55 protein-coding genes (2 of these 55 running past the window's edge) are annotated in these 56,163 nt (G+C 62.8%); 29 read left to right on the top strand and 26 right to left on the bottom strand.

The window, feature by feature from the left end; all coding sequences use genetic code 11:
- Positions 1–417 carry the start of an ATP-binding protein gene (locus tag VWY75_RS11075; RefSeq protein ID WP_416538941.1) on the bottom strand. 2,223 nt of this gene lie to the left of the window's left edge, so only the first 417 of its 2,640 coding nucleotides appear in the window; its start codon is at positions 415–417; the stop codon falls past the left edge of the window.
- 32 nt (positions 418–449) lie between these two features.
- Complete coding sequence (locus VWY75_RS11080) at positions 450–974, bottom strand: molybdopterin-dependent oxidoreductase (RefSeq protein WP_340545867.1); 525 nt, start codon at positions 972–974, stop codon at positions 450–452.
- 350 nt (positions 975–1,324) lie between these two features.
- Here VWY75_RS11080 and VWY75_RS11085 point away from each other — a divergent pair, with 350 nt between their 5' ends.
- Positions 1,325–1,939, top strand: coding sequence for a response regulator transcription factor (locus VWY75_RS11085; protein WP_340545868.1), 615 nt, complete (start codon positions 1,325–1,327; stop codon positions 1,937–1,939).
- Positions 1,940–2,499: 560 nt separating this feature from the next.
- On the opposite strand, the gene VWY75_RS11090 is transcribed toward VWY75_RS11085, so the two are convergent.
- From VWY75_RS11090 to VWY75_RS11100, 3 genes are read right to left on the bottom strand one after another with little or no spacing between them, the layout of a single operon-like run.
- On the bottom strand, positions 2,500–2,679 hold the full coding sequence (locus VWY75_RS11090; RefSeq protein WP_416538942.1) for a hypothetical protein: 180 nt from the start codon (positions 2,677–2,679) through the stop codon (positions 2,500–2,502).
- Positions 2,676–3,680, bottom strand: a complete 1,005-nt coding sequence (gene cydB, locus VWY75_RS11095; protein WP_340545870.1) for a cytochrome d ubiquinol oxidase subunit II — start codon at positions 3,678–3,680, stop codon at positions 2,676–2,678. The genes VWY75_RS11090 and cydB overlap by 4 nt, the downstream gene beginning before the upstream one ends.
- 14 nt (positions 3,681–3,694) lie before the next feature.
- Positions 3,695–5,119: a cytochrome ubiquinol oxidase subunit I gene (locus tag VWY75_RS11100; protein WP_416534205.1), complete on the bottom strand. Its 1,425-nt coding sequence runs from the start codon at positions 5,117–5,119 to the stop codon at positions 3,695–3,697.
- Between the two features lie 315 nt (positions 5,120–5,434).
- Here VWY75_RS11100 and VWY75_RS11105 point away from each other — a divergent pair, with 315 nt between their 5' ends.
- From VWY75_RS11105 to VWY75_RS11115, 3 genes are all read left to right on the top strand, one after another.
- Complete coding sequence (locus VWY75_RS11105) at positions 5,435–6,103, top strand: Crp/Fnr family transcriptional regulator (RefSeq protein ID WP_416538943.1); 669 nt, start codon at positions 5,435–5,437, stop codon at positions 6,101–6,103.
- A 168-nt stretch (positions 6,104–6,271) separates the two neighbouring features.
- On the top strand, positions 6,272–6,484 hold the full coding sequence (locus VWY75_RS11110) for a DUF2892 domain-containing protein (protein WP_340545873.1): 213 nt from the start codon (positions 6,272–6,274) through the stop codon (positions 6,482–6,484).
- A gap of 143 nt (positions 6,485–6,627) precedes the next feature.
- Positions 6,628–8,385 (top strand): SulP family inorganic anion transporter, encoded by a 1,758-nt coding sequence (locus VWY75_RS11115; protein ID WP_416538944.1) that lies wholly within the window; start codon positions 6,628–6,630, stop codon positions 8,383–8,385.
- Positions 8,386–8,495: 110 nt separating this feature from the next.
- Here VWY75_RS11115 and VWY75_RS11120 read toward each other — a convergent pair whose 3' ends face one another.
- Positions 8,496–9,854 (bottom strand): alginate biosynthesis protein, encoded by a 1,359-nt coding sequence (locus VWY75_RS11120; RefSeq protein WP_416538945.1) that lies wholly within the window; start codon positions 9,852–9,854, stop codon positions 8,496–8,498.
- 239 nt (positions 9,855–10,093) lie between these two features.
- Between VWY75_RS11120 and VWY75_RS11125 the strand changes: the two genes are divergently transcribed.
- The 3 genes from VWY75_RS11125 to VWY75_RS11135 all read left to right on the top strand — a co-directional run bounded on the left by VWY75_RS11125 (position 10,094) and on the right by VWY75_RS11135 (position 11,174).
- Entirely contained in the window at positions 10,094–10,435 is a 342-nt protein-coding gene (locus tag VWY75_RS11125; protein WP_416538946.1) for a TfoX/Sxy family protein, read from the top strand.
- Positions 10,436–10,504: 69 nt separating this feature from the next.
- Entirely contained in the window at positions 10,505–10,675 is a 171-nt protein-coding gene (locus tag VWY75_RS11130) for a YqaE/Pmp3 family membrane protein (RefSeq protein WP_014874958.1), read from the top strand.
- Entirely contained in the window at positions 10,668–11,174 is a 507-nt protein-coding gene (locus tag VWY75_RS11135) for a DUF4112 domain-containing protein (protein ID WP_340545876.1), read from the top strand. Before VWY75_RS11130 ends, VWY75_RS11135 begins: the two co-directional genes overlap by 8 nt.
- Before the next feature lie 116 nt (positions 11,175–11,290).
- Here VWY75_RS11135 and ndk read toward each other — a convergent pair whose 3' ends face one another.
- Positions 11,291–11,713, bottom strand: coding sequence for a nucleoside-diphosphate kinase (gene ndk / locus VWY75_RS11140; protein ID WP_340545877.1), 423 nt, complete (start codon positions 11,711–11,713; stop codon positions 11,291–11,293).
- A 256-nt stretch (positions 11,714–11,969) separates the two neighbouring features.
- Here ndk and VWY75_RS11145 point away from each other — a divergent pair, with 256 nt between their 5' ends.
- The 3 genes from VWY75_RS11145 to VWY75_RS11155 all read left to right on the top strand — a co-directional run bounded on the left by VWY75_RS11145 (position 11,970) and on the right by VWY75_RS11155 (position 15,094).
- On the top strand, positions 11,970–13,823 hold the full coding sequence (locus VWY75_RS11145) for an ABC-F family ATP-binding cassette domain-containing protein (protein WP_340545878.1): 1,854 nt from the start codon (positions 11,970–11,972) through the stop codon (positions 13,821–13,823).
- The gene (locus tag VWY75_RS11150) at positions 13,820–14,443 is read left to right on the top strand and encodes a MarC family protein (protein ID WP_340545879.1); all 624 of its coding nucleotides are present in this window, start codon (positions 13,820–13,822) and stop codon (positions 14,441–14,443) included. Before VWY75_RS11145 ends, VWY75_RS11150 begins: the two co-directional genes overlap by 4 nt.
- A 69-nt stretch (positions 14,444–14,512) precedes the next feature.
- Positions 14,513–15,094 (top strand): retropepsin-like aspartic protease family protein, encoded by a 582-nt coding sequence (locus tag VWY75_RS11155; RefSeq protein WP_416534211.1) that lies wholly within the window; start codon positions 14,513–14,515, stop codon positions 15,092–15,094.
- 33 nt (positions 15,095–15,127) lie between these two features.
- Here VWY75_RS11155 and VWY75_RS11160 read toward each other — a convergent pair whose 3' ends face one another.
- Positions 15,128–15,592 carry a DNA polymerase III subunit chi gene (locus VWY75_RS11160; protein WP_416538947.1) on the bottom strand — a complete coding sequence of 155 codons (465 nt, stop codon included), beginning with the start codon at positions 15,590–15,592 and terminating at the stop codon, positions 15,128–15,130.
- A gap of 20 nt (positions 15,593–15,612) precedes the next feature.
- Positions 15,613–17,088: a leucyl aminopeptidase gene (locus VWY75_RS11165; RefSeq protein ID WP_416538948.1), complete on the bottom strand. Its 1,476-nt coding sequence runs from the start codon at positions 17,086–17,088 to the stop codon at positions 15,613–15,615.
- Positions 17,089–17,314: 226 nt separating this feature from the next.
- On the opposite strand from VWY75_RS11165, the gene lptF reads away from it, so the two are divergent.
- The 6 genes from lptF (at position 17,315) to rsmA (ending at position 24,939) form a co-directional block, all read left to right on the top strand.
- The gene (gene lptF, locus VWY75_RS11170) at positions 17,315–18,466 is read left to right on the top strand and encodes an LPS export ABC transporter permease LptF (RefSeq protein ID WP_416538949.1); all 1,152 of its coding nucleotides are present in this window, start codon (positions 17,315–17,317) and stop codon (positions 18,464–18,466) included.
- Positions 18,463–19,566, top strand: a complete 1,104-nt coding sequence (lptG, locus tag VWY75_RS11175; protein WP_340545884.1) for an LPS export ABC transporter permease LptG — start codon at positions 18,463–18,465, stop codon at positions 19,564–19,566. Before lptF ends, lptG begins: the two co-directional genes overlap by 4 nt.
- 1 nt (position 19,567) lies before the next feature.
- Entirely contained in the window at positions 19,568–21,754 is a 2,187-nt protein-coding gene (locus VWY75_RS11180; protein ID WP_416538950.1) for an LPS-assembly protein LptD, read from the top strand.
- Positions 21,739–23,007, top strand: a complete 1,269-nt coding sequence (locus VWY75_RS11185) for a peptidylprolyl isomerase (protein ID WP_416538951.1) — start codon at positions 21,739–21,741, stop codon at positions 23,005–23,007. Before VWY75_RS11180 ends, VWY75_RS11185 begins: the two co-directional genes overlap by 16 nt.
- Entirely contained in the window at positions 23,004–24,008 is a 1,005-nt protein-coding gene (gene pdxA / locus VWY75_RS11190; RefSeq protein ID WP_416538952.1) for a 4-hydroxythreonine-4-phosphate dehydrogenase PdxA, read from the top strand. Before VWY75_RS11185 ends, pdxA begins: the two co-directional genes overlap by 4 nt.
- Positions 24,009–24,093: 85 nt before the next feature.
- On the top strand, positions 24,094–24,939 hold the full coding sequence (gene rsmA / locus VWY75_RS11195) for a 16S rRNA (adenine(1518)-N(6)/adenine(1519)-N(6))-dimethyltransferase RsmA (RefSeq protein ID WP_340545888.1): 846 nt from the start codon (positions 24,094–24,096) through the stop codon (positions 24,937–24,939).
- A gap of 141 nt (positions 24,940–25,080) precedes the next feature.
- Here the strand turns inward: rsmA and VWY75_RS11200 are convergent, their stop codons facing one another.
- From VWY75_RS11200 to prfA, 3 genes are all read right to left on the bottom strand, one after another.
- Complete coding sequence (locus tag VWY75_RS11200; protein WP_416534218.1) at positions 25,081–25,791, bottom strand: DUF4167 domain-containing protein; 711 nt, start codon at positions 25,789–25,791, stop codon at positions 25,081–25,083.
- Between the two features lie 224 nt (positions 25,792–26,015).
- Complete coding sequence (prmC, locus tag VWY75_RS11205; RefSeq protein WP_416538953.1) at positions 26,016–26,873, bottom strand: peptide chain release factor N(5)-glutamine methyltransferase; 858 nt, start codon at positions 26,871–26,873, stop codon at positions 26,016–26,018.
- The gene (prfA, locus tag VWY75_RS11210; RefSeq protein WP_340546327.1) at positions 26,870–27,925 is read right to left on the bottom strand and encodes a peptide chain release factor 1; all 1,056 of its coding nucleotides are present in this window, start codon (positions 27,923–27,925) and stop codon (positions 26,870–26,872) included. The genes prmC and prfA overlap by 4 nt, the downstream gene beginning before the upstream one ends.
- Positions 27,926–28,098: 173 nt before the next feature.
- Between prfA and VWY75_RS11215 the strand changes: the two genes are divergently transcribed.
- A complete protein-coding gene (locus tag VWY75_RS11215) occupies positions 28,099–28,386 on the top strand; it encodes a hypothetical protein (RefSeq protein ID WP_416539169.1) in 288 nt (95 codons plus the stop codon).
- A gap of 82 nt (positions 28,387–28,468) precedes the next feature.
- Here the strand turns inward: VWY75_RS11215 and VWY75_RS11220 are convergent, their stop codons facing one another.
- From VWY75_RS11220 to VWY75_RS11235, 4 genes are all read right to left on the bottom strand, one after another.
- Positions 28,469–28,891, bottom strand: coding sequence for a DUF1499 domain-containing protein (locus VWY75_RS11220; RefSeq protein WP_340545891.1), 423 nt, complete (start codon positions 28,889–28,891; stop codon positions 28,469–28,471).
- A 44-nt stretch (positions 28,892–28,935) separates the two neighbouring features.
- The gene (gene speB / locus VWY75_RS11225) at positions 28,936–29,883 is read right to left on the bottom strand and encodes an agmatinase (RefSeq protein WP_340545892.1); all 948 of its coding nucleotides are present in this window, start codon (positions 29,881–29,883) and stop codon (positions 28,936–28,938) included.
- Positions 29,880–30,845 carry an agmatinase gene (gene speB / locus VWY75_RS11230; protein WP_340545893.1) on the bottom strand — a complete coding sequence of 322 codons (966 nt, stop codon included), beginning with the start codon at positions 30,843–30,845 and terminating at the stop codon, positions 29,880–29,882. The genes speB (VWY75_RS11225) and speB (VWY75_RS11230) overlap by 4 nt, the downstream gene beginning before the upstream one ends.
- Positions 30,846–30,933: 88 nt before the next feature.
- Positions 30,934–32,109: a M20 aminoacylase family protein gene (locus tag VWY75_RS11235; protein WP_416538954.1), complete on the bottom strand. Its 1,176-nt coding sequence runs from the start codon at positions 32,107–32,109 to the stop codon at positions 30,934–30,936.
- Between the two features lie 64 nt (positions 32,110–32,173).
- Here VWY75_RS11235 and mazG point away from each other — a divergent pair, with 64 nt between their 5' ends.
- The 3 genes from mazG (at position 32,174) to VWY75_RS11250 (ending at position 34,969) form a co-directional block, all read left to right on the top strand.
- A complete protein-coding gene (gene mazG / locus VWY75_RS11240) occupies positions 32,174–33,010 on the top strand; it encodes a nucleoside triphosphate pyrophosphohydrolase (RefSeq protein ID WP_416538955.1) in 837 nt (278 codons plus the stop codon).
- 73 nt (positions 33,011–33,083) lie between these two features.
- Positions 33,084–33,776: a M48 family metallopeptidase gene (locus VWY75_RS11245; protein ID WP_416538956.1), complete on the top strand. Its 693-nt coding sequence runs from the start codon at positions 33,084–33,086 to the stop codon at positions 33,774–33,776.
- Between the two features lie 197 nt (positions 33,777–33,973).
- A complete protein-coding gene (locus VWY75_RS11250; RefSeq protein WP_340545897.1) occupies positions 33,974–34,969 on the top strand; it encodes an LLM class flavin-dependent oxidoreductase in 996 nt (331 codons plus the stop codon).
- Between the two features lie 30 nt (positions 34,970–34,999).
- Here the strand turns inward: VWY75_RS11250 and VWY75_RS11255 are convergent, their stop codons facing one another.
- From VWY75_RS11255 to VWY75_RS11270, 4 genes are all read right to left on the bottom strand, one after another.
- On the bottom strand, positions 35,000–35,542 hold the full coding sequence (locus tag VWY75_RS11255) for an RSP_2648 family PIN domain-containing protein (protein ID WP_416538957.1): 543 nt from the start codon (positions 35,540–35,542) through the stop codon (positions 35,000–35,002).
- A 21-nt stretch (positions 35,543–35,563) separates the two neighbouring features.
- Positions 35,564–36,778 carry an RSP_2647 family RNA methyltransferase gene (locus VWY75_RS11260; protein WP_340545899.1) on the bottom strand — a complete coding sequence of 405 codons (1,215 nt, stop codon included), beginning with the start codon at positions 36,776–36,778 and terminating at the stop codon, positions 35,564–35,566.
- 110 nt (positions 36,779–36,888) lie between these two features.
- Positions 36,889–37,182 (bottom strand): hypothetical protein, encoded by a 294-nt coding sequence (locus VWY75_RS11265; protein ID WP_416538958.1) that lies wholly within the window; start codon positions 37,180–37,182, stop codon positions 36,889–36,891.
- Positions 37,172–39,988 (bottom strand): glutamine-synthetase adenylyltransferase, encoded by a 2,817-nt coding sequence (locus VWY75_RS11270; protein ID WP_416538959.1) that lies wholly within the window; start codon positions 39,986–39,988, stop codon positions 37,172–37,174. Before VWY75_RS11270 ends, VWY75_RS11265 begins: the two co-directional genes overlap by 11 nt.
- Positions 39,989–40,468: 480 nt before the next feature.
- Between VWY75_RS11270 and VWY75_RS11275 the strand changes: the two genes are divergently transcribed.
- From VWY75_RS11275 to VWY75_RS11290, 4 genes are all read left to right on the top strand, one after another.
- A complete protein-coding gene (locus VWY75_RS11275; protein WP_416534228.1) occupies positions 40,469–40,936 on the top strand; it encodes a DUF2852 domain-containing protein in 468 nt (155 codons plus the stop codon).
- Positions 40,937–41,108: 172 nt separating this feature from the next.
- On the top strand, positions 41,109–41,540 hold the full coding sequence (locus tag VWY75_RS11280) for an RDD family protein (RefSeq protein WP_340545903.1): 432 nt from the start codon (positions 41,109–41,111) through the stop codon (positions 41,538–41,540).
- Positions 41,541–41,748: 208 nt separating this feature from the next.
- Complete coding sequence (locus tag VWY75_RS11285; protein WP_416538960.1) at positions 41,749–42,570, top strand: arginyltransferase; 822 nt, start codon at positions 41,749–41,751, stop codon at positions 42,568–42,570.
- Between the two features lie 4 nt (positions 42,571–42,574).
- The gene (locus VWY75_RS11290; RefSeq protein WP_416538961.1) at positions 42,575–42,958 is read left to right on the top strand and encodes a VOC family protein; all 384 of its coding nucleotides are present in this window, start codon (positions 42,575–42,577) and stop codon (positions 42,956–42,958) included.
- A gap of 210 nt (positions 42,959–43,168) precedes the next feature.
- Here the strand turns inward: VWY75_RS11290 and VWY75_RS11295 are convergent, their stop codons facing one another.
- From VWY75_RS11295 to VWY75_RS11305, 3 genes are all read right to left on the bottom strand, one after another.
- Positions 43,169–45,526, bottom strand: coding sequence for a TRAP transporter large permease (locus tag VWY75_RS11295; protein WP_416534231.1), 2,358 nt, complete (start codon positions 45,524–45,526; stop codon positions 43,169–43,171).
- Between the two features lie 16 nt (positions 45,527–45,542).
- The gene (locus tag VWY75_RS11300) at positions 45,543–46,469 is read right to left on the bottom strand and encodes a TRAP transporter small permease subunit (RefSeq protein WP_416534232.1); all 927 of its coding nucleotides are present in this window, start codon (positions 46,467–46,469) and stop codon (positions 45,543–45,545) included.
- A 183-nt stretch (positions 46,470–46,652) separates the two neighbouring features.
- Complete coding sequence (locus VWY75_RS11305; RefSeq protein ID WP_340545908.1) at positions 46,653–47,735, bottom strand: TRAP transporter substrate-binding protein; 1,083 nt, start codon at positions 47,733–47,735, stop codon at positions 46,653–46,655.
- Positions 47,736–47,987: 252 nt separating this feature from the next.
- On the opposite strand from VWY75_RS11305, the gene VWY75_RS11310 reads away from it, so the two are divergent.
- From VWY75_RS11310 to ilvN, 4 genes are all read left to right on the top strand, one after another.
- The gene (locus VWY75_RS11310; RefSeq protein ID WP_416538962.1) at positions 47,988–49,421 is read left to right on the top strand and encodes a cache domain-containing protein; all 1,434 of its coding nucleotides are present in this window, start codon (positions 47,988–47,990) and stop codon (positions 49,419–49,421) included.
- Between the two features lie 91 nt (positions 49,422–49,512).
- Entirely contained in the window at positions 49,513–50,157 is a 645-nt protein-coding gene (locus tag VWY75_RS11315) for a response regulator transcription factor (RefSeq protein ID WP_416538963.1), read from the top strand.
- Positions 50,158–50,619: 462 nt separating this feature from the next.
- Positions 50,620–52,371 (top strand): acetolactate synthase 3 large subunit, encoded by a 1,752-nt coding sequence (locus VWY75_RS11320; protein ID WP_340545911.1) that lies wholly within the window; start codon positions 50,620–50,622, stop codon positions 52,369–52,371.
- Between the two features lie 66 nt (positions 52,372–52,437).
- Positions 52,438–52,998, top strand: a complete 561-nt coding sequence (gene ilvN, locus VWY75_RS11325) for an acetolactate synthase small subunit (protein WP_340545912.1) — start codon at positions 52,438–52,440, stop codon at positions 52,996–52,998.
- Positions 52,999–53,102: 104 nt separating this feature from the next.
- Here ilvN and VWY75_RS11330 read toward each other — a convergent pair whose 3' ends face one another.
- Positions 53,103–53,603, bottom strand: a complete 501-nt coding sequence (locus VWY75_RS11330) for a hypothetical protein (RefSeq protein ID WP_340545913.1) — start codon at positions 53,601–53,603, stop codon at positions 53,103–53,105.
- A gap of 260 nt (positions 53,604–53,863) precedes the next feature.
- Here VWY75_RS11330 and VWY75_RS11335 point away from each other — a divergent pair, with 260 nt between their 5' ends.
- Complete coding sequence (locus VWY75_RS11335; protein ID WP_340546329.1) at positions 53,864–54,622, top strand: helix-turn-helix domain-containing protein; 759 nt, start codon at positions 53,864–53,866, stop codon at positions 54,620–54,622.
- A gap of 7 nt (positions 54,623–54,629) precedes the next feature.
- Here the strand turns inward: VWY75_RS11335 and VWY75_RS11340 are convergent, their stop codons facing one another.
- Both VWY75_RS11340 and VWY75_RS11345 read right to left on the bottom strand, forming a co-directional pair.
- On the bottom strand, positions 54,630–55,400 hold the full coding sequence (locus VWY75_RS11340; protein WP_416538964.1) for a DUF2189 domain-containing protein: 771 nt from the start codon (positions 55,398–55,400) through the stop codon (positions 54,630–54,632).
- Between the two features lie 12 nt (positions 55,401–55,412).
- Positions 55,413–56,163 carry the 3' portion of an amidase gene (locus tag VWY75_RS11345; RefSeq protein WP_416538965.1) on the bottom strand. The gene runs 674 nt beyond the window's last position, so only the last 751 of its 1,425 coding nucleotides appear in the window; its start codon lies off the right edge, out of view — the gene reads right to left on this strand; its stop codon occupies positions 55,413–55,415.

Consider the following 56,163-nt stretch of genomic DNA (forward strand, 5'->3'; position numbering starts at 1 on the left):
GGGCAGCCCGAACAGGAGCGCCTCATCCGGGCCGTCGATATAGGTGATCAGCCGGTCGATCCGCGACATGACCCGCGCCAGAACCCGGGCGTTTTCGGGTTCGTCCCGCACCGGTTTGAAGGTGCGGCTTTCGCGGATGGTGGCGACCCGGCTGTAGAGGATGTCGAATTCGCGGCGGACCTGAGACAGATCCTGCTCACTCCGGGCGGAGAGCACCGCGTTTTCCAGTTTCAGCTGTTCGATTTCGGCCTGTGACAGGGTCCATTGCAGGCTGTCGGTGGCGGCGGTTGACAGGCCATCCAGACGCACCAGCACCTCGCGCCCCAGCCGAACGGACTGCACCGCGAGCAAGGCGAGAACCAAGCCCACGGTGATGAGGACGCTGCGCGACAGCAGAGGGTTTTCCCTGAGCCGCACCTATGAAAGACCTGTGCCTATGCCTGTTCGCGTCATTCGCCTATCGTGATCTCCTCAAGCTGCCAGATGCTGCGGGAATAAACCGCCTCAGTACGGTAGGTCGGATCGCTGTCGTAGGGGTAGACAATCCACAACGGGCCCTTGTCGCGGACCGACATTGTTGCGCCATTGCGCTCATAGGCGACCATTGGCCCGCCATTGGTGGCGTCTGAAACCGGAATCTCCACGGCATAATCGTTGATTGCCCGTGCCACGACGACACCGGCCTGATGTTGATCCACACCGACATGGGCCAGCAACGCAGCCAGGCTGACACCGGTAAAGGCCTGTTCGCCGGAGGTCCAGATGGTGCGGGTATCGAACTGGGCGACCGGCAGGCTGCGCAATTCATCCATCGAGAATACGAACTGCTGCGTATCGCCGCCGTTCTGGGGTTTGACGGCAACGGTCAGAACCGTCTCGCCGGATTGGGACGCCCGGGCGTCCTGAGGGGCCAGACCGCAGAGCAATGTGACCGCTGCAAGCAGGGCTACAATGTGGAGGTGCCAGTATTTCATCGCGTCTATCCTTTTGCCTGTGCCATTCCGCCGATTGCGGCCCCGCTACCGGGTGATGCACATTCTTGATCTGGGTCGAACCTGTCACAAACCGCCGTCCAGAGCATCTGTTCCTGCGGATAGACTGCTATTCTTTGGTATAGGATTCGTAACCAGCGCTGCATTTTTTTGGCAATTCCGGCCGATTTTATGCCTCCACGGCCGCAATGATGCGGGGAATACGCGCCTGTACAAAGTCCGGGTAACCTCAAAAGGCGCCCCTGCACGCGCTGTGGTTGCGTGGAATTGACTTTTTATCAACCAAATTGAGGGTATGCTGACGTTCAGGCCGGTACTTTGCAGGAGCTTACATGCGTATTCTATTGGCGGACGACCACGACATGGTGCGTGAAACCATTTCCGCTTATCTGACATCAGAAGGCGGCGCGGCAGTAACCTCGACCGTCGATCTGCCCGGCGCGCTGAGCGAGATCGAAGAGAACGGCCCCTATGATCTGGTCCTGCTGGATTACAATATGCCAGGAATGCAGGGGCTGGATGGTTTGGGAACGGCGCTGAAGGCCAATGGCGGCAAGGGGGTTGCGATCATCTCCGGCAGCGCGCCGACCCGGACTGCTCAGGAGGCTCTGGATGCCGGGGCGATTGGCTTCATTCCCAAAACCATGGGCGCCCAATCGCTGCTGAACGCGGTCCGCTTCATGAGTGCCGGCGAAATCTATGTGCCCGTTGAATTGATGCGCAAGGAGGCCGAGGCCCCTGCCCATCCGCTTGCCGAAAAACTCAGCCCGCGCGAGATCGAGGTTCTGGACGGGCTGTGCCGCGGCCTGTCGAACAAGGAAATCGCCCGCGAGCTTGAGTTGCAGGAGGTGACGATCAAGCTGCATGTGCGCACGCTGTGCCGCAAGCTGGAGGCCAAGAACCGCACCCAGGCCGCTCTCACCGCTAAGGAAGCAGGCCTGTTCTGAGGGCTGCGTTGACCGGCAGCTCTCGGCGCCACAAATGACTGCGCCTCTATGGGGGCATGATCGCTGGATCCATCTTGAGGGGGCTGCGATGGGTGGGGCCTGTGGTTGGTGAAACGTATGCGGTGAAAACTGTTGGCTCTGCCCAGCGAGGTCGGCCTGTCGTGAGACGCCGCAGGCGTGCAGAGCTGTGTCTGGGTCCGCGTCTATGTCGGAGCTGGATCGGTGTCCGGCTATGGATCGGTGTCCAGGTCGGGACCAGTCTCCGGGTCAGGACCAGACGCCGGGTCTGAGCCGTAGGTCTGTGTCGCAGGGCTGTTGATCCCGAAACCGATGCGACGAATCGTGTCCGCCCGATCTGCCAGGAGGTGGAAAGCCGCCTTCGGCAGCTGCCACTTGTTGCGGCGCCCATCCTGCGAGTAGGCGCCTGCGACGGCCCCGATACAGCTGCGACCTCAGCCAGTGGCCACCTATGCGGTGGTCGATTACCTGACGTGGCCGACCACTTGACGTGACCTGGCTGCATCGCGGCTGGCCTTTGCACTCAGAAAACCGGCGCGCGCCTAAGGTGCGATGGCCCAGCGGATCAGCGCCGCGACACAGGCCAGCACCCCGACGCTGGCACACCAGATGACCGCAAACCACAGCAGCCGCCCCAGTGGGTGATGCCTGACCTTTGCTTCGGGACTGGCGCTGCCGCGGGGTGTGGTTGCCCGCTCAGGAGGCTGTTCGGAGGTGCTCAATGATAGCCCTCCTCCGGGTTGATCTTGCCGCGAAATACCCAATAGGCATAGGCGGTATAGGCCAGGATCAGAGGCACCAGCACCACCGCGCCGACCAGCGTGAACATCAGGCTTTCATCCGGGGCGGCGGCCTCGGCGATGGTCAGGCCCGGCGGCACGATGAACGGGTAGAAGCTGATGCCAATGCCGATGAAACCCAGCACAAAGAGCCCAAGTGCTGCCAGAAACGGCTGGGCGTCGCGCGCGCCCTTCAGCCCCTGAAACAGCGCGTAGCTGCACGCCACAACCAGCCCCGGTACCAACAGGCTGAACAGGCTGCCCGGCAGGTTGAACCAGCGGCGGAAATACTCCGGGTCCTGAAACGGGGTGAGCAGGCTGACCAGCGCAATTGCCGCCAATGTGACGACGCCGAGCCAGCGCGCGTAGCCGCGCATCTGATGCTGTAGATCACCCTCGGTCTTCATGTAGAGCCAGGTCGCACCAAGCAGCGCATAGCCGGTCAGCACTGCCAGGCCGGTGATCAGCGAAAACGGGGTCAGCCAGTCCCACCAGCCGCCTGCGTAGGCGCGGCCCTCGATCTCGATCCCCTGTACCAGCGCGCCCAGCGCGATGCCCTGCATGATCGCCGCCACAACAGAGCCGCCAAAGAACGCGACGTCCCAGACGCCACGCCAGCGGGTGGTGCGCCAGCGGTATTCAAAGGCGACACCGCGAAACACCAGCGCCAGCAACATCAGGGTGATCGGCATGTAGAGCGCTGGCATGATCACCGCATAGGCCAGCGGGAACACCGCAAACAGCCCGCCGCCGCCCAGCACCAGCCAGGTTTCATTGCCATCCCAGACCGGGGCGATGGAGTTCATCATGGTGGCCCGATCGCGTTCGGAACCGGCGAAGGGGAACAGGATCCCGACGCCAAGGTCAAACCCGTCGAGCACAACATAGGTCAGCACCGCAAAGGCAATGATTCCGGCCCAGATAAAGGAGAGTTCAAACAGCATAGCGAGGACCTCTGTCAGTTGCCTTGTGGGGTGGGTTCATCGGTGACATCGGGATCGACCTGCTGCGCCGGGGTGATCCCTGCGGCCCGGATCGGCCCGTCGCGCAGCCCCAGGTTCCGGGTGGCAGGCACCTTGTTCATCATCCGCAGGATGTAGAAAGTTCCGGCGCCGAAGATGAAGAAATAGACCACGATGAAGGCCGTGAGCGAAGCGGCGACTGCCGGCGCTGCCACCGGTGCCAAACTGTCGGACGTGCGCAGCAGCCCGTAGACGGTGAAGGGCTGCCGCCCGACCTCTGTGGTGATCCAGCCGGCCAGAACCGCAACAAAGCCCATCGGTGCCATCAGGATCGAGGCCCGCTGGAGCCCGCGGTTTTCATAGAGCTGCCCGCGCAGACGCCCCCAGAGCGACCAGAGCGCAAGGCCGAGCATGGCAAAGCCAAGGCCGACCATGACCCGGAAGCTCCAGAAGACGATGGCTACCGGCGGCTCATCTTCATCGGGGATCGTATCGAGCCCTGCCAGCGGTGCGTTCAGGTCATGTTTCAGGATCAGGCTGGAGAGTTTGGGGATTTCAATGGCATAGTCGACTGTCTTGGTCTCGGCATTGGGCAGACCAAAGAGGATGAGCGGGGCGCCGTCGGGATGGCTGTCAAAATGGCCTTCCATGGCCATCACCTTGGCGGGCTGGTGTTCCAATGTGTTCAGCCCGTGCATATCGCCGGCCACGATCTGCATCGGCGCCACCAGAACCAGCATCCACATCGCCATGGAGAACATCCGCCGCGCCGCCACATCGGTCTTGTCGCGCAACAGGTGCAGACTGCCGACACCGCCCACCACCAGTGCCGTGGTCAGGAAGGCCGCCAGCACCATATGCACCAGACGATAGGGGAAGGACGGATTGAAGACGATCTGCCACCAGTCCTGCGGTACGAATTGGCCCACCTCGTTGATGGCATAGCCCGCCGGCGTCTGCATCCAGCTGTTCACGCTCAGGATCCAGGTGGCCGACATCAGCGTGCCAAAGGCCACCATGGCGGTTGCAAACATATGCAGCCCATCGCCGACGCGGGCACGGCCAAACAGCATGATCCCGAGAAACCCGGCCTCCAGGAAAAACGCCGAGAGCACCTCATAGGCCATCAGTGGCCCGAGCACCGGGCCGGTCTTGTCCGAGAACACCGACCAGTTGGTGCCAAACTGGTAAGACATCACGATGCCCGAGACGACCCCCATGCCAAAGGCAACGGCGAAGATCTTTTTCCAGTATTCGAACAGCGTGTAATAGGTGTCGTCCCGGGTCCGCAGCCACAGCGCGTTCAGCACCGCGAGGTAGCTGGCAAGCCCGATGGAAAACGCCGGGAAGATGATGTGAAACGAGACGGTGAACGCAAATTGCATGCGTGCCAGTGTCTCGGCTGTCAGCCCATCGAACATATCTGGTCACTTTCCTAGAAACTGCGCCGCCCGCCTCGGTCTGGCCTGCCGGACAGTGGCGGAGCGAGCGATCCATTGGCACAGAAGTTAGTACGCGGTGGAGAAGTTGCAGGTGGCAGAAAGCCGCAGCGCGGCGACAGGTCTCAGTTATTCCAAGCCTATTCCGCTATGCTAGGCCTCGCGCAGCCACGCGGCAAGCGCGGGTTCAGGACCATCAGGGGCGGATTTACCTGCCGCTTCCCCCGCCCCCACCAGACCGGACCTGCGGAGCGCGGGCGGCGGCACATTGGCGCAGGCAGAAACGGAGATGCAGATATGACCGAGGCACAGGCCCCCTGGATAGAGCGCTTTCCCGGCTTGGCCCGACTGGATGACAAGACCAAGGCGCATATTCTCGCGCAGTCGTCTCAGTTGAGCCTGCCCCGGGGCACGGTGATCTTTGGCCCCGGCAAATCCCCGGAAAACATGCTGTTCCTGCTGGATGGCACCGTACGGGTGCAGCAGGTTTCCGAGACGGGCCGCGAGATCCTGCTGTATCGGATCAACGCGGGCGAAAGCTGCGTGCTGACCACCGCCTGCCTGCTGGCCTATGAGGACTATGCGGCAGAGGGTATTGCCGAAACCGCAGTAACCGCAGCCATCCTGCCCCGTGCAGTGTTTGACGCCTTGGTCGCCGCCTCTGCGGATTTTCGCAGCTTTGTGTTTTCGGCCTTCTCCAAACGGATTACCGATCTGTTTCTGGTGATCGACGAGGTCGCGTTTCAGCGCGTCGATGTGCGACTGGCACAGGCGCTGCTGGATCTGGCCGCGGCTGGCGATCACCTCGCCGTGACCCATCAACAGCTGGCGGTCGATCTGGGCACCGCGCGCGAGGTGGTCTCGCGGCAGATCCAGGAGTTCCAGCGCCGCGGCTGGGTGCAACTGGCACGCGGCCGTGTCGATATCCTCGACCGCGCGGCATTGCAGCGGCTGATCCGTCGCTGACCCGGCACTGCTCCATGGGCGGGTCAGCGTCGCGCCCCGGTGGGGCGTCCCTTCAGAACCCAAGGCTGGCGGCTGGCTGCGGGTGGCGCGCAGCAAGGGTGACTTAGTCACAGACATCTGCGCAGAACCGGCGTTTTCTGGTGGGAGACATCGCAAAGGAGTGACCAGATGACCAGAAACATAGGTACGCTTGACCGGGCCATTCGGCTGATGCTCGGTGTTGGGCTGATCGCCGCCCCCTTTCTCAGTGATTATGCCATCTTTGCCGCAGGTTGGGCGAAACTGCTGTCGGTGGCGCTTGGCAGTGTCATGCTGCTGGTGGCGCTGACGCGCAGCTGCCCGATCTACACGATCCTTGGCCTGCGCAGCTGTCGGCGCTGACCGGTTGCGGCGCGCGGCGCTGTCGCGTCCTGCGCGCCCTTGACCCGACGTGATGATCACTGTTCAACATCACGCCAAGCGCCCTGAGCGCCAAACGCTACCGAACCGCCCCCCGGTCCGGTGTCACGCGAAGAAAGACCTGAATGCCTCCTCTGCTGATCCGCTATGTGCCGCTGCTGACCTGGGGGCGGGCGTATAGCCGCCTGAACCTCACCAATGATCTGATCGCTGCGGTGATCGTAACGATCATGCTGATCCCGCAATCGCTGGCCTATGCGCTGCTGGCCGGATTGCCGCCCGAGGCCGGGCTATATGCCTCTATCGTGCCGATCCTGCTTTATGCGGTGTTTGGCACCAGCCGGGCGCTGGCCGTCGGACCTGTGGCGGTGGTCTCGCTGATGACGGCCGCCAGCCTGAGCGAGATCGCAGCGCAGGGCAGCATCGGCTACGGGGTTGCAGCACTGTCGCTGGCGGCGCTATCTGGCGCGATCCTGTTGGCGATGGGGCTGCTGCGGCTTGGGTTTCTGGCCAATTTCCTGTCACATCCGGTGATTGCCGGTTTTATCACCGCCTCCGGCGTGTTGATCGCCACCAGCCAGATCAAACATGTGCTGGGGGTGAATGCCGACGGGCACACGCTGCCCGAACTGCTCCTGTCGCTGGCGCAGAACCTGCCTGAGCTGAACTGGCCGACGGCACTGATCGGGGTTGGGGCGACGGGGTTTCTGGTCTGGGTCCGGCATGGGCTGAACCCCGCCCTGCGTGCGCTTGGGGTCGGCGCACCGCTGGCCGGGTTCCTGACCAAGGCCGGACCGGTCGCCGCCGTGATTGCCACGACACTTGCGGTCTGGGGGCTGGATCTGGCGGAGCGCGGGGTCAGAATTGTCGGGGCCGTCCCACAGGCGCTGCCGCCCTTCACCCTGCCGGATCTGTCGTATGAGCTGCTGGCGCAGCTCATACTGCCGGCGGTGCTGATCTCGGTCATTGGATTTGTCGAATCCATCTCGGTGGCGCAGACCCTGGCGGCGAAACGGCGCCAGCGTATTGACCCGGATCAGGAGCTGATCGGCCTTGGCAGCGCCAATCTCGGCGCGGCCTTTACCGGCGGTTTCCCGGTGACGGGGGGGTTTTCCCGCTCCGTCGTGAATTTTGATGCCGGCGCCGAAACCCCGGCTGCGGGGGCGTTTACCGCCATCGGGCTGGCCATTGCCGCCGTGGCGCTGACGCCGCTGATCTACTTCCTGCCAAAAGCGACCCTGGCGGCGACCATCATCACGGCGGTTCTTGGATTGGTCGATTTCTCCATCCTGCGGCGGAGCTGGGCCTATTCAAAGGCGGATTTTGCCGCAGTGCTGGCCACCATCGCGCTGACCCTGCTGCTGGGGGTCGAGGCCGGGGTCACCGCCGGGGTGCTGCTGTCGATCCTGCTGCATCTTTACAAATCCTCGCGCCCGCATATTGCCGAGGTCGGGCGGGTGCCGGGCACCGAGCATTTCCGCAATGTCCTGCGTCACGAGGTGGAAACCCACCCCAGCCTGCTGACGCTGCGGGTGGATGAGAGCCTGTTTTTCGCCAATGCGCGATTTCTGGAGGACTGCATCCACCGGCGGGTCGCCGATGATCCGCAGATCGACCATGTGGTGCTGCAATGCTCAGCGATCAATAACATTGACCTGAGCGCGCTGGACTCGCTGGAGGAGATCATGCACCGGCTGTCGGAGATGGGGGTCACCCTGCATCTGTCGGAGGTTAAAGGACCGGTGATGGACCGGTTGCGGCGCGGCGATTTTCTGACGCATCTGAGCGGTCAGGTCTTCCTCAGTCAGCACGACGCGGTAGAAGCCCTATGCCCGAAAGATGCGGCGATGCGAATCTCAGCCCCCGGGCTGCACGGCGGATAATCTGGTGCCGGACACAGACAGCGGGCCGCTGACTGTCGCGGCCTGCTGTTCGGCGGTTGGCTATGCGCGGATTGCGACCGGCGAGAGGTTTTCGCGCCGCTCTGATCGGGTCAGGCAACCACCTGGACAAACTTGCGCTTCGACATCTTTGCACTGCGGGCCGGGGCCACTTCGACCAAGCGCAGCGGACGGATACCGATATTGTCGATTCGCTGGATTTCGCCACCGCTGGTGAGGCTCTGATCACGCCAGACCATCCGCACCCGCTCATCCGAGGTCACCATCGCGGAGCCTTCGACCACCCGCCAGTAGGTGCCAAGGGTCGCAACAGACAGCGGCAGGCTCTGCCCCGGCAAGACGGTCAGATGTTTGACAATGTGATGGGCGCCGGTGTCGAGGGTCTCGCTGCGGCCCCAGCTCTCGGTTTCGATTTCGCTGCTGTTGCGGGAGGCGCCCTCGCTCAGCTGATCGGCGTACCAGCTGGCCAGGCTCGCAGCGTCACTGACACCGGTTGCGGTCTGGGTCATCTCGGCGGGGCCCTGCGCGCCATCCTTGCGGCTGTGCGGCATGGTCTTGCACCAGGTCGCCTCGCCCGAGACGCTGCCGGCCAACCAGGCCTCCCACTCGGCGTCGCTGGCAACTTCCGGTTCCACCTGCCAGGCCGACATCTCGTCCCAGCCTGCATCCATTTCGACCACGGACAAGCGCGCGGCATGGCACAGGATCGCGCTTTCGAAGGTGCTGCTGCGGGCCCGACGGTAGCTGTCGGCATCAAGCGCGAGGATCCCGTCGACCTTCATACCGCGGGTGGCGGCAGCCTTTGCGGGCATCAGAATGCGGGCGGCGTATTTCTTGTAGGCGGCCATCAAAGTGTCGAGCCGCGCCAGATAGATACCAGTGCTCCAGAGTTTGGCGGCAGGCTGATCACGCCAGCCATCAAAGGCCGGGTTGCGCTGATCGAGGAAGCTGCTGACCGGGGTGGCGCCTTCTGCGTTGAGGCTGCGTGCACATTCGATATAGCCGTGGCTGCGGCAGGCGCGATCGGTCTGCACGCCGAGCATCACGATTTCGCCGTTCTGGGCCGACTGCATCCCCTGAGCCAGAGCATCCTGAAGCTGATCCGCATCGTCAAAATCCTGATCCGCAGGCAGGATCAGCACCAGGCTGTCGGCAGCCGCCTTCAGGCTGTGCAGCGCTGCAATTGTGCCGGCAGCGGTTTTGGTGGCGCCCGGCTCCAGCAGCAGCTGGCCCGCGACCTTCATCGCCTCCATCTGGGTGGCCGCCACCTCGGCAAAAGCGCCGCAGGTGAGCACGGTCGGGGCGTGGAACTCGGCAGTGGCAACGGCCGACAGCAGGGTCTGGAAGCGGCTTTGGACACCGGCAGCATCCTCAAAGTGCATCGGCACCATGTCGGCGCCATTGGTGACATCGGCGTCTGTGGCTCCGGCGAGAACGATGGGATAGATCATGCTGCATTCCTTTCGGCGTATCGTGGCGTGTCTGGCTTGAACCAGGGATGACGTGTTGATCTCACACTAGGGAAGTCGGTGCTTGCGATCTTCTATCCAGTGGGCGTTTTGAAGCGCGAAAAAGGATAGTACCCGCACAACCTTAGCGTTGGGCCTTGGCACAATTCACCATAGAAATGTTTCAAATTTCCTTAAAATACGGTCGTGACAGGCAGAGATGCCTTGAGTATGTTCCCGATATGTCCGCACCTGCCTCCACCCCTGTGTCGTCGATCCGCAATCTCGGCCCCGCCTTTGAAGAGGCCTGTCGCAAGGCAGGGATCACCTCGGCCGAGGCGCTGCGCGCCCTGGGGGCCGATGTCGCCTACACCCGCCTGCTGGAGGCTGGCAACAGACCGCATTTCATCGGCTATTATGTTCTGGTGATGGCGCTTCAGGGGCGGCCCTGGAACGACTGCAAGGGGGCGGAGAAGGCGGCGCTGCGCAAGCGGTTCGATGCGCTGAAGGCGGGCAGTTTCGATGCCAATCGCTCGGCTCTGGAGCGGGCGCTGGACGAGATCGGCGTGATCGAACGGCGCTGAATCCGGGAACATTTGCCGAATGATGCGCGTTGTCCTCGCAACAGCAACCGCACATCCGGGAGAATTCTCATGGATCTTATTCGCATCATCGCCGCCGTCATCCTGCCCCCGCTGGGCGTCTTTCTACAGGTCGGTCTGGGCAAGCATTTCTGGCTGAACATCCTGCTGACCCTGCTTGGCTATATCCCGGGTATCGTCCATGCCGTCTGGGTCATCGCGCGGGAGCCGCAGCATGCCTAACCTGCAGATCCCGCAGGAAGACCGCCTGCAATCGCTTGAGCGGCTGGCCCATGGGATGGACCGCGCGTTTCGCCTGCCGGTGATCGGCACGCGGATCGGCTGGGACAGTATCCTGGGGCTGGTCCCCGGCGTCGGCGACGCGCTGGCGCTGGCGCCTGCGGGGTATATCGTGCTCTCGGGCTATCGCATGGGGGCCTCATCCGGGACGCTGGCGCGGATGGTCGGCAACATCGGCATCGACGCGCTGATCGGCACCGTGCCCCTGATCGGTGACATTTTCGACATCGGCTGGAAGGCCAACCTGCGCAATGTTGCCCTGCTGAGGCGGCATCTCGAAAAAAAGACGATGGCGGGCGAGCCTCTGGCCAAACGGCTGGCCCGCAGAGGGTTCGACCATATCAACGCCCCAACCCGCAGAACACTGAAGGCCGCCCGTGATCTGCCGCGTCGGCTGCACGCGGGCCGCGCGCGCCCGGCCGCAGAGCCGCGCCACGGCTGATCGCTGCCGCTTACTGGCATCATGACCATCTGATACCCGTGACCGCAAGAAAAAGGCCGCGCCGGATGATCCGGAGCGGCCTTTTCCAATTTTGGTCAGGCTGAAACAGCGGTGGCTTAGCCGACCAGCTCCAGACCGGAGAAGAAATAGGCGATTTCAACCGCTGCGGTTTCCGGTGCGTCGGACCCGTGAACGGAGTTTTCGCCGACGGATTCGGCGAATTCGGCGCGGATGGTGCCGGGAGCCGCGTCTGCGGGGTTGGTCGCGCCCATGATTTCGCGGTTCTTCGCGATGGCGTTTTCACCTTCCAGAACCTGCACAACAACCGGCTCGGAGGACATGAATTCGCAGAGTTCGTCGTAGAAGGGACGCTCAGCGTGGACAGCGTAGAACACGCCGGCCTGCTCTTTGGTCATGTGGATGCGCTTCTGCGCGACGATGCGCAGACCTGCGTCTTCGAATTTCGCGTTGATCTTGCCGGTCAGGTTGCGACGGGTTGCATCGGGTTTGATGATCGAAAAGGTACGTTCCAGAGCCATTTGGCATACTCCTGCAATTTGGGTCGCGGGATGGACCTCCCGGGACCGGAAACTTCGCGCGCCGCCTAGCATGGCTTGCGCGCCATGGGAAGGGGGTTGTTGCACTGCCGCTACCCCGTGCGGGCCATCGGCGGGCCAAAGTAGCAGGCCAGAGTCGCGACATATATGTCCGTTCGGACGCATCGCGGCACGCTTTGGCCCATTGGACGCCCCGAGGCCAATTGACAGCACCGGGTCACTGGGTCACACCGCTGCCATGTTACGTATCAGCGATATCTCCTATGCGGTCGAAGGCCGTCTATTGTTCGATGGCGCCAGCGCCACGATCCCCACAGGCCACAAGGTCGGATTGGTGGGCCGCAACGGCACCGGCAAGACCACCCTGTTCCGCCTCATCCGCAATGAGCTCTCGCTGGAATCCGGCAGCATCTCGCTGCCCAGCCGGTCGCGCATTGGCGGTGTCGCGCAGGAGGCGCCAGCCTCGGGTGTGTCGCTGATCGATACGGTGCTGGCCGCCGATACCGAGCGCGCCGAGCTGCTGGCGGAGGCCGAGACCGCACAGGATCCGGGCCGAATTGCCGAAATCCAGACCCGCCTTGCCGATATCGACGCCTGGTCCGCCGAAGCGCGCGCCGCCTCGATCCTGAAGGGGCTGGGGTTCGACTATGAGGCGCAGCAGCGCCCCTGTTCGGATTTCTCCGGTGGCTGGCGGATGCGGGTCGCGCTGGCGGCGGTGCTGTTTTCGCAGCCCGATCTGCTGCTGCTCGATGAGCCGACCAACTATCTGGACCTGGAAGGCGCACTGTGGCTGGAGGCCTATCTGGTCAAGTATCCGCACACCGTGATCATCATCAGCCACGACCGCGAGCTGCTGAACCGCTCAGTGAATGGCATCCTGCATCTCGAAGATCTCGGGCTGACGTTTTATTCCGGCAACTATGATCAGTTTGCCCGCCAGCGCGCTGCCAACCGCGCCAATCAGGCGGCACAGGCCAAGAAGCAGGACGCCCGCCGGGCGCATTTGCAGGCCTTTGTCGATCGGTTCAAGGCCAAGGCAAGCAAGGCCAAACAGGCGCAGAGCCGCGTCAAGATGCTGGAGAAGATGGAGACCATCCGCGCGCCCGAAGACGCCGCGCGCACGGTCTTCACCTTTCCCGAACCCGAAGAACTGTCGCCGCCGATCATCGCCACCGAGGGCGCATCGGTGGGCTATGACGGCACCACGATCCTGAGCCGGCTGGACCTGCGCATTGATCAGGACGACCGCATTGCGCTTCTGGGCAAAAACGGTGAGGGCAAATCCACCCTCTCCAAGATGCTGTCGGGCCGGCTGGATGTAATGACGGGCAAGATGACCCAGTCCAGCAAGCTGCGGATCGGCTTCTTTGCCCAGCATCAGGTCGATGAGCTGCATATTGACGAAACCCCGTTGCAGCATCTGCAACGCGAACGCCCCAATGAGGGCCAGGCCCGTCTGCGCGCAAGGCTGGCAGGCTTTGGTCTCGGGTCGGATCAGGCGGATACCGAGGTCGGGCGCCTCTCTGGTGGGCAAAAGGCGCGTCTGTCGCTGCTGCTGGCCACCCTGCCCGCGCCGCATCTGCTGATCCTCGACGAGCCGACCAACCACCTGGATATCGAAAGCCGCGAGGCGCTGGTGGAGGCGCTGACCGCCTATTCCGGCGCGGTCATTCTGGTCAGCCACGATATGCACCTGCTCAGCCTTGTTGCCGACCGGCTGTGGCTGGTCTCCGGCGGCACGGTAAAACCCTATGAAGGCGATCTGCCCTCCTACCGCGATCTGCTGCTCACACGGGACAAACCGGCGGGCAAATCCAAGGCCAAGGCGGAAAAGCCCAAACGCCCGTCGCGCGATGCGCTACAGGCGCTGCGCGCCGAGGTGCGCAAAGGCGAGGCACGGCTGGAGAAGGTCAGCGAAATGCGTGACAAACTGGCCAAGAAACTGGCCGATCCTGCCCTCTATGATGAAGATCGCAAGGATGAGGCGCTGGTCTGGCAACGCAAATACGCCGAGGTGATGGAGGCGCAGGACCGGGCAGAGGATCTGTGGCTGAAGGCGGTTGAAAAACTGGAAAAGGCAGAAGCGCTATGATCGATACCGCCTTTTTGATCACCTCCTTTGTGACGCTGTTCGTGATTGTCGATCCGATTGGATTGACGCCGATCTTTCTGGCACTGACCCAGGGCATGACGCCAGCGCAGCGGCGGGCGATTGCCCTGCGCTCCACCATCACCGCTGCGGTGCTGCTGGCGGTGTTTGCGGCCTTTGGCGAGGCGGTGCTGGGGTTTGCCGGGATTTCCATGGCCGCCTTTCGCATCGCGGGCGGCGTTCTGCTGTTCCTGACCGCGCTCGACATGTTGTTTGAACGTCGCAACAAGCGGCGCGAGGACCGCAGCGAGGAAGATGACTTTGACGATCCCTCGGTCTTTCCACTGGCGATCCCGCTGATTGCCGGGCCGGGCTCAATTGCCACGGTGATCCTGCTGACCGGTCAGCAGCCGGGGTTTGCCGGATTTGCCATGGTGATGGCGGTGGTCTTTGCAGTGCTGAGCATCCTGTTGCTGATGTGCCTGTTCTCCGGCCTGTTTGAACGGCTGCTGGGCAAGACCGGCATTACTGTTGTGACACGGCTGCTGGGGATGCTGCTGGCCGCGCTGTCTGTGCAATTCGTGCTGGACGGGTTGCAGGCCTTTGGATTTGCCGGGGGCTGAGCCTCTCGAAACTTTCCGGGTGCCTCCCCATATTGAGGGGAGAGATCGGCGCAAGGCAGGAGAAACAAGTTGGACGGCATCGAAACTCCACGATTGATCTATCTGGTGTTGCTGCTGGTCGCGGTTGGCTCCTGGGTATTTGTGCAGAACCGGCAGGGGCTGGGCAAAACCGTGCAGCAGCTGGCGATCTGGGCGTTCATCTTCCTTGGCGTGATAGCCGGTTACGGCCTGTGGGAGGACATCCGCAGCACGGTGCAGCCGCAGCAGGTGGTGATGCGCGACGAGGGGCGCGTGGATGTGCCGCGTGCGCGCGACGGACATTATTATCTGACCGTCGATGTCAACGAGGTGCCGGTGCGCTTCCTGGTCGATACCGGCGCCAGCGCCGTGGTGCTGAACGATGAAGATGCCCGACGGGTTGGCATTGATCCCGAAAGCCTTGCCTATCTGGGACGGGCACGCACCGCCAATGGCGAGGTGCGCACTGCGCTGGCCACGGTCAAGAGCATGTCGCTGGGCGGCATCACTGACCGCGATATCACGCTTTCGGTGAACGAGGGGCAGATGGATCAATCGCTGCTGGGCATGGATTATCTGCAACGCTGGTCGAGTATCGAGATCCGCAACGGATCGCTGATCCTGACGCGCTGAGGCCAGCGCCGCCCCCCTTTCGCGGGTTGATACCTAGGCGGTTTTCTCGGCCTTTTTCTCCCAGCGCCCGCTCTCTTCGGACCAATATTGCGCTGAGCATCCCGCATCGGTGAGGGATTTCCACTGCACCCGTGCGCGGGCCACCGCGTCCGGGTTGGTGCCGTCAAACAGAATGCAGACCCGCTCCAGCGCGGCAACCTCCTCCGCCGTGACCTCGGCGCCATCCACCGCCATCAGGCAGCTGGCGCCGGGCACCGGCGTCGTCTCATGGCTGAGCAGAACGGGCTGAAGCGCATCATGGGGGCCGCCGAGAATACCATGCGGAAGAAACTGCTCCTCCGGCCCAAGCCACAGCCGTTCGTCCAGCTGCGTGATCCGCTGCCGGTCCACCCCGCGCACGACAATGCGCCACCCGGCGCCAAGCGCCTTGTCGAGGAGGACCGGCAGCGTCTCTTCAAGCGAACGCCGGGTCAGATGGTAGAAATAGGCCGCCCCCATGGTCTGTATCTCTGCCTGTCTCAGTCCGTCTCGAACATATTCTGCACCAGCCGGTTCAACGCCATGACGCCCCAGCCGGTCGCGCCTTTGGGGGCGTAGTCGGTGTCTGTCTTGACCGAGGCGACGCCTGCGATATCCAGATGGACCCAGGGGGTGTCTTCCTTGACGAAACGTTGCAGGAACTGCGCGGCGGTGATCGACCCGGCCGGGCGGCCACCGATGTTCTTCATGTCGGCAATGCGCGATTTCAGCATGTCGTCATAGGCCTTGCCCAGAGGCATCCGCCAGGCGCCCTCGCCCTCGGCTTCGGCGGCTTTCAGGAAGCGGTTGCAGAAGGTGTCGTCATTGGAGAAGACGCCCGCGTTTTCATGGCCAAGGCCGATGATAATGGCGCCAGTCAGGGTGGCGAGGTCGATCATGCCCACCGGTTTGAAGCGCTCCTGCGCGTACCACATCACGTCGCAGAGAACCAAGCGCCCCTCGGCGTCGGTATTGATCACCTCGACGGTATCGCCCTTCATGGATCTGATGACATCGCCCGGGCGGGTCGCATTGCCAGACGGCATGTTCTCGACCAGCCCGACAAGACCGACCACATTGGCTTTCGCCTTGCGCAGGGCCAGCGCCCGCATGGTGCCCGCAACAACGCCGGCACCGCCCATATCCATGGTCATGTCTTCCATACCCGCGCCCGGTTTCAGCGAGATGCCGCCAGTGTCAAACACCACGCCCTTGCCCACCAGCGCCAGCGGTGCGGCATCGGTTTCGCCGCCGTTCCACTGCATCACCACCACTTTCGACGGGCTGTCGGACCCCTGCCCCACGCAGAGCAGCGTCCGCATGCCCAGCTCTTCCAGCTGGTCCTCGTCGAGCACCTCAACCTTCAGTCCGAGGCTTTCCATCTCCGCCAGCCGATTGGCAAATTCGGTGGTGGTCAGCACATTGGCAGGCTCATTGACCAGATCGCGGGTCATGTGGACACCTTCGGCCACGGCTGCCAGCGGGCCATAGGCGGCCTCGACATCGGCGGGGGATTTATGGGCGATCACCACCTCAGCGTCGGAGGGGGTCTTGTCGCCGGTCTTGTGATCGTCAAAGCGATAGTCGCGCAGCGCCATCCCCAGCGCCAGATCCGCAGCGCGTGGCATGGAGCCTGCCATCACCGTCACCGATTTTCCATCGCTGCGCGCGGCCAGCTTGGCGCCGGCCTTGCGCGCCTCGATCGCGCTGATCTTGCGCGGGGTGACCAGAATATCCAGCGCCTCGGCTTTCATGCCAGCGGGCCAGGCCAGCGAAATCACATCGCCCGCCTTGGTCTTCTCAAAACCCTTTGCTTCAACCAGACGTGCCAGCGCCCCTTTGGTCAACCGGTTTGCCGTGCGCGCTGCCTGCCCCAATGTCCCCTCCGGGGTGATCTGAACCACCACACGGCCCTCAATCTCGGAGAGGGTCTTGGGATCAAATTCGACAAAACGTGTAGGGGTCAGCGGACGCATGTGCGGGGCTCCTGTCAGGGTCAATTCCTCAATCCCCAACAGGTAGCCTGCCTGTGCGACAATGACTAGGGCCAGATATGGTTTGACCGCCGTCGAAGGATGCGCCGAACGGGCTAGCGGGCGGCCACCGGCCGACTGTCGCGCGTCCGCAGAATGCAGTTTTCCCCGGCCAACAAATCCTCTAAGGTCTCCTCAAAACAAGGGCAGTAGGATCTGGGGGGATCGCGTGTCACGATACGACAGATATGTGCTGTCCCAATACCTGCTGTTTTTCGGGTTCTTTGCCTTGATTCTGGTGGCCGTATTCTGGATCAACCGCGCTGTGGTGCTGTTTGACCGGCTGATCGGCGACGGGCAGTCGGCCTTGGTTTTCCTGGAATTCACCGCCCTTGCCCTGCCGAATCTGGTGCGTATGGTGCTGCCGGTTGCGGCCTTTGCCGCATCGGTCTGGGTGACCAACCGGCTCAACAGCGAAAGCGAACTGACGGTTCTGCGGGCCACCGGCACAAGCCCCTGGCAGATGGCGAAACCGGCGCTGGCCTTTGGCCTGATCACCGCGCTGATGATGTCGATCCTGACCCATGTTCTGCTGCCTGCCTCCATCGCAACGCTGGAGCAGCGCGAATCCGAGGTCGCCCGCAATGTGACGGCCAAGCTGTTGAGCGAGGGTGATTTCCTGCATCCGGCGCGCGGCGTCACCTTCTACATTGGTCGGATTGACCCCGATGGGACGCTCAATGACGTGTTCCTGTCCGATCGCCGCAACCCGGCAGAAAGCGTCACCTATACCGGCGGCAAGGCCTATCTGGTGCGCGACGACGACAGGACCCATCTGGTGATGGTTGATGGCATGTCACAGCGTATCGACGCTGAGACCCAGCGCCTGTCTTCCACCATCTTTTCCGATTTTTCCTATGATATCAGTAGCCTTGCCAACAAAGCTGAAGAAAAGACCCGCAATATCCGCGCCATCCCCAGCCTTGAGTTGCTGCGCGAGATGCCGAAGCTGATCGCCGATGGCCCCTATAGTGCCGGCGCGCTGGCCGAAGAGCTGCACCTGCGGTTTGCCCGTGCCCTGGTCTGTGTCGCTGTGGTGCTGATCGGCTTTGCCTCCCTGATGCTGGGCGGTTTCTCGCGATTTGGAGTCTGGCGGCAGGCGCTTCTTGCCTTTGTGCTGCTGATCTTTGTCGAGGGGCTGCGCGGCGTGGTCTCCGAGCCGGTGCTGCGCAACGCCGATTTCTGGCCGCTGATCTACCTGCCGACGCTGATCGGGCTGCTGGTCGGGCTGGCGTTTCTGCAATTGGCGGCCAAGCCGCTGGGACCGCTGCTGGCGCGGCGGCGCCATAGCCGCCAAACCCGCAGGGAGCGCGCCACATGACCCTGGACCTGTATTACGCGCGCCGCTTTTTGCAATGGTTTGCAGTGATTTGCGGCGTCCTGTTAACGCTTGTGATGTTGATCGACCTGAATGAGCAGATCCGCCGGTTTGAGGCGCAGGACCTGTCGCTGGGCCAGCTGTTCGGCCTGACGCTGCTCAATACCCCTGCGGCGCTGAGCGAATTTCTGCCGTTGATCATGATCCTCACCACCATCGTGCTGTTCATCGGGCTGGCGCGCAGCAGCGAGCTGGTGGTGACCCGCGCCATTGGCCGCTCGGGCATCCGCGCGCTGGCGGCTCCGGTGTTGTTGGCGGCGCTGATCGGGGTGCTGGCTGTCAGCACGTTGAACCCGATCGTGGCGGCGACCTCCAACCGCTACCGCGATCTGGCGGAGACCTACCGCAACGGCGGCCCGGCCGCGCTGTCGCTTACCGGTGAGGGCCTGTGGCTGCGGCAGGGCGGCGCGCTGGGGCAATCGGTCATCCACGCCACCGGCTACAGCGGCGATACCGGCGATATCACGCTCCATGATGTGACGATCCTTTCTTACGGCCCCGAAGGCCGCCCGATCCGCCAGACGCTTGCGGAACAGGCGACGCTGGATGGCGGCGACTGGGTGCTGACCAAGGCCAAGGTCTGGCCGCTCATCGTGGGTGTGAACCCCGAGACCAACGCCGAGCGGCACCCGACACTGCGCCTCTCGACCACGCTGACATCGGAGCGGATTCGCGACACGCTGGGCACTGCGACCGGGATCTCCGTCTACGATCTGCCCGCCACGATCCGCGAGCTGTCCGAGGCCGGGTTCTCCACCAAGCGCTATGAGGTCTGGTTACAGGTGGAACTGGCGCGACCGCTGTTCCTGATCGCCATGGCGCTGGTTGGCGCCGCCTTTACCATGCGCCATACGCGGTTTGGCGGCACCGGTCTGGCGGTTCTGACAGCGGTGCTGCTGGGGTTCGGGCTTTATTTCCTGCGCAATTTCGCCCAGATCCTGGGGGAAAATGGCCAGATCCCCGTGGCGCTGGCCGGCTGGGCACCGCCGGTGGCGGCGATCCTGCTGACGATGGGGTTACTCTTACATGCCGAGGACGGATAACATGCGCCGCGCCCTGCTACTCTCGACGGTTCTGCCCTGGCTGGCGGTTGGCCAGCTGGCGCTGAGCGATGTCGCCCATGCCCAGAGCGCCCGCCCCGGCGCCGCTGCGCAATCGGCTGATACGCCCGCAATTCTGGTGGCAGACCAGCTGTTCATCACCCCGGATCGTACCCTGGTGGCCGAAGGCAATGTCGAAGCGTTCCAGGGCGATGTCAGGCTCCGGGCGCGGAAGATCACCTTTGATCAGACCCAAGGCGCCCTGCAGATCGAAGGCCCCATTCGCATCGACGAAGGCGGCGACATCACCATTCTGGCTGATGCTGCCGAGCTGGACCGGGATCTGCGCAATGGCCTGCTGGTCGGCGCGCGCATGGTGTTTCAGCAGCAGCTGCAACTGGCCTCCCTGCAGATGACCCGCGTTGGCGGCCGCTACACGCAGCTTTACAAAACCGCCGTCACCTCCTGCCATGTCTGCACCGACGGGCGGCCGCCGCTCTGGCAGATCCGGGCCGAACGGATCACCCACGATCAGCAGGAGCGCCAGCTCTATCTGGAGAACGCCCAGCTGAGGATCTTGGACACGCCGGTGTTCTATTTCCCCGGCATCCGCCTGCCCGACCCGACGCTGGAGCGGGCCAATGGATTTCTGATTCCGTCGATCCGCACCACCTCGAACCTCGGCACCGGGGTGAAACTGCCGTATTTCCTGACCATCGGCCCACATCGTGACCTGACGCTGTCGCCCTATCTGTCGTCGCGTACCCGGACGCTGGACATGCGCTATCGTCAGGCCTTCCGCCGTGGCGAGATCGAAATCAACGGCGCCTATACCCGGGATGAGCTCTACCGGGGCGAGGATCGCGGCTATGTCTTTGCCGAGGGGACCTTTGACCTGCCCAATGCGTTCAAGCTGCGGTTCGATCTCAAGACGGTGTCGGATGATGCCTATCTGGTCGACTACGGCCTGCGTGATCTGGACCGCCTCCGCTCCGAGGTTGTGGTGACAAAGGTCGAGCGCGACAGCCTGTTCCGCGCCAGCGCGATTTCCTACAAGACACTGCGCGATAGCGAAAATCAGGATCTGATCCCGTCCTCCGTCGGCAACCTCTACTATGAACGGCGGTTTTTCCCGACGCAGATCGGCGGCGAGCTGCGCCTGTCACTGGAAACCCACGGTCATAACCGAACCTCCGACATCCGGGGCAACCTGACCGATCCGGGCGGCCGCGATATTGGCCGGGCGACATTTGATGTGGACTGGAACCGCAGCTGGCGCTTTGCCAACGGGCTGGTGGCGGACTGGTCGCTGGGCGCTGCGGCGGATGCCTTTGCGGTCTATGACGACGATGTCTTTGCCAACAACACCTCGCGCTTCAGCCCACGCAGCGCGCTCACCTTCCGCCTGCCGATGACCCGGCGGGAGCAGTCCGGCGCCACGCAGTTTCTGGAACCGATCCTGCAAATCGGCTGGACTGATACCGGCGATACCGCTGTCCCCAACGACGAAAGCAATTTCGTGGAGTTCGACCGGGGCAACCTGCTGGATCTGTCGCGGTTTCCGGCCACCGATGCGCGCGAGGACGGGGTGACGGTGGCTTTCGGGCTGAACTGGGCGCGGTTCTCGCCCAGTGGCTGGCAGGCCTCTGCCACCATCGGGCAGGTGTTCCGCGACAGCGACGATGGTCGGTTCACCAAGAGCTCCGGCCTTGGCGGCACCTCCTCCGACCTCCTGATGGCCGCGCAGCTGAAGCTGAACGATGATCTGGCGATCACCACGCGGGGCCTGTTGAACGGCTCACTCAACTTCTCCAAGGCGGAGGTGCGCGGCGACTGGATGACCGACCGCAGCCGCCTGACCGGCACCTATATGTGGCTGGGCACCGATCCCGCCGAAGGCCGCGCCGAGGAGGTCTCCGAACTCTGGTTCGACGGTGCCTATGAGGTCAGCCCCGGCTGGACCGCCAGCGCCAATCTGCGCTACGACATCTCTGACGCCCGGGCCACCCGCGCAGGCCTCGGGCTGGTCTATTCCAACGAATGCGTGACGGTCGATCTTTCGGTCAACCGGCGCTATACATCGACAACAAGTGTTGAGCCGACAACGGATTTCGGCTTTACCATCGCGTTAAACGGGTTTTCCGTGGACAGCGGCAGCAAGAAGTACAGGCGATCATGCAAAAACACCTGAGTTTCCGGCCCCAAGATGCGGCCCCCTTCGTTCAGCGACTGACCCAGACCGCAACAGCCGTGGCGCTGGCAGCGGCGGTGATCTTCGCCCCCGCCCCCGCCGCCCTGGCACAGGGGCTGTTTGCCCCGGCGGTGACGGTGAATGACGCAGTGGTCACAAATTACGAGCTGCAACAGCGCGCCCGGTTCCTGACCCTGCTGCGCGATCCGGGCGATCCGCTGGAAAAAGCCCGCGAAGACCTTATCGAGGACCGGTTGAAACTCGACGTTCTGGCCCAGGCCGGGATCGAGCCGACCGAAGAAGAAATTGTCGCAGGTATGACCGAACTGGCCGGCCGCGCCAATCTCAGCCTGCAGGAATTCCTGAATGTGCTAGGGCAGAATGGCGTGGCGCCTGAAACCCTGCGCGATTTCACCCGCGTCGGCATTGCATGGCGCGAATATGTTGCCGCTCGCTATCTGGCACAGGCCCGCCCCAGCGAGGAAGAGATCGACCGCGCCATGGGGCTTGCCGGTTCCGGTGGTGTCGAGGTGCTCCTGTCCGAGCTGATCATGCCGATCAACGCGCAGAATGCCGCCCAGGTCGAGGATATCGCCCAACAGGTCAGCCGGATCACCACCACCAGCGCGTTTTCGCAGGCCGCGCAACAATATTCGGCCACGGCCACCCGGCAAAGCGGCGGACGGCTGCCCTGGATGCCGCTGACCAACCTGCCCCCCCAGCTGCAACAGGTCGTCCTGGCGCTGCGCCCCGGTGAAGTCACTGCGCCGCTGCCGCTGGATGGCGCGGTTGCCCTGTTCCAGCTGCGTGATCTGCGCGAAACCAGCGGCGCCGCACCCAGCTACGCCGCCATCGAATACGCGGCCTACTATCTGCCCGGAGGCCGCACCCCCGAGGCGCTGGCCGCTGGCACCAAGGTGGTCAATGCGGTTGACAGCTGCGATGATCTCTATGGTGTGGCCAAGGGTCAGGATCCCTCTGTACTGGACCGCGAGACCCTGGCGCCGGGTGAGATCCCGCAGGATATCGCCATTGAACTTGCCAAGCTCGATCCCAATGAGACCTCGCTGGCGCTGACCCGCAACAATGGCCAGACCCTGATGCTGCTGATGCTCTGTGGCCGCACCGCTGAAGTGAACGCCGAAGCCAGCCGCGAAAGCGTCGGCAATGCGCTGACCCAGCAACGGCTCGGCGCCTTTGCCGACAGCCTTCTGGAACAGCTGAAAGCCGACGCGCGGATCAGCGGAGAATGAGCCGCCCTGCCCGCCCCTTGCCCATCGCGCTCAGCTGTGGGGAACCGGCGGGCATCGGCCCGGAACTGGCGGTCAAAGCCTGGCAGGACTTGCGCGACAGTTGCCCGTTCCTGTGGCTGGGCGATCCGCGACACCTGCCCACGGGAACAGACTGGCAAGAGATCGAAAATGCCGCTGAGGCCGTCGATGTCAGTGCCAGCGCTATGCCTGTGCTGCGGGTCGACTTTGCCGCCCCAACCGTGCCCGGACAGCTCAACCCCGACAATGCCGCCGGTGTCATCCGCGCCATTGAGGCCGGTGTCGCGCTGGTGCAATCCGGCGAGGCCAGCGCGCTCTGCACCGCGCCGATCCACAAGAAGGCGCTGATTGACGGCGCCGCATTTGCCTACCCCGGCCATACCGAGTTTCTCGCCCATCTGGGCGGCACGCCAAATGTCGTCATGATGTTGGCAAGCCCGGAGCTGCGAGTGGTGCCCGCCACCATCCATATCCCTCTGTCACAGGTCCCGCGGCAGCTGACGGCCGACGGCCTGCGCCGCACGATTGAAATCACCGCGCAGGGGCTGCGGGACCAGTTTGGCCTGGCCCACCCCCGGATTGCAGTTGCGGGGCTGAACCCCCACGCCGGTGAAGATGGCGCCATGGGCCACGAAGAGCTGGATTGGATGCGCGGGCTGATTGCCGATATGCAGGGCGGCGCCTATACGCTCTCTGGGCCGCACCCTGCCGACACGATGTTCCATGCCGCCGCACGCGCGCGTTATGACGCGGCGATCTGCATGTATCACGATCAGGCGCTGATCCCGATCAAGACGCTTGATTTCGATCGCGGCGTCAATGTCACGCTGGGGCTGCCGTTCATCCGCACCTCGCCGGATCACGGCACTGCCTGCGATATCGCCGGTCAGGGGATCGCCAACCCCTCCAGCCTGATCGAGGCGCTGCGGCTGGCGCAATCCATGGCGCAGCGCCGGACCCCGAACGCGGCCAGCAGCACTTGAAACTTCTTCTGGCCGGAAATATCCCCGCCGGAGGCATGAAAATCTAAGGCGCAGCCGCTGCGCCCCGTCCCAAGGTACAGATGATATGAGCGCTATCGACTCCCTTCCTCCCCTGCGTGAGGTGATCGAGACCCACCAGCTCTCGGCGCGCAAATCGCTGGGGCAGAATTTTCTTCTGGATCTGAACCTGACGGCAAAAATTGCCCGCCAGGCCGGCGACCTCAGCGAATGCGACGTGCTGGAAATCGGTCCCGGTCCCGGCGGTCTGACCCGCGGTCTGCTGGCCGAAGGCGCGCGGCGCGTGCTGGCGGTGGAGAAGGACAGCCGCTGCATCCCCGCACTCGCAGAGGTGGCCGCGGCCTATCCGGGCCGGTTGCAGGTCATCGAAGGTGACGCGCTGGAGGTGAACCCGCTCACCCATCTGACACCGCCCATCCGCATCGCCGCCAACCTGCCCTACAACGTCGGTACCGAACTGCTGGTGCGCTGGCTGACACCAAAGGCCTGGCCGCCCTTCTGGCAGAGCCTGACGCTGATGTTCCAGCGCGAGGTCGCCGAACGGATCGTCGCGCAGCCCGGCAGCAAGGCCTATGGACGACTGGCGCTGCTGGCGCAATGGCGCGCCGATGCCCGCATCGTGCTGTCGCTGCCGCCGGAGGCCTTCAGCCCGCCACCCAAGGTCCATAGCGCGGTGGTGCATCTGAAAGCGCTGGAGGCACCCCGGTATCCGGCAGATGCCGGCACGCTGAACAAGGTGGTGGCCGCCGCCTTCAACCAGCGCCGCAAGATGCTGCGCGCCAGTCTCAAGAGCGTGAGCCCCGATATTGAGGATCACCTTGTGGCGGTGGGCATTCCACCAACCGAGCGGGCGGAACAGGTCGGGCTGGAAGCCTTCTGCGCGCTGGCGCGAAGCCTGAAGAACGAATCCTGACCAGCCACGCCAGACAGGCAACAACATCCATCCCAGGCTGTCCGCAATGTGACCGACAAGAGAAAAGCCCGGTCTCAGCTGAGACCGGGCTTTTTATCTATCCCTGTATCCTTCGATCCGGTCGAACGGCCGGCCTGCGGATTATTCGGCCGCTTCGGGAGCGTCTTCAGCCGTGGGTTTCGGCTTGGGCTTGCGCCGAGGTGCTGGTTTGCGTTCCGGTGCCGCGGCCCCATCTGCTGCCGGGGCATCGGCGCCCGCCTTGGGCGCGTCCGCGTTTGCCTCATCGGTCGAGCTGCTGTCAGGCTTGTCGCCCTCAGCTTTGGGCTTGCGGCTGCGCGGTTTGCGCGCTGCTGGCTTTGCCGGTTTGCTGTCGCCGTCGCTGTCGGCGGCGGACTGATCGCGGCTCTCGGGTGTTTCCACCAGGCCACTGTCACCATTGCCATCGCGCGGATCCATCACGTCGGGCTGGGGCGCGGCGGACGGATCGTCGGAGCGGCTGCCCGCCTCGCGTTCCTGGCGCTCCAGACGCTCTGCGCGTTCACGGTCCCGCTCAGCCTGACGCTCGCGGTTCTGGCGTTCCTGCTCTTCGCGACGCGCATCAATTTCGCGTTGCGCTTCGTTCAGCATACGCAGGTAATGCTCAGCATGCTGTTGGAAATTCTCGGTGGCAACGCGATCATTGCTCAGCTGGGCATCGCGCGCCAGCTGATTGTATTTGTCGATGATCTGTTGCGGCGTTCCGCGTACCTTGCCTTCGGGGCCGGAGCTGTCGAACACGCGGTTGACAACATTTGCGCCTGCTGGGCGGTTCCGGTTCGACTTGGAACGCGAACGTGATTTGGACGATCTCATATGCCTAACGTCAGCCTTGATTGTATTTGTCGTGGATCCATACCAGCGCGCCTCTGCGCCGGATCATCGACCATTTTGGGCTTGATGTCGCCGGGAGGTATTCTTTACCTCACCCTAAAGCGACTTCTTTGAGTAATCATGTTCCGCCCTTTCAGACAAGGGGGTCCAGGCGATTATCGGTGCTTTTTCTTACGAAACTACAAATTCAGGCCATTTTCACGGGTTTAGGAGCTGTTTTGGCCACAGCTGCGGCCACAGACCACCCGGTCGCGCCCATCCATATCCGGCAGGATGCGGACCTCTTTCAACCCGGCCGACAGCAGAAGATCACTGACCGCCGTACCCTGCGTCGGGCCGATCTCCAGAAAGACCCGCCCCCCTGCGGCCAGATGATCGCCGAGATCGGCGGCGATGGTCCGATAGGCGCCAAGCCCGTCGCCGCCATCCGTCAGCGCCATCTCCGGCTCATGGGCGCGCACCTCATCCGAAAGCTCCGACATTTCGTCAAGCGCGATATAGGGCGGGTTGGAGACAATCAGATCGAACTTCCCCTCGACGGCGGAAAACCAGTCCGACTGCAGGATTTCGGCACGCGCCTCAACCCGGTGCAGCACCGCATTGGCGCTCGCCTGAAGGCAGGCAGCTTCGCTCAGATCGACGCCAACGCCGGTCGCGGCACGCTGCTCGGCCAGCAGGGTGACCAGAATGCAGCCCGAACCAAGGCCGAGGTCCAGCACCCGCGAGAACGGTTCGGCCAACGCCGCCTCGATCAGGGTTTCGGTTTCAGGACGCGGATCCAGCACATCGCCGGAGACCTTGAAGCGGCGGCCATAAAACTCCCGCTCGCCAATCAGCTGAGACACCGGCACCCGGATGGCGCGCAGGGCGATGAGCTGCTCATAGCGCTCGGCGATTTCAGGCGCCAGATCTTCGGGCGCGATCAGGGTCACGCGGCTGGCCTCGATCCGGGCGGCATGGGCCAGCAGGATCCGCGCATCGCGCGCCGGGTCCGGCACACCGGCCGCGCGCAGCCGGGCCGCAGCGGCAGCCATCGCCTGAGCGGCTGTCTGCGGCGCGTTCATTGGCCCATCTCGGCCAGCAGCCGCGCCTGATCGTCCGCCGTCAGCGCGTCGATGATCTCGTCCAGATCGCCCTGCATGATCTGGTCAAGCTTATAGAGCGTCAGGTTGATACGGTGATCCGACATCCGGCCCTGCGGAAAGTTGTAGGTACGGATCCGCTCCGACCGGTCGCCAGAGCCAACCTGACTGGCGCGATCGGCGGACCGTTCACTGTCGATGCGCTGGCGCTCCAGATCGTAAAGCCGCGTGCGCATGACCTGCATCGCGATCTCGCGGTTGCGGTGCTGCGATTTCTCGGAGCTGACCACAATAATACCGGTGGGAATATGGGTGATCCGCACAGCGGAATCGGTGGTGTTCACATGCTGGCCACCGGCCCCGGAGGCGCGCATGGTGTCGATCCGCAGATCCGCCGGATCAATGCGCAGATCGACATCCTCTGCCTCGGGCAGCACCGCAACCGTGGCGGCAGAGGTGTGGATGCGCCCGCCGGATTCGGTCACCGGAACGCGCTGCACGCGGTGGACACCGGACTCATATTTCAACCGGGCAAAGACGTTTTCGCCTTTGACATGGGCGACCACCTCTTTCAGCCCGCCGAGTTCGGTTGTCTGTTCCTCGATGATGTCAAACCCCCAGCCCCGCGCCTCGGCGTAGCGCTGATACATGCGCAGCAGATCCCCGGCGAACAGGGCCGCCTCATCGCCGCCGGTGCCGGGGCGGATTTCCAGAATGGCCGGGCGGCTGTCGGCCTCATCCCGGGGCAGCAGCGCCAGTTGTAGCGCATGTTCGGCCTCGGGCAACGCCGCGCGCAGCTGGGGCAGCTCCTCCTCCGCCAGCGCCGCCATATCGGGATCGGCGAGCATGTCTTCTGCTTCCTGAAGATCGGACAGCAGGCGGCGATAGGCGCTGATCTGCTCGGCAACCGGGCGCAGATCGGAATATTCCTTGGCCAGAGCCGCAATATCGCCGCCTGCGACACCCTCTGCCATTGCGGCCTCAAGATACTGAAACCGTTGTAAAATCTGCTCGAGGCGGTCTTCGGGGATCATGCGTGCAATATCCGTATCGATCTGTCTTTTGCGCAAGGCTGCCCTTGTGATATGCTAGGGTCATGCAACATGCCAGTCCTCATATTGCGGGAAAGGATCATGCGCAGCGCCGCCTGCCTGAGCTTGGGTGGCTGCCGCCTGCGACACCAGGCCTGCCCCGCTCTTTGCTGTATCTGCTGGGGTTTGCGCTGTCGTGGAGCGCAACCGCGTCGCCCATTCAGGCCGATGTTGTCGCGCCAAATGGGCGCACGATCGACTGTTATTGCACCGACAAGAGCGGCAGCCGGGTTGAGCTGGGCGAATTTGTCTGCCTGCAGGTCGACGGGCGCATGTTCACGGCCCAATGCCAAATGTCGCTGAATGTGCCGATGTGGCGCGAAGTTCAGGCGGGCTGCCTTGCGGCTGAGGCTGATACGGCGCCGGCCATCTCGACGGCTGCGGAGCCGCTGCCACGGATCTGATCCCTCCGATATGCGTTTGTTGAGATTGGCCTGTCATATCAGGCCGGGCAGCATACGCGGCCGGGAGATCCGCATCAGGGCGCTATTGCGGTGCGGGCGCCATCTGCGCGATCCAGCTGTTGATCCGGTCATTGTTGGCGCCCAGATCGGAGCGGCCAAACCGCAGACGGGCATAGACTTTCAGCAGATCGCCATCCTGCCGCGCGGTGGTGTAATCGGGAAAGCCCAGAAACCGCGTACGCGTCACATAGGTGACCATCTCATCCTCAACCGAACCGGCCAGCACACGGGTGCGCGGAGCGTTGCTGGCAACGTTGTGGAACCGCTCCAGCCCGTCCTCGCCACTGCGCAGCACCCGGAACACGCCACCGCGAAAGGTCTTGTCTTCGGTGAATTCAGGCTGGGTGTTCCAGTCCAGCGGATCGCTGGGCGCCAGCCGGATAAACCCGAGCACCACAACAACCGCCGCGATGCTCAGCCAGACAAATATCATCACTCGACCCATATGGTCCGCTCTCCCTCGTGGCGGCTGCCACTGGACAGCCGGCCTTATTTGGTTGTCACACCCGGCAGCACACAGAGCAGCTCATACAGCAGGTTGGCCGCTGTCAGCGCCGTGTTGCCCGACGTGTCATAAGGCGGCGATACTTCGACCATATCGCAGCCCACAATATTCAAACCCCGCAGGGCGCGGATCAGTTCCAGCGCCTGCGGTGTGGTCAGCCCACCGATTTCCGGCGTGCCGGTACCCGGTGCATAGGCCGGGTCCAGACTATCGATATCATAGGAGACATAGACCGGCCTATTGCCGATATCGCGACGAATTTCCGCACCCATCCCGTGCAGGGAGCGGTTCCACAGCTCGCTTGCGGGGAAATGCTGAAACCCCCAGCGCTGCGCCTCCTTGAAATCATCCGCCCCGTAGCCTGTGCCGCGCAGGCCGATCTGATAGGTCTTGTCCGCGACGATCAGCCCCTCTTCATAGGCGCGCCTGAAGACCGTCCCGTGGGTCTCGCGCTCACCGAACATATCGTCGTTCACATCCGCATGGGCATCGACATGGACCAATGCGACAGGCCCGTATTTTTCCGCAATCGCGCGCAGGATCGGCAGGGTGATCGAATGATCGCCACCCATCGCGACCGGCGTCACGTCGCTGGACAGGATGGCGCTGTAGCTTTCCTGAATGATGCGCAGGCTGTCGGGCAGCGAGAACGTGTTGATCGCCAGATCGCCGATATCGCCAATGTTCAGACTGTCAAAGGGCGCCGCACCGCTGGTCATGTTATAAGGTCGGATCATCGCGCTTTCGGCGCGGATCTGCTTTGGCCCAAAGCGGGTCCCTGAGCGCCAGGAGGTGCCGATATCCATCGGCACACCCAGAATGGCCACATCCAGCCCCTCCAGAGAGGTCGCCTGCGGCAGCCGCATAAAGGTGTTCGGCCCGGAGAACCGCGCCAGATCATTGCCGCTGATCGGCTGGTTAAAGTCAGTCATCGGCCCGTAATTCTCCAGCTCAGAAGACAGATAATGCTCATGGCGACATGCGCGCCTGCGATGGCGGTGGCGCCGGTGGTGTCAAAGGGGGGCGACACTTCAACCACATCGCCGCCCAGGATGTTGATACCGCGCAGGTTTTTCAGGATGGCGTCGGCCTGCGCCGAGGTCAGACCGCCCCAGACCGGCGTGCCGGTGCCCGGCGCATAGGCCGGATCCAGACAGTCGATATCGAAGGTCAGGTAAACCGGCCGGTCACCCAGCACGTCGCGAATACGGCGCGCGGTTTCGTCCGGGCCAATCTCATGCACGGTGGGCGCGTCGATGGTGGGCACGCCGAGATTGTCCTCATTGGTGGTCCGAATACCCACCTGAACAGAGGTCTTGGGGTCAATGATGCCGGATTTCACCGCCTTGTAGAACATCGTGCCATGATCGACGCGGCTGAAATCATCATCCTGCCAGGTGTCGCTATGGGCATCGAAATGCAGCAGCGAAATCGGGCCGTATTTCTCGGCATAGGCCTTGAGGATGGGGAAGGACACATAGTGGTCGCCACCGATGGCCACCGAAGCCGTATCGGTCGCCAGAATGCCGCGGATGTGCTCGGTGAGCGTGTCGGGGAAGGCCGCGACATTGGCGTAGTCAAAGGCCAGATCGCCGTAGTCGACAATCGCCAGCTCGCTTGCCGGGCAAATGTCCCAGCCATAGGGGGCATCGGGGCTTTGCAGGGCCGAGGCTTCACGCACCGCGCGGGGGCCAAGCCTGGTGCCGGGGCGGTTCGTCACCGCCTGATCAAAGGGGATGCCTGTGACGGCAATATCCGCATGGGTCAGGTCCTTGGTGTAGCGGCGCCGCAGAAAGGACGTCGCCCCGCCAAAGGTGTTTTCAAAGCTCAACCCCTTCAGGTCGTCGCGGGTGAAGGCCTGATCGACCTGTTTCTTTGCGTCTTCTAGCGCCATGCAGACTGCTCCCTCTTCTCGGGTTATGGCCATCTCCTAGCGAATGCGCGTGGCCTTGTCATCTGAAAGCCCCCGCGCTGTCGCCAGATCAGCTTGCGGGCTGTGCTTTCTCGACCAGACGGGCAAAAAACGAGGCTCCGACCGGTGCGATATCGTCATTGAAATCGTACTTTGGATGGTGCAGCCCGGCACTATTGCCCTGGCCCAGAAACAGATAGGCGCCGGGACGGGCCTGTAGCATATAAGAGAAATCTTCCGCCCCCATCTCGCGGCCGGCCTCGGCCTCGACATGCTCCGCGCCTGCGATCTCGGCCGCGACGGAGACCGCAAAATCGGTCTTGGCCGCGTCATTGATGGTCGCGGGATAACCGATCTCATAGTCCAGTTCCGCCTCGACCCCGTAGCTGGCCGCCTGCCCGGCCACGATCTCACCCATGCGCCGTATCACCATTTCCTGCACCCTGGGATCAAAGGTGCGCACGGTGCCGTTGATATAGGCCGTATCGGGGACCACATTGTCCACCGTGCCGGTGTGGATCTGCGTCACCGACACCACCAGATCATCCAGCGCGTAATGGTTGCGCGAGACGATGGTCTGGATCGCCTGGGCGATGCCGCAGGCCGCCATCACCGGGTCGCGGGTTTCATGGGGCATCGCGCCATGGCCGCCAACGCCCTGAATATGGATATGGAAACTATCCACCGCCGCCATCAGCGGACCCGGAGTTGTCATGAAATGCCCCTCCGGCAGACCCGGCGCATTGTGCAGCGCGTAGACCTCACCGATGTTGAACCGTTCCATGATCCCCTCTTCGACCATGATGCGCGCACCGCCGATGGCCTCCTCGGCGGGCTGGAAGATCAGCGCCACCCGGCCCTTGAAGTTGCGTGTTTCCGCCAGATATTTCGCCGCACCCAGCAGCATCGTCGTATGCCCATCGTGGCCGCAGGCGTGCATATTGCCGACATGGGTCGAAGCATAGGCCGCACCGGTCTCCTCCGGGATTGGCAAGGCGTCCATGTCGGCGCGCAGACCGATACAGGGGGCATCCGCCGCGCTGCTCTCCTGACCGTTGATGATGGCCACGATGCCCGTCTTTGCGATCCCTGCATGCAGCTCGTCAACGCCGAAGTCCCGCAGCCGTTCCGCCACGAAGGCCGCTGTTTTCGGCAGATCCAGCGCCAGCTCGGGGATCTGGTGCAGATGCTGCCGCCAGGCTGTCATGTCCTCGGCGTAATCGGCAATTCGGTTCACAACCGGCATGGGGGTGGACTCCTTGGTCAGACTCGGGATTGATGCATCTGACACAGGAACAAGAGCCGCCGCAATGCCCGATACCAACCTGATCCACGATGAAACCGCCGGTATCGACCGGCTCCTGCAGATCATGGCGTGCTTGCGCGACCCACAGCATGGCTGCCCCTGGGATATTGAACAGGACTTTGCCAGCATCGCGCCCTATACCATTGAAGAAGCTTACGAAGTTGCCGATGCAATTGAGCGCGAGGCCTGGGATGAGCTGAAGGGCGAGCTGGGGGATCTGCTGTTCCAGTCGGTGTTTCATGCGCAGATGGCGGCGGAGGCCGGGCATTTCACCTTTCAGGATGTGGTCACCGCCATGTCCAACAAGATGGTCGCGCGCCATCCGCACGTCTTTGGTGACGAGAGCCGCGAGAAATCCGCCGACCAGCAGACCGCTGACTGGGAGGCGATCAAGGCCGCGGAGCGCGCAGGCAAGGCGCAACAGGGGACGCTGGACGGTGTGGCCGTCGGCCTGCCCGCCCTGCTGCGCGCCTACAAGCTGCAAAAACGCGCCGCACGTGTCGGCTTTGACTGGCCGTCGGCGGACAATGTGATCGCCAAGATCGTCGAAGAGGCCGCCGAGCTGGTAGAAGCCCGCGATAGCCTGAGCCAGGCCGAGGTGGAGGAGGAATTCGGCGATCTGATGTTTGTGATGGCCAATCTGGGCCGCCATCTGGGGGTGGAGCCGGAAGCCGCACTGCGGGCCGCCAATGCCAAGTTCACCCGCCGCTTTGAAGGGGTCGAGGCCAAGCTCTCCGACCGCGGCAAACGTCCCGAAGACAGTGACCTGGCGGAAATGGACGCGCTCTGGGACGAGGTAAAGGCAGAGGCGCGCGCGGCCACGCCATCCTGCGATGACTGACGCGCTGCCCACCGCGCGGTCTGTCGGGCCACGCGCCTTGTCCGCTCTCACCGCCAGCCCCATATCCTAAAGCATGTTGCGTCTAACCCCCATCCTTCTCGCCGTGATCTACGGGTTGGTCATGTACCGCCTGTCGGTCTGGCGCACCCATCGGGCCCTTGATCAGCAATCCACCGAGCTGGCCGATGCCCGCCTGCGCCAGCTGACGGATCGAATGGCAGCGGCGCTCGGCATCAGCCATATCCCGGTCTATATCTACGAGGTCGATCCGGTAAACGGGCTGGCGGCGCCGGATGGGCGGATCTTCATCACCCGTGGGTTCTATCACAAATACCGCAACGGCGAGGTCAGCGATGTTGAACTGGCGTCGGTGATTGCACATGAGCTGGGCCATGTGGCGCTGGGGCACGCGCGAAAACGCATGATTGATTTTTCCGGGCAGAACGCGCTGCGCACGGCGCTGATGCTTATCATCGGCCGTTTCGTGCCTTTTGTCGGGCCCTGGATTGCCAATGTGCTGACCTCACTGCTGGCGGCGCGGCTGTCGCGCAGCGATGAATATGAGGCCGATGAATATGCCGCAGCACTGCTGACCAAGGCAGGGATCGGCATCGCTCCGCAGAAAAGCCTGTTTCGCAAGCTGGAAGAGCTGACACAGGCCCGCAGCGGCATGGCGCCCGCCTGGCTGATGAGCCACCCCAAGACCGAGGAGCGTATTGCCGCGCTGGACCGGCTCGAACAGCGCTGGAGTAAGGGAAAGAGCTGAAGATCAGGCCGCAAACCATTGGTTCACTGAAATTTACACAAGATCAAGCGCAGCTGGGCGCGTCATCCCCCTTGGCCCGTGCGGCCGCCATCCCCATCTGTGGGCAACCAATCCCCCGTTGCAGGCGTTTCAGTCAGATATGTCCCTGCGGACACAAGACCTAACAACCCGCCTGGGCGGGCTCCCGGAGACCTACCATGCGCTATTCCGTTCTTGACCTTGCCCCCGTACCCGAAGGCCATGACATCGCTCAATCGCTGCGCAACAGCACTGATCTGGCACAGCGGGCCGAGGCCTGGGGATATCACCGCTACTGGCTGGCGGAGCATCACAATATGCCGGGGATCGCCAGTGCCGCCACCGCTGTTCTGATCGGCCATATCGCCGGACAGACCAAAACGATCCGGGTCGGTGCCGGGGGAATCATGCTGCCCAACCACGCCCCCTATATGGTGGCCGAAGCCTTTGGCACGCTGGCCAGCCTATATGGCAACCGCATTGATCTTGGGCTGGGACGCGCGCCCGGCACCGATCTGCAAACGGCCCGCGCCCTGCGTCGGGGCTTGCAAACCGGTGAGCGCAATCCCGATACCTTCCCGCATGATGTGATCGAGCTGATCAACTACCTTGGCCCCGAAACACCCGAAGCGCGGGTGCGGGCCTTTCCGGGACAGGGCACCAGGGTGCCGCTGTGGATCCTCGGCTCCAGCCTTTATGGGGCGCAGCTTGCGGCACAGCTGGGGCTGCCCTATGCCTTTGCTTCGCACTTTGCCCCCGCCGCGCTGGAGCAGGCGCTGGCCGCCTATCGCAGCGGCTTTCAGCCATCTGAGCATCTCGACGCTCCCCGCGCCATGATCGCGGTCAACGTCTTTGCCGCCGATACCGACCGCGAAGGGCAGCGGCTGAGAACCACCATGCAGCAGGCCTTTGCCCGGCTGCACGAAGGCAAACCCGGCAAGCTGCCGGCTCCGGTGGAGGATATCACCCAGCATATCGCCCCGCCGGTGCTGCACGGGGTGAATGAGGCGCTGCGGATTTCCGCGACCGGCAGCAAGGCCACGGTGGCCGCCGAACTGTCTGGTATTCTTGAGCGGTATCAACCGGATGAGATCATTCTGACCGGGCAGATCCATGACCACGATGCACGGCTGCGATCCTTTGAGATCGCCGCTGAGGTGCTGGGCGACATCTGAGCCGCGCCAAGGTCTCAGCGGCTGAGCACGCTAGGTCGACAGCGCCTTCGCCACCCTTGGCAGCCGCGCCTTCTTCAGCAGCGGGCGCAGCTCCCAGCCGCCGCCTGACAGCCGGTTTGCCTCGGCGAGCACAGCCGCAGCCACGCCCGAAATCCCGTCCGGATCCTGTCGCCACAGATCATAAAGCAGCTGGTCCGGGCCGATCCGTTCCAGCCCCTCCTCGGCAAGCGTGTGGCGTGGGAAGTCCTTGTTGTTGACGGTCACGATCCCGTCGGCATGGCCGGCAATGGCGGCGGCCAGCACATGGATATCGGCCACGTCCGGCAGCCAAAGCCGTGCTTCAACCGCCGCTGTCGGGGTGACGGCAGCCTTTGGCCAGGCCGCAGAGATCAGCGCGACCTCTGCCCGCGCCTGCGGCTCCCCCGCAGGACCGATCTTGCGCGCCGCCCGCGCCCATTCCTCAAGGATGCGCTGTGACCACAGCGGGGTGAAATGGCCAATCCGGGCCGCCCCCAGCAGCATCTCACGCATCACGGTCGGATAGAGGACACAGGCGTCCAGCAGCAGTTTCATGGCCTGATCAACCGCAACAGATCAGTCGAGCCGGAAGAACACAGCCTTCAGATAGCCGCTTTCGGCCAGCTGAGGCAGCTGTGGATGATCCGCCCCGGCATACCCGGTGTGCAGCAGCTGGCTGCGCCGCCCGCCGCGCCCGATGCCACGCGCCGAGGCATTGCGGAACCGGCTGAGGTCAGCCGCATGCGAGCAGGAGCACAGCCCCAGATAGCCACCCGGCGCCACCAGAGGGGCGGCCAATTTGGCAATCCGCTCATAGGCCCGCAACCCCGCCTCAAGCGCCTGTTTCGACGGTGCGAAGGCTGGCGGATCGCAGATCACCACATCAAACTGCGCCCCTTCTTCGGCGAGCTGGGCCAGCACCTCAAAGGCATCGCCCTGCCGTGCGTTGAACCGATCGCCAAAACCGCTGGCACCTGCGCCGTCCCGCGCCAGATCCAGCGCCGGAGCGGATCCGTCGACACAGGTTGCCGTCGCTGCGCCAGCCGCCAGCATCGCCAGACCAAAGCCGCCGACGTGGGAAAACACGTCAAGCACATTTGCGCCCGGCCTGACCAGCTTGGCGGCAAAGGCGTGATTGTCGCGCTGGTCGTAGAACAGGCCGGTTTTCTGCCCGCCGGTCAGATCCGCCATATAGGTGGCGCCATTCATGGACACTTCTACCGGCGCCTCGGGGGCGGTGCCGCGCAGGGCAGTGCTGATATCGTCCAGCCCTTCCAGGCTGCGCGTCCGGCCCGAAGCGTTTTTCAATACGGTTGTCACCCCGGTCACCGCCACCAGCGCCTCGGTCAGCGGTTCGATATGGGCTTCGGCCCAGGCGGCATTGGGCTGCACCACGCAGGTATCGCCAAAGCGGTCGATCACCACGCCGGGTAGACCATCGGATTCAGCATGGACCAGCCGGTAGAACGGCGCATCATACAGCTGTTCGCGCAGCTCCAGCGCGCGGCGCAGGCGGGCGCTGAACCACTCCACGCTCAGCTCGGCCGCAGGATCGCTGTCCAGCATCCGCGCGATGATCTTGCTTTCGGGGTTGACCGCAACCAGCCCCATCTGCGTCATCGCGTCGTCTTCCAGCACCGCCAGGGTGCCGGGTGCCAGCTTCCGGGTGCGCCGGTCGGTGACCAGTTCATTGGCATAGACCCAAGGAAAGCCGTGGCGCAGGGCACGGGCATTGGCTTTGGGTTTCAGTTTTACGCGGGCGCGCTCGGGCGCGGAGGAAGATGCTGTCATGCGCCTCTCTTACTCCCAACGACGCGCGGTTGAAAGGGCATCCGCAACGCAGAGACGATGCCTTGGTCGCGTCAGGCTCTGCGGCCCGATCCCGCGCGGCGCAAGTGAGTTCACCGCGGGCGGGAACGCCAGCCGCCGCGCCTGCGAGGCCTGTCGGCAGCCTCCTGCCCCTCGCGCAGAACAACCGTCATCGGGTGATCGGGATGCACTGCCGCCAGCTGCTCCACGAGCGCGATGGTTGCCACACGGCTGTCGACCCCATCAGGCAGGCTCAGCGCCCAATCCAGAAAGATGCTGCGGCATTCGCCCTCGCCAATCCCCTCGATACGGTAGCTTTCCCGGATCAACCCCTTGGGATCCAGACGCGCCAGCTGCGCCGCATCAACCGTCGCCTCATTCGTCATGGCCTGTCGCCCCCTCTCTCTCCAATGCGGCGCCGATGATGTCACCGCATCTGCCGTAGCTCTCGGTCAGCGTCGCCTCCAGCGCGGCGAGATCGTCATAGCCGGTGCTGCGACACAGAAAGAGCGCGCCGCCCTCTCCCAATGTCCGTGCATCAATTGCCTTGCCCGAGACCAGCCGCGCCGCCGTCTGTACCGACCAGAATAGATCATAGCCGCGCTGCAATTCCGCTGCATCTGCGGCATCCAGCCAGCCACAGGCGACAGCGCCCGCCAGTCCGGCGGCCACGTCCTGCCCGGTGGCCTCGCTCAGCAGGACCCCGGCCTGGGCGATCAGCTCGATATCCATCAGCCGACCCGCGCCGGTCTTGGCGTCCCAGGGACCTGTCGGCACCTTGGCGGCGGCCAGACGGGCGCGCATTTTGGCGACCTCGGGCAGGATCGCCGCGCGGCTGCGCGGCGCCCCGAGAAAACCCGCTCGAAATGCGTTGATATCCTGTGCCAGCCCCTCCGCACCCGGTGCAGGCACAGCCGCCATCACCCGCGCCCGGGTCAGCGCCAGATGTTCCCAGACCCAGGCGTCATTGCGCTGATACGCGCAGAAGCTCTCGAGGCTCGTGGCCACCGGGCCCTGGGTGCCGGAGGGTCGCAGCCGCATGTCCACCTCATAGAGCTGCCCCTGCGACATACGCGCAGTCAGCGCCGTGATCAGCGCCTGGGTCAGCCGCGCATAATACGGGCGTGTCGCCAGCGGTCGCGGCCCCTCCGAGGCCTCCGCGGTTCCGGGGTCATAAATCACGATCAGGTCGAGATCCGACAGCGCATTGATCCGCCCCGCACCAAGCGATCCCATGGCCAGAACCGCCGCCCCGCGCCCCGGAGGCGTTCCGTGTTTCTTTGCAAACTGCTGCAGGACAACCGGCGCCACCCCGGCAATCACCACCTCGGCCAGTTCGGCATATTGCGCCCCTGCGGTGGCAGCATCGATCAGCCCGCGCAGATGATGCACCCCGATACGGAAATGCCACTCCTTGCACCAGCGCCGGGTGGCATCCAGCTGGGTTTCATAATCCTCTTCCTGCGCCAGCACCGCCGCAAGCGACTGGCAGAGCCCCTCCCGCTTGGGCCAGTCACTGAAGAAAGAGCCGCCGATCACAGCATCGAACACCCCGGAATTACGCGACAGATAGCTCGCCAGCGTACCAGAGGTGCCGACAATATCTATCAGCAAATCAATCAGTTGCGGGTTGGCTTCAAAGAGTGAAAAAAGCTGCACACCGGCAGGCAGCCCCGCCAGGAACCCATCCAGCGCCACCAGCGCCTCGGCCGGCTGGGCGGTGCGGGACAGTCGCGCCAGCAGCTCCGGTTTCAGCCGCTCGAATATCTGCGCACCGCGCGCCGAGCGTAGCGCAGGATAGGTCGGCCAGCGCGCCAGGATATCGCCATCCAGAGCCTCCGGCACCGCCGCGGTCGGTTGCGGCCTTGGCACATCCGGGGCAAAGAACCCCTCGGTCAGCTCATGCACCTCCTGCAACCGCCCACGGATCTCCGCCTGCAGCGCCTGCGGGTCGCGGTCCATCAGACAGGCAATCCTGGCAATGCCATCTTCGGACTGCGGCACCCGGTGGGTCTGGGCGTCATGCACCATCTGGATGCGGTGCTCCACCTCGCGGTGGGCAATGTAATGCGCGCTGAGCTGCGCGCAGGCCTCCTGCGGCACCCAGCCCTTGGCCGCGAGCGCGGTCAGCCCGTCGAGCGTGCCGCGCTGACGCAGGCTCTCATCCCGCCCGCCGGCGATCAGCTGTCGGGTCTGGGTAAAGAACTCGATTTCGCGGATGCCGCCACGCCCCAGTTTCATGTCATGGCCGGGCACCGTCAGTGGCCCGCCGGTCCCCTTGTTTTCGCGGATCCGCAGACGCATGTCATGGGCGTCCTGAATAGCCGCGAAATCCAGATGCCGCCGCCAGACAAAGGGGCGCAGCGTCTGCAGGAACTCGGCCCCCGCCTTCAGATCCCCGGCGCAGGGGCGCGCCTTGATATAGGCGGCGCGCTCCCAGGTCCGCCCGAGGCTCTCGTAATAGCGCTCCGCCGCCTCCATCGCCATGGCCACCGGTGTAACCCCCGGGTCGGGCCGCAAGCGCAGATCGGTACGGAAGACATAGCCGTCGGCAGTGCGTTCGCTCAGTACCGTGCACATGTTGCGCGTCGCCCGCACCATGCCCTGACGCGCCTCATAGAAGTCGGCCGGATCAAACCGTGTCTCGTCAAACAGGCAGATCATGTCGATGTCGGAGCTGTAGTTGAGCTCATAGGCGCCCATCTTGCCCATGGCCAGCAGGGTCAACCCGCCGGCGGTCTCCACATCGGCCTCGGTCAGGCCCGGCAGTTTCTGACGGCGGATCAGTGCGGCAATTTCCGCCTTGATCGCCCGATCGGCGCAGAGTTCGGCAAATTGCGTCAGCGCCGTGGTCACCTGCATCAGATCCCAGGCCCCGGCCAGATCGCAAAGCCCGCTCAGCAGCGCAAGTCGGCGCTTGGCCTGCCGCAGCCCCGGCTTCAGCTGATCCGGTGCCAAACCGCGCACAGCCTCCATGATCTTACCAAGCGCAGCCAGCGGATCCGCCAGTGCGGGCGCCAGCCAGGTGGCCTCGCGGGTGATCAGCTCCTTCAGATAGGGGCTGGAGCCCGCCGCCCCTGCGACCAGGCGCGCCTCATCGCCGCCAAGGTCCGGCACAAGCGCAAGCGCATCGCCGGCCAGATCCGCATCAAATGCCCGTGGAAGGCGCTGAATATCAATCGACTGTCCCATCCGCAGACACTGGGGTGAGACGCCGCCGTCGTCAATTGAGGAAACCACCCTTTGGCCCTGCCAGAGTTCAAAAGGTTACGTAAGGTAAGGAATACCGGAATAGCCCTTTTATGAATGAGACATTAATGCTGGTACTGCGGCTGCGCTCAAGTTCCGGGGGCATGTCAGACAGCGTCTTAGTAACCAGTGCACCAGTGACCGACCGGCACCCTAGTATTGCCAAAATGGCGATACAACGCGTGTTCAGGTCATCGGATATGTATCACAAAGTCTGACAGCAAAGCGCAGCCGTTTATCTCCCCCTAGCCACAAAATCATCAATTAATACAAAAATATCAAAAGGTTACTTGTTTCGATCTGCGGAAATGTGAAAAATGTTTACATGCAGGCTTGAAACCGTGCGGGGGCAGTCCGATATTCTATAATGTGAAGCGCATTAACATGGACGCCGAACCTCGCAACGTTAACCTGGAGACCCCGATGACGAGTTACACCTCTACCGCCCCGCACCCGTCCGAACAGGGCTGGTTTTCCCGCAGTGAATCCTGGCTCGACAGCAAAGGCAAAGGCGCCTGGATTGCCGCCATGGTCCTCGGCTTCGTCTTTTTCTGGCCGGTTGGCCTCGCCCTGTTGTTTTACATGATCTGGAGCAAGCGCATGTTCTCGAAATCCTGCACCACACGCCGTAAATCCTGGGCCCGTCATGGCATGTCCGCGATGACCCCGTCCGGCAACAGCGCTTTTGACGCCTACAAGGCCGATACGCTGCACCGGCTGGAGCAGGAACAGCATGATTTCGAAGCCTTCCTGCAACGTCTGCGGGCTGCAAAGGACAAATCGGAATTCGATCAGTTCATGCACGAACGCGCGCTGCAGAACGACGATGAGGCCATCGAAATCGATGATGCAGAGGATGACGCGGACAGCCCGCGCAGCAAGCGTCACTGACCAACGCCAGCTCCGCCCGCATTGGGCGGGGCCTATCCCGGCGGGGGCGGCCTGGCGCCGAAGCTGATGATCAGCCCGCGTGTCAGCCGCCACCCTGGCCAGACGGCCAAACCATGAGCCCGGTTCCCCGCCCCGGTTCTTTCGACTCCGTTATCGCGATAAGGAAGCTTTGATGACCGCCCTGCCCGATCCAGACTACCAGGCTGATTTCTATCAGCTGGTCCCCGCCAAACGTCTGTTTGCCTGGCTTATCGACAGCCTGTTGATCACCGTTCTTGCCAGTATCGCCGTGGTTTTCACCGCCTTTACCGGGCTGTTCATCTGGCCGCTGCTCTATCTGGTGATCGGTTTCATCTATCGTGCTGCAACCATCGCTTCTGGTTCCGCGACCTGGGGCATGGCCGTCGCAGGAATCGAATTGCGCGACCTGTCGGGACGCAAGCTCGACGGTCAGGGCGCCTTGCTGCATACCGCCGGATATACAGTTTCCATGGCCTTCCCGCTGCTGCAGGTGATCTCCATCCTCATGATGCTGATGTCCGCGCGCGGTCAGGGGCTGACGGATGCGGTGATGGGGACCGTCATGCTGAACCGGCGCCGCTGATCCGCCGTCTGGTTCAAGGCGAAGATGGGCAATCTGTAAACCTTAATCCCAACTGGCCTCTTGGCGCAGTGCGATGGCATTGCTATCATTCAAGATAACCCTGTGGCCAGAATGCCCCGATCTGTCAGCGGCTCCGTGATCAGTACTCGGCGCCCGCGCGACACTCGGGGCCATTTGTGCCAAGCCCAAACGGACACCTGACCGCCTGATGCGCCACACTCTGCCGATTGCCCCACAGTTCTACGTGACTGCGCCGCAGCCCTGCCCCTATCTGGCAGATCGGATGGAGCGCAAACTGTTCACCGCCCTGCAGGGCGATGGTGTCGAACAGCTCAACAACAGCCTGTCGCAGCAGGGATTCCGCCGCTCGCAGAATGTTCTGTACCGGCCATCCTGCTCCGATTGCTCCGCCTGCCTGTCTGCCCGGATCAATGTCGCCGCCTTCACCGCCAGCCGGGGGCAGAAACGCACGTTGAAGCGCAACGCCGGGCTGGATCGGCGCGCGACCTCTCCCTGGGCAACCGAAGATCAATATGCGCTGTTCCGCAACTACCTCGACAGCCGGCACGCCGATGGCGGCATGGCCGATATGGATGTCTTCGAATATGCCGCCATGATCGAGGAGACGCCCATTCGCAGCCGCGTCGTCGAATATATCGACCGCGACAGCAACGCGCTGACGGCGGTGTCGCTGACCGATGTGCTGGAGGATGGGCTGAGCATGGTCTATTCCTTCTATCGGCCCGATCTGCCGCAGAACTCGCTCGGCACCTTCATGATCCTGGATCACATCGACATCGCGCGCGAGGCCGGGCTGCCCTATGTCTACCTGGGCTATTGGGTGCCAGGCAGCGCCAAGATGGGCTACAAAGCGAAGTTCACCGGGCTTGAAGTCTATCATCGCGGCGCCTGGCAGCCGATGACCGATCCCGACGCCTTTGATGACACGACGCATCCGCTGTCGACCGATCCGATTGCGGAACAGGTCGCTAATATCCACCTGCCGGAATCGCGCAGCCACAGCAGGTAACCCGATGCAATCTCTTCATGCCGTGACGCTGATCGTCCCGGACTACGACAGCGCGCTCGCGTTTTACTGCGGCACCCTCGGATGGCAGCTGGCCGAAGATGTCGATCAGGGTCGCAAGCGCTGGGTCAGGATCCTGCCGCCGGGCGCCCGTGAGGGCAGCCTGATCCTGGCCCGGGCCGACAGTGATGCCCAAAAGACCATCATCGGCAATCAATTTGGCGGCCGCGTCGGATTGTTCCTGCACACCGATGACTTCGCCCGAGACCATGCCGCCATGCTGGCCGCAGGCGTCACCTTCGACGAAGCACCCCGCCATGAACCCTACGGATGGGTTGCGGTCTGGCGCGACCCGTTCGGCAACCGCTGGGATCTGCTCCAGCTCACCTGAACCGCAGGGCGCCGGTCCCATTCGGCACCACCCCTTCAGCTGCCATCGGCAAACGGCTGCATGGCCGATCTTCTGGCGTCAAATATCCCGGGGTGAATGCGCCTCATGGCGCAGAGGGGCAGCGCCCCTGTTTCTGCTTTCGCCCCGGTGCCGACATAAAAAAAAGGGCCCCGCAAAGCGGGGCCCTTTGTCGTCTTTGGCTGATTGCAATCAGTTTGGCATCAGCGCCGGCACGATGGTCACGATGGAGGGGAACATCCACAGGATCCCCAGACCCACCACCTGGATCAGCACAAATGGCAGGATCCCGCGATAGATATGGCCTGTGGTCACCTCCTTCGGTGCCACCCCGCGCAGATAGAACAGCGCAAATCCAAACGGCGGCGTCAGGAACGACGTCTGCAGGTTCACCGCAACCATGATGGTCACCCACTTCGGATCGAAGGAGCCGCCGTAGATCACCGGCCCAACAATCGGGATCACGATGTAGATGATCTCCAGGAAGTCGAGCACGAAGCCAAGGATGAACAGCACCACCATCACGATCAGGAAGACCTTCAGCTCGCTGTCAAAGCTCTTGAGGAACTGCTGGATATAGTGTTCCCCGCCAAAGGAGATCACCACCAGATTGAGCAGCTGCGAGCCGATCAGGATGGTGAAGACCATCGACGTGACCTTGGCCGTTTCGCGCACCACCGGTGTCAGCACCCCGCCCTTGAACAGCACCCAGCAACCGTAGAGCAGCCCGAAGAGCGCAAAGAGATAGGCGCCATAGGCCACACCAAAGGCGATGATGGTCTCTGCCGAAACCCCATCCTGCCCATTGATCCGCAGATCGAAGTTGACACCAACCAGGATACAGATCGCCACTGCAAGGGTTGCCCAGATGATGATCCAGCCGGATTTCCCCTGGTCCTGCAGCTTGCGGTAGGCCGCCAGCATGATGGCGCCACCAGCCCCCAGCGCCGCAGCGGGCGTCGGGTTGGTGATGCCGCCCAGAATGGACCCCAGCACCGCAATGATCAGGATCAGCGGCGGGAACACCACGCGGATCAGATCATTCTGTGAACTGCGCACCGCCGCGACCTTGCACCCATAGAGCGCCAGGAGGCTTGGCAGCGCGATCAGCAGCACGGTGACCCCGGGCGTCGTGGTCGGTGAAATTGCCACGATATCGACCAGCGCAATCAGCAGCACGCCAATCGCCCCCAGGATCAAGGGCTTGGGATCCCGCGAGGGCGAAACCCCGCGACCAACCGCCAGCGTCAGCCCCATCAGCACCATCAGCACGGTCAGACCGGTGCCAATCGGAGCCGCGGCTTCGATCTTGGCGACACGGGCTGCGGCCATCTCGTCCTCGGTCAGCTTGGTTGCCTGGGCAACGCCGCCTGCGTCGTCGATGCTCTTCTGCTCGGCGACGGCGGCATCCCAGGCCTCCTGGCCATGCAGGTCAATCATTGCCGCCTGACAGTCCGCACCCACATTGGTGCGCAGCGATGCCGTCTGCCCCGCATCGGAGAAGGTCGAAACCGTGATGTTCTGGCTACCGATCAGGTTCACTTGGCCCAGCAGCAACGCACCGGCAATCAGCGCCACCGGCACACCGAGGAACCAGGTGAGGCCTTCGCCACGGGTGATCGGCTCGCCAGTACCGCCCTCAAGCACAACCGCCGGAGCTTTTTCCGGATTCAGCAGCGCATAGCCAAAGGCATAGAGCGCATAAAGAAGCGCCAGCAGGATACCCGGCAGCAGCGCGGCCTGGAACAGCGTCCCGACCGAAACAACCGCTGGCTCACCCAGATAGGTCAGCGCATCGGAGCAGCCGAATTCCTGCGCACGGGTTTCCTGTGCGGTGGAATAGAGATCCCCCGCAAGTGTGCCCAGAAGAACGATCACGATGGAGGGCGGAATGATCTGCCCCAGCGTGCCCGAGGCGGCGATCACACCGGTCGCCAGTTCCGGCGAATAGTTGTTGCGCAGCATGGTGGGCAGCGCCAGCAGGCCCATGGTCACCACGGTTGCGCCGACGATCCCGGTGGAGGCCGCAAGGAAAGCGCCCACAACCACGATGGAAACTGCCAGACCGCCGGGCAGCGGACCAAAGACGCGCGCCATGGTGGTCAGCAGGTCGTTGGCGATCTTCGACCGTTCCAGCGTGATGCCCATCAGGACGAACATCAGCACTGCCAGCAGGGTCTCGATCGAGGCACCGGCCAGAACCCGTTCGTTCATACGGTTCACGACAAAGGAGATGTTGCGGTCCATCGCAACTTCCCAACCCTGCGGGAATACCGCCTCGGCGACCCGTGGCAGTTCAGGATATCTGAACACCGATATGACATCCGGCTTGACGCCGGAGCCCACCAGGTCGCGATAGACCTGCGACGAAGTGTCGATGGCCTGGTGAACCAGGATCCCGGCACTGTCGAGCGCCGCAATGATCCCGAAGGAGATGATGCCGGCTCCGCCTATGGCAAAGGCCACTGGAAAGCCGGAGAGAATGCCTCCGAAAAGGCAGAAGAAGACAATGATCAGGCCGATTTCAACGCCATCAAGTCCGAATAGCATGGGGGCTGTCCCTTATTTAATGCGCGCCTTCATAGGCTTCTTCACCTTCACCAAGGCTGTCCTTGTCGAGGTGTTTGTTCTCGCTGCCGGGGCCTTCCACAAACTCAAGATACGAGCGGTAGAAAAACGCGATGGCATGCAGGAAGACGATACCGGCGAATGTCACCAGAAGGATCTTGAACAGGAAGTATCCGTTGAACCCGTTGGGGCTGAAGCCGATGGTCTCGATGTTCCAGCGCAGCGCGCGGGATTTCATCACCAGACGCTCCAGCGTGTCCGAGGCCGAGGGCTTCGGCACGATCAGGTGACGCCACAGGAAGTACCAGCCATACATCCAGGTCAGCACGGCGGCGGGCATCATGAAGATCAGCGATCCCAGCATGTCCACCACCCGCTTGGCCCGGAAGCTGATGCCGGAGTAGATCAGATCGACCCGCACGTGGCCGCCCTGCACAAAGGTGTATGTGACACAAAGGCAGACCACCAAGGCATTGTAAAGCTTCAGTTCTTCTGCGAACCAGCTGATGTCTTTTTCCAGCGCGATACCCAGACCAAAGCTCATGTCCGGGCGCGCAAACACCCGCTGCATGAAGACGATGATGATCTGTTGCAGCACCATCAGAAGACCTGCCCAGGCAAACAGCCGACCCAGCGTGTTGGCAAAGCCCTCCAGTCCGCGCACGACCCCCCACATGATGGAGCGGCGATACATGCCGACCGCCGTCAGCACCAGAAACGCGGTGAAGACAACAAAGAAGAACTCAACCGACCCGCCATAGTAGACGAACCGCATGATGGAAGCCTTGTCCGACCAGTCGAGCCAGAGCTGCGGGTTGGCGACGGCATAGCCGAAGTTGTAAAAGGCGCCCGCGATGTTCTGTACCAGCCAGATCAGGCCGTCCAGTAAGGTCCCGAAAAAGGAAACGCCACTTTCGTCCTGCATTTTTCCCTCGAATAAATGCGTGCAGCGCGGGCGGTCTGGATCGTCATCATAGGGATAATAATCAGGCCGCACGGATCCTGGGACCCGATGGACACTAATGGCGCGAGCCATCCGTGTCGGCTGCTATTGCGAAAGGATCCCCCGCCGATGCGGAGGATCCGATTGAACCCACTCTTGGGGCGGTTAGCCGAGAACGCGGTCGCGCTGGGTGCGATAGGCACCTTCAGATTTGGTGATCCAGCCCGAAGAGGCTTTCATCGACGCTTCGACGCTGTTGCGAATTTTTGCGAACAGCTCGTCACCCATGAACTCGTCCAGGGTTTCCTTGGTCGCGGAGCCAAAGGCATCCCAGACGCTGTCAGGGAATTCCAGGGTCTTCACGCCACCGGTCTGCAGACGCTGAAGAGCCGCACCGTGGTTGTTCATGAACTGCGACAGGCTCCACTGGTGACCTTCGGCCGCGGCGATTTCGATGATTTTCTGATGCGCGGGCGACAGGCTGTCGAACACGTCACGGTTGGTCGCCACGGACAGCGCCGCACCCGGCTCATGGAAACCGGAGGTGTAGTAGACCTTGGTGATTTCCTGGAAGCCCATCTTCTCATCTGCCCAGGGGCCGATCCACTCGGTGCCGTCGATCGCACCGGAGGACAGCGCCTGATACACTTCGGAGCCGGGAATGTTCTGAACCGATGCGCCCAGTTTGCCGAGCGCCTTGCCGCCCAGACCCGGCATACGGAACTTCAGACCGTTGAAATCTTCGGGGCTGTTGATTTCCTTGTTGAACCAGCCGCCGGCCTGAGGGCCAGTGTTGCCGCCAAGGAAGGATTTCAGACCGAAGATCTGGCCCAGCTCATCATGCAGGGCCATGCCTTCGCCCTGGTAGTACCAGTTCACCAGTTCCTGCGGCGTCATGCCGAAAGGCACGGCAGTGAAATAGGCATAGGCCGGATGCTGGCCGGTGAAATAATAGTCGGCACCGTGGTACATGTCGGCCTGGCCGGCGGTCACCGCGTCAAATACCTCAAATGCACCAACCAGTTCGCCGGAAGCTTTGAGGTCGATGGTCAGGTCGCCATCGGACATGGCGGTGATCGAATCTGCGACGCGCTGTGCGGAGTCATGAACGCCCGCGGCGCCACGGCCCCAGGTGGTGACCATGGTCAGGGTACGCTTGCCCTGCGCATAAGCCGGTGCGGCCAGAGTGGTTGCTGCAGCGGCGCTGCCCCCTAGCGCGGATGTCTTCAAAAAGGAACGACGATCCATAGGTTTCTCCTCCCATTTAATTGGATTGCCCCGGGTCTGTGCCCGAGGCGGGTCTTGTCGAGTGACGCAAGCCTAGCTGTACGCTGCGTCATGTGAATACCTACTACTGCGTAGAAAACCGCATTTTGGACAAATTATTTGGCCAAAATCTGGGCAGCCTGTGACAACCGCCAAGGCCGATCCCGAGATTCGCGCGCTGAGCGCAGCTGTGGGGGCTTTGATTCTCCGGGCGGATTGCGTAACGATTCGACCATGCAGCTGATCCCCCAATTCTTGCGACCCAACTACGCCCAGAAGCTGTCCCTGCTGGCGACGCTGCCGCTGATCGTGGCCGGGGCCGCCATTGCCGTGCTGGTCTCCGTGCAGTCGCGCGCATTGGCCGAACGCGAGATCAAAGCGCTGGAACAGCAGCTGTTGCAGGCCAAGATGGCCGAGCTGCGCAACTATGTGACCCAGGCCCGCAATGGGTTTTCGCACATCTACGGTCTGGCGGCGCCAGATGACGAGGAGGCCAAGGAAAAGGTCACCCAGATCCTAAGTGCAATGATCTATGACCGCGACGGGTTTTTCTTTGTCTATGACTACGACGGCACCAATCTGGTTAGCCCGCGCCAGACCGAGTTCATCAACAACAACTGGAAGGGGCTGACCGATAGCCGCGGCACACCGGTCGTGGATGAATTCATCCGCTTGGCCCGTCAGGGCGCCGGATGGCACACGTTTATGTGGGAGAAACCCTCAACCGGCGAAGAGGCGCAGATGGTTGCCTATGTGCTGGGCTTGCAGGACTGGCAATGGGCCATCGGCACCGGGGTGTTCATTGACGATGTGCTGGCCTCTGTCGCGGCCTCGCGCGCCGAGGTCGAGACCCGTGTGCGCCGTACGTTCTACTACATCGGTGGCATCACCCTGTTTGCACTGGGGCTGGTCTTTGCCTCCGGCATGGTGCTGAACATCCGCGAGCGTCGTCTGGCGGACGCCAAGTTGAAAGAGCTGACCCAGCGGGTTTTCGACGCCCAGGAGGAAGAGCGCGGCCGGGTGGCGCGCGAGCTGCACGACGGGATCAGTCAGCTCCTCGTCGGGGTGCGCTACGCGCTGGACAACGCGCGCAGACGCCTGTCGCGGGGAGATTTTGACCGGGTCGAGGATCCGCTGAACAAAGGGATCTCGCATCTGGGCACCGCCATCACCGAGGTGCGCCGCATCAGCCGCGACCTGCGCCCCGGTGTGCTGGATGATCTCGGCCTTGGCCCGGCGCTGAAGGCACTGACCGATGATTTCGCCGCACGCACCGGCATCGAGACCCGTTTCAGCACTGTCGTGTTCCGCAACCGTCTGGGCGGGGATGCCAAGATTGCGCTCTACCGGATCGCGCAGGAAGCGCTCACCAATATCGAACGCCACGCCGAGGCGACGGAGGTCACCATGGATCTGCGCGGGCACGCGCGCGGTGCCACTATGCGGATCACCGACAATGGCCGCGGCCTGCCGCCGGTTCAGGACCGCAGCGGGCCCGGCATCGGGCTGCGCAATATGCAGGAACGAATCGAACAGCTTGACGGCACCCTCAGGATTTTGTCATCACGGGGCACGCAAAGCGGCACCGTGATCGAGGTCCTGCTGCCGCTGAGCCATCTGCTGCCCCCGGGTGATGCCTCCAAACCGGCGTCCAAGCGGGTGTCCTGAGCCAATCGGCGCTCTTGCCAGACTGTCGCCGCCGCACCGGTGGATGCACGCGACGGACTGGACCGCGCCACGCCAAATGAGGGGGGAGACCATGCCAAATACCATTCGCGTTCTGATCGTTGACGATCACCCGATGGTCGCCGAGGGCATTCAATCCATCCTTGAAAGCTATGACGATATCGAGGTTGTCGGCATCCCCGGCAACGGCGAAGAGGCGGTGGCCGAGGCCCGCGCGCTGAAACCCGATGTGATCCTGATGGATCTCAATATGCCGAAACTGGGCGGGTTGAGCGCCACGGAAATCATCCTCGAACAGACCCCTTCCACCCGCATCCTGATCCTGTCCATGCACGACAGCCCCGAATATATCTCCAGCGCGCTGGCGCATGGGGCCATGGGCTATGTGCTGAAAGATGTCCCAACCGAGGAGATCCGCCAGGCCATCGACACGGTGATGCGTGGCGAGACCTATCTCTGCACCGGCGCCGAAGGCTCGCTGAAGCCCAAGGACGACCCCGCCCGCGAGGCGCTGACCGGACGTGAGCAGACCATTCTGCTCGAACTCGCACAGGGCAAATCCAACAAGGACGTTGCCCTGGCGCTGGATATCTCGGTGCGCACCGTGGAAACCCATCGTAAGAACATCAAACGCAAGCTTGGCATTTCCTCGACAGCCGGTCTCACACGCTACGCGCTGGAACATGGCGTGCTGCAGGGCACCGGTCACAGTTTCTGACCCGCCCACCCCGCCGCCTGGTGGCAGAGCTAAAATTGCGCCGCAATGCAGCAGAAACTCCCGCAAACCAGGTCCGATCCGCCTCGCAATTTGGCAAAATGCCGCCGCGCGCGATCTGACCTTGGCCTTTGGTTCAGGGAGATTTTCGACTTTAGGGCCGAAGTGGTCCTATTTTCGGCCGCGCGAAAGGCGAAAATGTCGCCAGGAACCCCGCCGACGCAACAAAATGTCCGAAACTGGGGTATTTTCGGTTCATTTCCCTGTTGACGCCCCCGGCCACCGGTCCTAAGGTCCGCTGCAACGCTAAAGGAGCCAACACGATGAATATCCTAGTCGTAGTCGTAGGAACCACGCGCATGGGCCGGTAACGGTAGACCATAATCGAACCCATGCGCCTCCGACCAGAAATCGGGGGCTTTTTTTATGCGAAACGGACGATGCCGCCAATTGGAGCTAAAGCAGATGAAACGTGAGATGACCGGCGCAAAAATGGTTGTTCAGGCCCTGAAGGATCAGGGGGTGGACACTGTCTTTGGCTACCCCGGCGGTGCCGTTCTGCCGATCTATGACGAGATCTTTTTGCAGAATGATATCCGGCACATTCTTGTGCGCCATGAACAGGGCGCGGTTCACGCCGCCGAAGGCTATGCCCGCTCAACCGGCAAGCCCGGTGTTGTTCTGGTGACCTCCGGTCCCGGCGCCACCAATGCGGTGACCGGCCTGACCGACGCGCTGCTGGATTCCATTCCGCTGGTTGTTCTCACCGGTCAGGTTCCAACCTTCATGATTGGCTCCGATGCCTTTCAGGAAGCCGACACCGTGGGCATCACCCGCCCCTGCACCAAACACAACTGGCTGGTGAAAGACACCGAAAAGCTGGCCAGCACCCTGCACGAGGCCTTTCATGTCGCCACCGCGGGTCGTCCCGGCCCGGTGCTGATCGACATTCCCAAGGATGTGCAGTTCGCCACCGGCACCTATCAGGGGCCGAAACCCGCCGCGTCGCATTACCAGCCGCCGGTGAAGGGCGATCTGGAGGCCATCACCGAGCTGGTGGCGGCTATGGAAACCGCAAAACGCCCGGTATTCTACACCGGCGGTGGCGTGATCAACTCCGGCCCCGGCGCCAGCCAGCTGCTGCGCGAGCTGGCCGAGGCCACAGGCATTCCGGTGACCTCCACGCTGATGGGGCTTGGGGCCTATCCGGCCTCGGGCAAGAACTGGCTCGGGATGCTGGGGATGCACGGTCTTTACGAGGCCAATATGGCCATGCACGGCTGCGACCTGATGATCAATATCGGCGCCCGCTTTGATGACCGCATCACCGGTCGTCTGGATGCCTTCAGCCCGAAATCGACCAAGGCGCATATCGACATCGACCCCTCGTCGATCAACAAGGTGATCCGCGTCGATATTCCGATCGTCGGCGACATCGGCCACGTGCTGGAAGACGTTCTGAAAGTCTGGAAGAGCCGCGGCCGCAAGGTGAACAGCGCTGCCATCGCAAAATGGCAGGAGCAGATCACCGAATGGCGCAATATTCGCTGTCTGTCCTACACCGCCTCGGAGACCTCCATCAAACCGCAATACGCGCTGGAGCGTCTGGAAGCCCTGACCAAGGACCGCAACCGCTACATCACCACCGAAGTGGGGCAGCACCAGATGTGGGCCGCACAGTACCTCGGCTTTGAGGATCCCAACCGCTGGATGACCTCCGGTGGTCTGGGCACCATGGGCTATGGCACACCGGCCTCGATCGGCGTGCAGGTCGCGCACCCCGATGCGCTGGTGATCAACGTCGCCGGTGAGGCCTCCTGGCTGATGAACATGCAGGAGATGGGCACCGCCGTGCAGTACCGCCTGCCGGTGAAACAGTTCATCCTCAACAATGAACGTCTGGGCATGGTGCGCCAGTGGCAGGAGCTGCTGCACGGCGAACGCTACAGCCATTCCTGGTCCGAAGCCCTGCCCGATTTCGTCAAGCTCGCCGAGGCCTTTGGCGCCAAGGGCATCATCTGCAAAGATCCCAAGGATCTGGATGATGCGATCATGGAAATGCTCGACTATGACGGGCCGGTGATCTTTGACTGTCTGGTGGAGAAGCACGAAAACTGCTTCCCGATGATCCCCTCGGGCAAGGCGCATAACGAAATGCTGCTGGGCGATGCCGAGACCCAAGGCGTCATCCAATCCGGCGGCGCGGTGCTGGTTTAACCCGGTTCAGGAACAGATACAGCGGGGCGCTATCGCCCTGCCCCGATTTTTAGGAAAGGGACGTAAATGTCTGCCCTACACATCAAAAAAGGCTCCACCAGCCATTCTGCCTATAACCTGCGCCCGAATTTTTCGGATGTTCAGGAACGCCACACCATCACCATTCTGGTGGAAAACGAACCCGGTGTTCTGGCCCGTGTGATCGGCCTGTTCTCGGGTCGGGGTTACAACATCGACAGCCTCACCGTGGCCGAGGTCGATCACACCGGCCATCTGTCGCGCATCACCATCGTCACCACCGGCACGCCGCAGGTGATCGAGCAGATCAAGGCGCAGCTGGGCCGGATCGTTTCGGTACATGAAGTCACCGATCTCACCGTCGCAGGCCCCTTTGTCGAGCGGGAACTCGCCATTGTGAAAGTGGTCGGCGAAGGCGACAAGCGCGTGGAAGCCATGCGGCTGGCGGATATTTTCCGCGCCAAGGTTGTCGACACCACGCTCAACAGCTTCATTTTTGAACTGACCGGCGCACCGGACAAGATCGACGCCTTTGCCGAGATGATGCGCCCGCTGGGCCTGACCAAGATCGCCCGCACCGGCGTAGCTGCCCTGCTGCGCGGCAATTGATCATTCCGACAGGATGACAAAAGGGCTGCGCCATCGCGCAGCCCTTTTTCGTGTCCCATACAAACTGATCCGATCACGCTCCTGCGGCGGATCCGCTCTGCAGATCAGCTACGGATCAGCTTTCGATCAGCGCTGCGCCGTTTCGCCTGCGCGCGGGCGTCGCGGGCCTGTTTGTCAGGGAAGGACAAAATGGTCGCGCTGGACGGCTGGCTATCACCGGCACCACGAACAGGCGCTTTTACCTCATGGGCGTTATGCTCCGGGTAGACCGAGGGATCCACAAACAAGGGATCGTGGCGCGCGTCCTCCCAGGTCATCACCGTCGCCTCCGAGCGGCTGTTGGGCAGCGATTGGCTGGCTTCATGCTCGGCATCGCCAAGCTTCGCCGCCAGTTCCGGACTCTGGCTTTCTTGGATGACATGCAGATCGCTGGCGAACCGCAACGCGCCCTTGGTCTCAACCCGAAAAGCGACGCAGTCACCCTTGCGCAGCTCTATGGGTTCATCGAGCGAGGTCCAGCGATAATATACCAGATCACCGTGATCTTCGCTCCAGATCACCGCCTGCCGCAGATCGTAGTCCGTCCAAAGAACGACGCCAATCATATCATACCTCACATTGGTCCCGAGCTATTCTGGGATAAATCATGGCAAAGGAACACCAAAAACCTGTAACAAGATCTGTGTCAATTTGTGTCCGGTTTGCGCAAAATTGATGCTGGATAGCGTCAGATCCTCATGTATTATCTACAAGGGTATTAGGGAGTCCCTAGGGAAACCACAAGATCTGGTGTAACACCCGGTCCACGACACAGAGGGAGCCAATCTTGAACCAGGCCGATCGTTCGCCGGCGGAACTGCGCAATATGTTCGGTGCCAACCTGCGTCAGCTCGCCAAGGGCTACCGCTCAATTTCGGATCTGTCTCGACGCCTCGGGATCAATCGCACCCAGTTCAACCGCTACCTGACCGGCGAGAGCTTCCCCCGCCCTGACGTGCTGGACCGGATCTGCAATTTCTTTGACGTTGATGCGCGGATTCTGCTGGATCCCGTCGATCAGCTCTCCTGCAAAGGGCAGATCCTTCAGGGGCCGTTCCTCGGCGATTTTCTTGGCCCCGGCGTTGCCAATGTGACCGAGGCATTCTTTCCCTCCGGCCTCTATCAGTTCGTACGCCGCAGCTTTGTACGCACGGATCGCTATATCCTGGGGTTGGCGCTGGTCTTTCGCACCGAGGGCATCACCTACCTGCGCGGCTATGAAGCGAAATCCGCCATGCGCTACCAGGGCCTGCCGTCGGATCCGCAATCACGAGAGTTCCGTGGCTACGCCTCGGCCCATGATGATGGGGTGGCCTTCCTCCTGTCGCGGCGTGGCGGGCGGACCTCCTCCTTCAACTATCTGGCCAATGTGCCGTCGATGCAGGCCAACATCTGGGCAGGCTATGTTGCGCGCACCAGCCGCGAAAGCGATACGTCGGACCGGGTAACCCGCATGGTCTATGAACATCTCGGCCAGGATCCCGCCGCCATCCTCGGCGCCGCGCGCCGGGCCGGGTTCATAGAACAGCATGAGCTGAGCCCGTTCCAGCAGCGGTTGCTCGGCGTGGGAACCCGGTTTCGCTAGCCGCCGCTCAGGCCGCGGTCGCGATCAGCCGATAGATATGCCAGCTGGCATGGCCGAGCAATGGCAGCACCAGAAACAGCCCCAGAAACCCCGGCAGCATGGCCAAGAATGTGGCTATGGCAATGCCTGCGGCCCAGACAAGCATCACCAGAAAATTGGCCTGCACATAGGAAAAACTGGTGATCATCGCGGTGACAAAATCCACCTCACGATCCAGCAGCAGCGGCAGGGAAATCACTGTGATCATGTAAAGCAGCAGCGCAAATACCGCCCCGACCAGGCTGCCGACCAGCAGCATGGTTATCCCGTTTGCTGTCAGGAAAACCTCGGGCGAGCTGGAGATATTGGTCATCGTCGAATGGCCCAGAAACAGCGCAAAGATCATATGACCAAGGAAGAACCAGAACAGGAAGACAATGATGATGATGGCGCAGATCGACGGTAGCTGACGGCGGCTCTGTTGCAGCACAACGCTCAGGATCGCGCCAAAACCCAGCGCCCGCCCCTGTTCCAGCCGGTGCGAGACCTCATATAGGCCGACCGCAGCAAAAGGGCCGACCAACGGAAAGCCGATGGCCGCCAGAACCAGCCAGAAGGTTGTGCCGGTCGCAACGGTAATCCAGGCCATGATCCAGCCCGCCAGCACATAGACCCCAGCAAAGAACAGCCCATAGCCCGGTTTGGCCCGAAAATCAGCCCATCCGCGCCGCAGCGCCTGCCCCAGGGTCGACAGGGTCATCGGCTGCAACTGCGGCACGCCAAAGGCTTTTTCGTCCATATGAGGATCTCCTTACAGGGGCGTGTCCGAGCACGGCAGCTCGGGCGGGCGCCGCTCTGGCCAGCGGGTCGCAAGATGATACTGCTGCCCCAGCGCCAGCAGGTCACGGTCGCGGCCATGGGCGGAAAAGATCTGCAGGCCCATCGGCAGCCGACCAGCTCCAAACCCCGCCGGAGCCGCCAGACAGGGCAGGCCCAGCAGGCTGACCGGTGTCACCACCTCCATCCAGCGGTGGTAACTGTCCATCGCGGTGCCGTTGATCGCCTGCGGGTGCTCAAGCGTGATATCGAAGGGCCAGCATTGCGCGGTCGGCAGCACCAGCGCGTCATACTGCGAAAACAGACGCGCCGCGACACGCTGCCAGTCCGACCGCAAATCAGATGCTGCCTGAACCTCCTGCCCGCTCAGCGCCATGCCCCGTTCCAGCTCCCATTGGGCGCTGGCTTTCAGCTGTTGCCGCTGCCCGGAAAACACCCTGAGACCAGAGGCCACGGAAAAGGAACGCAGCGTGCTCCAGCTCTGCCAGATCCGCTCCGCCGCAAAAGGCGGTGCAATCGGCTCGACCTGATGCCCCAAACCGCGCAGCACCTCCAGCGCGGCCTCGCAGGTCTCCAATATGCCCGCCTCCATCGGATAGGCACCGCCCCAATCCGCAAGCCAGCCAATGCGCATCGGTCGCGCGGCAGGCAGGGGGGCGACACCATCCGCCGCCGCAAACCCGGTCGAGAACGGCTGACGCGGATCGGGACCGGAGAGAACATCC

Source organism: Phaeobacter sp. JH20_08 (genome assembly GCF_048056635.1).
Taxonomy (GTDB): Bacteria; Pseudomonadota; Alphaproteobacteria; order Rhodobacterales; family Rhodobacteraceae; genus Phaeobacter; species Phaeobacter bryozoorum.

Excerpts from the sequence above, each read along its gene's own strand:
- VWY75_RS11080 (WP_340545867.1), bottom strand. The coding sequence starts at position 974 with ATGAAATACTGGCACCTCCACATTGTAGCCCTGCTTGCAGCGGTCACA.
- VWY75_RS11085 (WP_340545868.1), top strand. The coding sequence starts at position 1,325 with ATGCGTATTCTATTGGCGGACGACCACGACATGGTGCGTGAAACCATT.
- cydB (WP_340545870.1), bottom strand. The coding sequence starts at position 3,680 with ATGCTGTTTGAACTCTCCTTTATCTGGGCCGGAATCATTGCCTTTGCG.
- VWY75_RS11100 (WP_416534205.1), bottom strand. The coding sequence starts at position 5,119 with ATGTTCGATGGGCTGACAGCCGAGACACTGGCACGCATGCAATTTGCG.
- VWY75_RS11105 (WP_416538943.1), top strand. The coding sequence starts at position 5,435 with ATGACCGAGGCACAGGCCCCCTGGATAGAGCGCTTTCCCGGCTTGGCC.
- VWY75_RS11110 (WP_340545873.1), top strand. The coding sequence starts at position 6,272 with ATGACCAGAAACATAGGTACGCTTGACCGGGCCATTCGGCTGATGCTC.
- VWY75_RS11115 (WP_416538944.1), top strand. The coding sequence starts at position 6,628 with ATGCCTCCTCTGCTGATCCGCTATGTGCCGCTGCTGACCTGGGGGCGG.
- VWY75_RS11120 (WP_416538945.1), bottom strand. The coding sequence starts at position 9,854 with ATGATCTATCCCATCGTTCTCGCCGGAGCCACAGACGCCGATGTCACC.
- VWY75_RS11125 (WP_416538946.1), top strand. The coding sequence starts at position 10,094 with ATGTCCGCACCTGCCTCCACCCCTGTGTCGTCGATCCGCAATCTCGGC.
- VWY75_RS11130 (WP_014874958.1), top strand. The coding sequence starts at position 10,505 with ATGGATCTTATTCGCATCATCGCCGCCGTCATCCTGCCCCCGCTGGGC.
- VWY75_RS11135 (WP_340545876.1), top strand. The coding sequence starts at position 10,668 with ATGCCTAACCTGCAGATCCCGCAGGAAGACCGCCTGCAATCGCTTGAG.
- ndk (WP_340545877.1), bottom strand. The coding sequence starts at position 11,713 with ATGGCTCTGGAACGTACCTTTTCGATCATCAAACCCGATGCAACCCGT.
- VWY75_RS11145 (WP_340545878.1), top strand. The coding sequence starts at position 11,970 with ATGTTACGTATCAGCGATATCTCCTATGCGGTCGAAGGCCGTCTATTG.
- VWY75_RS11150 (WP_340545879.1), top strand. The coding sequence starts at position 13,820 with ATGATCGATACCGCCTTTTTGATCACCTCCTTTGTGACGCTGTTCGTG.
- VWY75_RS11160 (WP_416538947.1), bottom strand. The coding sequence starts at position 15,592 with ATGGGGGCGGCCTATTTCTACCATCTGACCCGGCGTTCGCTTGAAGAG.
- VWY75_RS11165 (WP_416538948.1), bottom strand. The coding sequence starts at position 17,088 with ATGCGTCCGCTGACCCCTACACGTTTTGTCGAATTTGATCCCAAGACC.
- lptG (WP_340545884.1), top strand. The coding sequence starts at position 18,463 with ATGACCCTGGACCTGTATTACGCGCGCCGCTTTTTGCAATGGTTTGCA.
- VWY75_RS11180 (WP_416538950.1), top strand. The coding sequence starts at position 19,568 with ATGCGCCGCGCCCTGCTACTCTCGACGGTTCTGCCCTGGCTGGCGGTT.
- VWY75_RS11185 (WP_416538951.1), top strand. The coding sequence starts at position 21,739 with ATGCAAAAACACCTGAGTTTCCGGCCCCAAGATGCGGCCCCCTTCGTT.
- pdxA (WP_416538952.1), top strand. The coding sequence starts at position 23,004 with ATGAGCCGCCCTGCCCGCCCCTTGCCCATCGCGCTCAGCTGTGGGGAA.
- rsmA (WP_340545888.1), top strand. The coding sequence starts at position 24,094 with ATGAGCGCTATCGACTCCCTTCCTCCCCTGCGTGAGGTGATCGAGACC.
- VWY75_RS11200 (WP_416534218.1), bottom strand. The coding sequence starts at position 25,791 with ATGAGATCGTCCAAATCACGTTCGCGTTCCAAGTCGAACCGGAACCGC.
- prmC (WP_416538953.1), bottom strand. The coding sequence starts at position 26,873 with ATGAACGCGCCGCAGACAGCCGCTCAGGCGATGGCTGCCGCTGCGGCC.
- prfA (WP_340546327.1), bottom strand. The coding sequence starts at position 27,925 with ATGATCCCCGAAGACCGCCTCGAGCAGATTTTACAACGGTTTCAGTAT.
- VWY75_RS11220 (WP_340545891.1), bottom strand. The coding sequence starts at position 28,891 with ATGGGTCGAGTGATGATATTTGTCTGGCTGAGCATCGCGGCGGTTGTT.
- speB (WP_340545892.1), bottom strand. The coding sequence starts at position 29,883 with ATGACTGACTTTAACCAGCCGATCAGCGGCAATGATCTGGCGCGGTTC.
- speB (WP_340545893.1), bottom strand. The coding sequence starts at position 30,845 with ATGGCGCTAGAAGACGCAAAGAAACAGGTCGATCAGGCCTTCACCCGC.
- VWY75_RS11235 (WP_416538954.1), bottom strand. The coding sequence starts at position 32,109 with ATGCCGGTTGTGAACCGAATTGCCGATTACGCCGAGGACATGACAGCC.
- mazG (WP_416538955.1), top strand. The coding sequence starts at position 32,174 with ATGCCCGATACCAACCTGATCCACGATGAAACCGCCGGTATCGACCGG.
- VWY75_RS11245 (WP_416538956.1), top strand. The coding sequence starts at position 33,084 with ATGTTGCGTCTAACCCCCATCCTTCTCGCCGTGATCTACGGGTTGGTC.
- VWY75_RS11250 (WP_340545897.1), top strand. The coding sequence starts at position 33,974 with ATGCGCTATTCCGTTCTTGACCTTGCCCCCGTACCCGAAGGCCATGAC.
- VWY75_RS11255 (WP_416538957.1), bottom strand. The coding sequence starts at position 35,542 with ATGAAACTGCTGCTGGACGCCTGTGTCCTCTATCCGACCGTGATGCGT.
- VWY75_RS11260 (WP_340545899.1), bottom strand. The coding sequence starts at position 36,778 with ATGACAGCATCTTCCTCCGCGCCCGAGCGCGCCCGCGTAAAACTGAAA.
- VWY75_RS11265 (WP_416538958.1), bottom strand. The coding sequence starts at position 37,182 with ATGACGAATGAGGCGACGGTTGATGCGGCGCAGCTGGCGCGTCTGGAT.
- VWY75_RS11270 (WP_416538959.1), bottom strand. The coding sequence starts at position 39,988 with ATGGGACAGTCGATTGATATTCAGCGCCTTCCACGGGCATTTGATGCG.
- VWY75_RS11275 (WP_416534228.1), top strand. The coding sequence starts at position 40,469 with ATGACGAGTTACACCTCTACCGCCCCGCACCCGTCCGAACAGGGCTGG.
- VWY75_RS11280 (WP_340545903.1), top strand. The coding sequence starts at position 41,109 with ATGACCGCCCTGCCCGATCCAGACTACCAGGCTGATTTCTATCAGCTG.
- VWY75_RS11285 (WP_416538960.1), top strand. The coding sequence starts at position 41,749 with ATGCGCCACACTCTGCCGATTGCCCCACAGTTCTACGTGACTGCGCCG.
- VWY75_RS11290 (WP_416538961.1), top strand. The coding sequence starts at position 42,575 with ATGCAATCTCTTCATGCCGTGACGCTGATCGTCCCGGACTACGACAGC.
- VWY75_RS11295 (WP_416534231.1), bottom strand. The coding sequence starts at position 45,526 with ATGCTATTCGGACTTGATGGCGTTGAAATCGGCCTGATCATTGTCTTC.
- VWY75_RS11300 (WP_416534232.1), bottom strand. The coding sequence starts at position 46,469 with ATGCAGGACGAAAGTGGCGTTTCCTTTTTCGGGACCTTACTGGACGGC.
- VWY75_RS11305 (WP_340545908.1), bottom strand. The coding sequence starts at position 47,735 with ATGGATCGTCGTTCCTTTTTGAAGACATCCGCGCTAGGGGGCAGCGCC.
- VWY75_RS11310 (WP_416538962.1), top strand. The coding sequence starts at position 47,988 with ATGCAGCTGATCCCCCAATTCTTGCGACCCAACTACGCCCAGAAGCTG.
- VWY75_RS11315 (WP_416538963.1), top strand. The coding sequence starts at position 49,513 with ATGCCAAATACCATTCGCGTTCTGATCGTTGACGATCACCCGATGGTC.
- VWY75_RS11320 (WP_340545911.1), top strand. The coding sequence starts at position 50,620 with ATGAAACGTGAGATGACCGGCGCAAAAATGGTTGTTCAGGCCCTGAAG.
- ilvN (WP_340545912.1), top strand. The coding sequence starts at position 52,438 with ATGTCTGCCCTACACATCAAAAAAGGCTCCACCAGCCATTCTGCCTAT.
- VWY75_RS11330 (WP_340545913.1), bottom strand. The coding sequence starts at position 53,603 with ATGATTGGCGTCGTTCTTTGGACGGACTACGATCTGCGGCAGGCGGTG.
- VWY75_RS11335 (WP_340546329.1), top strand. The coding sequence starts at position 53,864 with ATGTTCGGTGCCAACCTGCGTCAGCTCGCCAAGGGCTACCGCTCAATT.
- VWY75_RS11340 (WP_416538964.1), bottom strand. The coding sequence starts at position 55,400 with ATGGACGAAAAAGCCTTTGGCGTGCCGCAGTTGCAGCCGATGACCCTG.